General features: G+C 38.1%; 47 protein-coding genes (2 of these 47 cut by a window edge). 21 read left to right on the plus strand and 26 right to left on the minus strand.

Annotated elements, in window-relative coordinates:
- The 5 genes from rpsA to M2408_RS23555 form a co-directional block, all read right to left on the minus strand.
- Nucleotides 1-1,155, minus strand: the 5' portion of a protein-coding gene (gene rpsA, locus M2408_RS23535; RefSeq protein ID WP_259187032.1) for a 30S ribosomal protein S1. 777 nt of this gene lie to the left of the window's left edge; 1,155 of the gene's 1,932 nt are visible here — the first part of the coding sequence; the start codon lies at nt 1,153-1,155; the stop codon falls past the left edge of the window.
- A gap of 236 nt (nt 1,156-1,391) precedes the next feature.
- On the minus strand, nt 1,392-2,360 hold the full coding sequence (locus M2408_RS23540; RefSeq protein ID WP_259187033.1) for a YihY/virulence factor BrkB family protein: 969 nt from the start codon (nt 2,358-2,360) through the stop codon (nt 1,392-1,394).
- A gap of 1 nt (nt 2,361) precedes the next feature.
- Entirely contained in the window at nt 2,362-2,769 is a 408-nt protein-coding gene (locus M2408_RS23545) for a thioesterase family protein (protein WP_259187034.1), read from the minus strand.
- On the minus strand, nt 2,769-3,809 hold the full coding sequence (mltG, locus tag M2408_RS23550) for an endolytic transglycosylase MltG (RefSeq protein WP_259187035.1): 1,041 nt from the start codon (nt 3,807-3,809) through the stop codon (nt 2,769-2,771). Before mltG ends, M2408_RS23545 begins: the two co-directional genes overlap by 1 nt.
- 96 nt (nt 3,810-3,905) lie before the next feature.
- Nucleotides 3,906-4,907, minus strand: a complete 1,002-nt coding sequence (locus M2408_RS23555) for a PASTA domain-containing protein (protein WP_223580562.1) — start codon at nt 4,905-4,907, stop codon at nt 3,906-3,908.
- A 116-nt stretch (nt 4,908-5,023) separates the two neighbouring features.
- On the opposite strand from M2408_RS23555, the gene M2408_RS23560 reads away from it, so the two are divergent.
- Nucleotides 5,024-6,034 carry a D-alanine--D-alanine ligase gene (locus M2408_RS23560; RefSeq protein WP_259187036.1) on the plus strand — a complete coding sequence of 337 codons (1,011 nt, stop codon included), beginning with the start codon at nt 5,024-5,026 and terminating at the stop codon, nt 6,032-6,034.
- Nucleotides 6,035-6,046: 12 nt separating this feature from the next.
- On the opposite strand, the gene M2408_RS23565 is transcribed toward M2408_RS23560, so the two are convergent.
- The 4 genes from M2408_RS23565 to M2408_RS23580 all read right to left on the minus strand — a co-directional run bounded on the left by M2408_RS23565 (nt 6,047) and on the right by M2408_RS23580 (nt 9,465).
- Nucleotides 6,047-7,294 carry a class A beta-lactamase-related serine hydrolase gene (locus M2408_RS23565; RefSeq protein ID WP_259187037.1) on the minus strand — a complete coding sequence of 416 codons (1,248 nt, stop codon included), beginning with the start codon at nt 7,292-7,294 and terminating at the stop codon, nt 6,047-6,049.
- Between the two features lie 129 nt (nt 7,295-7,423).
- Complete coding sequence (locus M2408_RS23570; protein WP_259187038.1) at nt 7,424-8,068, minus strand: hypothetical protein; 645 nt, start codon at nt 8,066-8,068, stop codon at nt 7,424-7,426.
- Nucleotides 8,069-8,077: 9 nt separating this feature from the next.
- The gene (locus M2408_RS23575; protein ID WP_259187039.1) at nt 8,078-8,572 is read right to left on the minus strand and encodes a dihydrofolate reductase; all 495 of its coding nucleotides are present in this window, start codon (nt 8,570-8,572) and stop codon (nt 8,078-8,080) included.
- Nucleotides 8,573-8,643: 71 nt separating this feature from the next.
- A complete protein-coding gene (locus M2408_RS23580; RefSeq protein ID WP_259187040.1) occupies nt 8,644-9,465 on the minus strand; it encodes a thymidylate synthase in 822 nt (273 codons plus the stop codon).
- Between the two features lie 287 nt (nt 9,466-9,752).
- Between M2408_RS23580 and mtaB the strand changes: the two genes are divergently transcribed.
- On the plus strand, nt 9,753-11,075 hold the full coding sequence (gene mtaB, locus M2408_RS23585; RefSeq protein WP_259187041.1) for a tRNA (N(6)-L-threonylcarbamoyladenosine(37)-C(2))-methylthiotransferase MtaB: 1,323 nt from the start codon (nt 9,753-9,755) through the stop codon (nt 11,073-11,075).
- Nucleotides 11,076-11,236: 161 nt separating this feature from the next.
- On the opposite strand, the gene M2408_RS23590 is transcribed toward mtaB, so the two are convergent.
- Nucleotides 11,237-12,133, minus strand: a complete 897-nt coding sequence (locus tag M2408_RS23590; RefSeq protein ID WP_259187042.1) for a DMT family transporter — start codon at nt 12,131-12,133, stop codon at nt 11,237-11,239.
- A 201-nt stretch (nt 12,134-12,334) separates the two neighbouring features.
- Between M2408_RS23590 and M2408_RS23595 the strand changes: the two genes are divergently transcribed.
- The 3 genes from M2408_RS23595 (at nt 12,335) to M2408_RS23605 (ending at nt 15,584) form a co-directional block, all read left to right on the plus strand.
- On the plus strand, nt 12,335-13,000 hold the full coding sequence (locus M2408_RS23595) for a C40 family peptidase (protein ID WP_259187043.1): 666 nt from the start codon (nt 12,335-12,337) through the stop codon (nt 12,998-13,000).
- A 175-nt stretch (nt 13,001-13,175) separates the two neighbouring features.
- Nucleotides 13,176-13,595, plus strand: coding sequence for a hypothetical protein (locus M2408_RS23600; RefSeq protein ID WP_120260009.1), 420 nt, complete (start codon nt 13,176-13,178; stop codon nt 13,593-13,595).
- 429 nt (nt 13,596-14,024) lie between these two features.
- Nucleotides 14,025-15,584: a calcineurin-like phosphoesterase family protein gene (locus tag M2408_RS23605; RefSeq protein WP_259187044.1), complete on the plus strand. Its 1,560-nt coding sequence runs from the start codon at nt 14,025-14,027 to the stop codon at nt 15,582-15,584.
- A 444-nt stretch (nt 15,585-16,028) separates the two neighbouring features.
- Here the strand turns inward: M2408_RS23605 and M2408_RS23610 are convergent, their stop codons facing one another.
- The 5 genes from M2408_RS23610 to M2408_RS23630 all read right to left on the minus strand — a co-directional run bounded on the left by M2408_RS23610 (nt 16,029) and on the right by M2408_RS23630 (nt 21,358).
- Nucleotides 16,029-17,342, minus strand: coding sequence for a mechanosensitive ion channel family protein (locus M2408_RS23610; RefSeq protein ID WP_259187045.1), 1,314 nt, complete (start codon nt 17,340-17,342; stop codon nt 16,029-16,031).
- 44 nt (nt 17,343-17,386) lie between these two features.
- A complete protein-coding gene (locus M2408_RS23615; protein ID WP_259187046.1) occupies nt 17,387-18,751 on the minus strand; it encodes a nucleoside permease in 1,365 nt (454 codons plus the stop codon).
- 45 nt (nt 18,752-18,796) lie between these two features.
- Complete coding sequence (locus M2408_RS23620; RefSeq protein ID WP_120259614.1) at nt 18,797-19,423, minus strand: bifunctional nuclease family protein; 627 nt, start codon at nt 19,421-19,423, stop codon at nt 18,797-18,799.
- A 201-nt stretch (nt 19,424-19,624) separates the two neighbouring features.
- A complete protein-coding gene (locus M2408_RS23625) occupies nt 19,625-20,599 on the minus strand; it encodes an electron transfer flavoprotein subunit alpha/FixB family protein (protein WP_259187047.1) in 975 nt (324 codons plus the stop codon).
- Between the two features lie 21 nt (nt 20,600-20,620).
- Nucleotides 20,621-21,358, minus strand: coding sequence for an electron transfer flavoprotein subunit beta/FixA family protein (locus M2408_RS23630; protein ID WP_223580539.1), 738 nt, complete (start codon nt 21,356-21,358; stop codon nt 20,621-20,623).
- Nucleotides 21,359-21,958: 600 nt separating this feature from the next.
- Between M2408_RS23630 and M2408_RS23635 the strand changes: the two genes are divergently transcribed.
- Nucleotides 21,959-22,291 carry a lipopolysaccharide assembly protein LapB gene (locus M2408_RS23635; protein ID WP_223580537.1) on the plus strand — a complete coding sequence of 111 codons (333 nt, stop codon included), beginning with the start codon at nt 21,959-21,961 and terminating at the stop codon, nt 22,289-22,291.
- 85 nt (nt 22,292-22,376) lie between these two features.
- Complete coding sequence (locus tag M2408_RS23640) at nt 22,377-22,796, plus strand: copper resistance protein NlpE (protein WP_259187048.1); 420 nt, start codon at nt 22,377-22,379, stop codon at nt 22,794-22,796.
- A gap of 81 nt (nt 22,797-22,877) precedes the next feature.
- On the opposite strand, the gene M2408_RS23645 is transcribed toward M2408_RS23640, so the two are convergent.
- The 4 genes from M2408_RS23645 to rsmI form a co-directional block, all read right to left on the minus strand.
- Nucleotides 22,878-24,014, minus strand: a complete 1,137-nt coding sequence (locus tag M2408_RS23645) for a cysteine desulfurase family protein (protein WP_259187049.1) — start codon at nt 24,012-24,014, stop codon at nt 22,878-22,880.
- Between the two features lie 312 nt (nt 24,015-24,326).
- Entirely contained in the window at nt 24,327-25,949 is a 1,623-nt protein-coding gene (gene lnt / locus M2408_RS23650; RefSeq protein ID WP_259187050.1) for an apolipoprotein N-acyltransferase, read from the minus strand.
- A gap of 15 nt (nt 25,950-25,964) precedes the next feature.
- A complete protein-coding gene (locus M2408_RS23655) occupies nt 25,965-26,690 on the minus strand; it encodes a PH domain-containing protein (RefSeq protein WP_259187051.1) in 726 nt (241 codons plus the stop codon).
- Nucleotides 26,691-26,726: 36 nt separating this feature from the next.
- Nucleotides 26,727-27,392 (minus strand): 16S rRNA (cytidine(1402)-2'-O)-methyltransferase, encoded by a 666-nt coding sequence (gene rsmI, locus M2408_RS23660; protein ID WP_223580529.1) that lies wholly within the window; start codon nt 27,390-27,392, stop codon nt 26,727-26,729.
- 91 nt (nt 27,393-27,483) lie between these two features.
- Here rsmI and M2408_RS23665 point away from each other — a divergent pair, with 91 nt between their 5' ends.
- The 11 genes from M2408_RS23665 (at nt 27,484) to M2408_RS23715 (ending at nt 50,839) form a co-directional block, all read left to right on the plus strand.
- A complete protein-coding gene (locus M2408_RS23665) occupies nt 27,484-28,557 on the plus strand; it encodes a class I fructose-bisphosphate aldolase (protein WP_259187052.1) in 1,074 nt (357 codons plus the stop codon).
- Nucleotides 28,558-29,016: 459 nt separating this feature from the next.
- On the plus strand, nt 29,017-30,288 hold the full coding sequence (gene serS, locus M2408_RS23670) for a serine--tRNA ligase (RefSeq protein WP_259187053.1): 1,272 nt from the start codon (nt 29,017-29,019) through the stop codon (nt 30,286-30,288).
- Between the two features lie 648 nt (nt 30,289-30,936).
- Complete coding sequence (locus M2408_RS23675) at nt 30,937-34,116, plus strand: SusC/RagA family TonB-linked outer membrane protein (protein WP_259187054.1); 3,180 nt, start codon at nt 30,937-30,939, stop codon at nt 34,114-34,116.
- Nucleotides 34,117-34,126: 10 nt separating this feature from the next.
- Nucleotides 34,127-35,719 carry a SusD/RagB family nutrient-binding outer membrane lipoprotein gene (locus M2408_RS23680; protein WP_259187055.1) on the plus strand — a complete coding sequence of 531 codons (1,593 nt, stop codon included), beginning with the start codon at nt 34,127-34,129 and terminating at the stop codon, nt 35,717-35,719.
- Nucleotides 35,720-36,490: 771 nt separating this feature from the next.
- Complete coding sequence (locus M2408_RS23685) at nt 36,491-39,553, plus strand: SusC/RagA family TonB-linked outer membrane protein (protein ID WP_259187056.1); 3,063 nt, start codon at nt 36,491-36,493, stop codon at nt 39,551-39,553.
- Between the two features lie 18 nt (nt 39,554-39,571).
- Entirely contained in the window at nt 39,572-40,939 is a 1,368-nt protein-coding gene (locus tag M2408_RS23690) for a SusD/RagB family nutrient-binding outer membrane lipoprotein (RefSeq protein ID WP_259187057.1), read from the plus strand.
- A gap of 395 nt (nt 40,940-41,334) precedes the next feature.
- A complete protein-coding gene (locus M2408_RS23695) occupies nt 41,335-44,463 on the plus strand; it encodes a SusC/RagA family TonB-linked outer membrane protein (RefSeq protein ID WP_259187058.1) in 3,129 nt (1,042 codons plus the stop codon).
- Between the two features lie 4 nt (nt 44,464-44,467).
- A complete protein-coding gene (locus M2408_RS23700) occupies nt 44,468-45,979 on the plus strand; it encodes a SusD/RagB family nutrient-binding outer membrane lipoprotein (protein ID WP_259187059.1) in 1,512 nt (503 codons plus the stop codon).
- A 581-nt stretch (nt 45,980-46,560) separates the two neighbouring features.
- Entirely contained in the window at nt 46,561-47,796 is a 1,236-nt protein-coding gene (locus tag M2408_RS23705) for a porin (protein WP_259187060.1), read from the plus strand.
- 115 nt (nt 47,797-47,911) lie between these two features.
- On the plus strand, nt 47,912-50,026 hold the full coding sequence (locus M2408_RS23710; RefSeq protein ID WP_259187061.1) for a WG repeat-containing protein: 2,115 nt from the start codon (nt 47,912-47,914) through the stop codon (nt 50,024-50,026).
- Between the two features lie 33 nt (nt 50,027-50,059).
- Nucleotides 50,060-50,839 (plus strand): hypothetical protein, encoded by a 780-nt coding sequence (locus M2408_RS23715; protein ID WP_259187062.1) that lies wholly within the window; start codon nt 50,060-50,062, stop codon nt 50,837-50,839.
- Nucleotides 50,840-50,844: 5 nt separating this feature from the next.
- On the opposite strand, the gene M2408_RS23720 is transcribed toward M2408_RS23715, so the two are convergent.
- The 6 genes from M2408_RS23720 to M2408_RS23745 form a co-directional block, all read right to left on the minus strand.
- Nucleotides 50,845-51,414, minus strand: coding sequence for a Crp/Fnr family transcriptional regulator (locus tag M2408_RS23720; protein WP_259187063.1), 570 nt, complete (start codon nt 51,412-51,414; stop codon nt 50,845-50,847).
- Between the two features lie 10 nt (nt 51,415-51,424).
- Nucleotides 51,425-52,699, minus strand: a complete 1,275-nt coding sequence (locus M2408_RS23725) for an adenylosuccinate synthase (protein WP_259187064.1) — start codon at nt 52,697-52,699, stop codon at nt 51,425-51,427.
- 129 nt (nt 52,700-52,828) lie between these two features.
- Nucleotides 52,829-53,410: an NAD(P)H-dependent oxidoreductase gene (locus M2408_RS23730; protein ID WP_259187065.1), complete on the minus strand. Its 582-nt coding sequence runs from the start codon at nt 53,408-53,410 to the stop codon at nt 52,829-52,831.
- Nucleotides 53,411-53,469: 59 nt separating this feature from the next.
- Entirely contained in the window at nt 53,470-54,036 is a 567-nt protein-coding gene (locus tag M2408_RS23735) for a Crp/Fnr family transcriptional regulator (RefSeq protein WP_259187066.1), read from the minus strand.
- Between the two features lie 128 nt (nt 54,037-54,164).
- Nucleotides 54,165-54,632 (minus strand): cupin domain-containing protein, encoded by a 468-nt coding sequence (locus M2408_RS23740; RefSeq protein WP_259187067.1) that lies wholly within the window; start codon nt 54,630-54,632, stop codon nt 54,165-54,167.
- A 1-nt stretch (nt 54,633) separates the two neighbouring features.
- A complete protein-coding gene (locus M2408_RS23745; protein WP_259187068.1) occupies nt 54,634-55,668 on the minus strand; it encodes an NADP-dependent oxidoreductase in 1,035 nt (344 codons plus the stop codon).
- Between the two features lie 139 nt (nt 55,669-55,807).
- Between M2408_RS23745 and M2408_RS23750 the strand changes: the two genes are divergently transcribed.
- On the plus strand, nt 55,808-56,185 hold the full coding sequence (locus M2408_RS23750) for a helix-turn-helix domain-containing protein (RefSeq protein ID WP_259187069.1): 378 nt from the start codon (nt 55,808-55,810) through the stop codon (nt 56,183-56,185).
- A 125-nt stretch (nt 56,186-56,310) separates the two neighbouring features.
- Here the strand turns inward: M2408_RS23750 and M2408_RS23755 are convergent, their stop codons facing one another.
- A complete protein-coding gene (locus tag M2408_RS23755) occupies nt 56,311-56,778 on the minus strand; it encodes a DinB family protein (RefSeq protein ID WP_259187070.1) in 468 nt (155 codons plus the stop codon).
- Between the two features lie 202 nt (nt 56,779-56,980).
- Here M2408_RS23755 and M2408_RS23760 point away from each other — a divergent pair, with 202 nt between their 5' ends.
- Both M2408_RS23760 and M2408_RS23765 read left to right on the plus strand, forming a co-directional pair.
- Nucleotides 56,981-57,601 carry an RNA polymerase sigma factor gene (locus M2408_RS23760; RefSeq protein ID WP_259187071.1) on the plus strand — a complete coding sequence of 207 codons (621 nt, stop codon included), beginning with the start codon at nt 56,981-56,983 and terminating at the stop codon, nt 57,599-57,601.
- Between the two features lie 60 nt (nt 57,602-57,661).
- Nucleotides 57,662-57,671, plus strand: the 5' end (the start) of a protein-coding gene (locus M2408_RS23765; RefSeq protein ID WP_259187072.1) for a FecR family protein. Its footprint extends 1,187 nt past the window's final position; only the first 10 of its 1,197 coding nucleotides appear in the window; its start codon is at nt 57,662-57,664; the stop codon falls past the right edge of the window.

The raw sequence follows: 57,671 nt of genomic DNA on the forward strand, positions 1-57,671 counted from the left end.
TTGTGGAGAACGTAAGTTTTGAGACCAAGACATTTCAGAAACGTGGATCAAACCTTCAACACCTGGGATGATTTCTAAGAAAGCACCGTAATCAGCAACTGTTACGATTTTACCTTTAACTTTAGAACCAACTTCTAATGCTGTATCTAAAGATTCCCAAGGATGCTCAGATAATTGTTTCAAGCCTAAAGCGATACGTTTTTTCTCATCATCAAAGTCTAATACAACAACGTTGATTGTTTGATCTAAAGCTAAAACTTCTTTTGGATGCTCGATACGGCCCCAAGAGATATCTGTGATATGCAACAAACCGTCAACACCACCTAAGTCGATGAATACACCGAAGTCAGTGATATTTTTAACAGTTCCTTCTAATACTTGACCTTTTTCTAATTTAGCAACGATCTCAGATTTTTGGTTTTCTAAGTCGTTCTCAATTAATACTTTGTGTGATACGACAACGTTTTTGAATTCGTGGTTGATTTTAACAACTTTGAATTCCATTGTTTTACCTACGTATATATCGTAGTCACGGATAGGTTTGATGTCGATTTGAGATCCAGGTAAGAAAGCTTCAACACCTTTGATGTCAACGATAAGACCACCTTTAGTACGGCTCTTAACGAAGCCAGTAATGATTGCATCATTTTCCAATGCCTCATTGATAGCTTCCCAAGATTTTTGAGTTTTAGCACGTTTGCGAGAAAGTACTAATTGACCGTTAGCATCTTCTTGAGATTCAACGAATACGTCAACTTTGTCACCAATTTTTAATTCTGGTAAGTCACGGAATTCGGATAAAGAAACTAAACCGTCAGATTTGAAACCAACATTTAAGACAACGTCTTTATTGTTGATAGAAACGACAGTACCTTCAATAATTTCACCTTGGTTAACTTGGTTGAAAGTATCTGCGTATTGTGCTTCAAGTTTAGCGCGTTCAGCTTCGCTATAATTTCCGAAACCTTTATCATTTGCATCCCAGTCAAATTCACCTTCTGGTGTGATCCAAGTGTTTGATTTGATTTCGTCGATTAAGTTTGAATCAGCTTCTGATTCAATTTTTTCAGTGTCTTTCACTACTTTAGTGTCAGCACCTTGTAGCTCTGCGTTTTTCGCTGCTAATTCTTTTTCTGCTTCTTGTTTTTTTGCCATTAATTAATTTTCTCCTTTTTCCTACGTTGTAGGAGTTGCAAAGGTACAAAAAAACTTTTAATGCAAAATTTTATTTTTCTTATTTTATTGAAAGACTTTCAGTTATCCCCTAGTTATAGGTTGCAGTCGAACAACTTGGTCTGAAAGGGCTCAGGATAGGATCTTTCATTGGTCAGAATAGGAAAAATTTTGAGCCTTACAGTATCCTTTTTGACGGTTCGTTGTGTCTTGTAGTGCTATTCGTTATCTTTTTTAAAGGAGTTGAAGATCCGCGGCTTGGCAATGACAATGGTTTGCTTGGACAAAGCTATTGCGGCATTTAACTCATAGCCCAATAGTAATATCAGGGTATTGAGATAGATCCAGAGCATAATGACGATCAGCGTTCCGATCGAACCATATAATTTATTATATGCACCAAAATGATTAATATAGAATGTGAAAATCGAGAAAGTCAAAATCGCTAATATAGTGGCCATGGAGGCTCCGGGGCTAAACAACTTCCACTTGTTTGATGTAGATGGGCCAAACTTATAAATACAGCTTACTGTAAAGAAATAAATTGCGAAAATAATAATCCATCGAGAGAGCTTTAACAAAGTCGCCCACATACTGGATTTAATGCCCGTGGTTTCTTTTAGATAATCAATCGTTACACCAGCAATTGTAAATACAGTCATCCCGACGGTAAGGGCAAAAATAATCAGAAAGGCTAATGTTAGTGCAACGAGCCTTTTTCTTATCCAAGGTCTTTTCTCGGTCATTAAGGAAGCTTTATTGAAAGCATTCATTAATGAGGCCATACCATTTGTCGCAAAATATGCTGCGAAAAGAAAACCGAAGGAAAGGAGCCCACCATTCTGGTTTTTAATAATATCCTCGAGGGTGGTTTCAACGACAAGGAACGCATTCTTAGGGATGACAACCGCTAAAAAATCCAGTAATTGCTCCTGAAAGTTGTTGATTGGAATATAGGGAATTAATGTAAATAGAAAGATGATACCGGGAAATATAGCCAACAAAAAACTATATGATAATGATGATGCCTTGCTGACGATTGAATCTCTGGCGAGCTCCTGAAAGAAAAACACCGCTACAGTATAAAGGGGAAGTGACCCAAATCCTGGTAACACAACCCGTTTACTCCATTCGATTAATCTAAAATAAGGTTCAAAATTTAATAGCCATTGGTGGAATTTCCCCATATCAATTAAAATATTTACTCATCTTATCCTGAAAGACCTGTGGCGGCATACATGGTTTGTTCTTTTCCATATTGACAAATACCAACGTTGTCTCTCCTTGATTGAGTAACTCACCACTTTCGTTAAAAAGTTCATATTCAAAAATAATGCGGATCGCAGGTTTCTTACGAATCGTTACCCGGATCGTTATCAAATCATCATACTTACCCGGTTTGAGATATTTTGTTTTCAGCTCTGTGACAGGGAGCATAACGCCCATTTCTTCCAGTTCTTTATAAGATATCCCTGTACTTCTCAGCATTTCAGTCCTTGCTATCTCATAAAAGGCTGCGTAATTGCCATAATAGACATAACCCATTTGGTCTGTTTCTGCGTAGCGAACACGAATCTGATGGTCAAATACAAACATTATTTCTTGATATTTCTGGCGTCTAAGGCTTGTTGGAATTTTCGAGCATTTACCAGGTGTTCTACTTCTGTTTTTGCAAAATTATGGTAACCTGAGAAATCATCCTTTGCACACATATAGATATAATCATGTTGTTTAAAATTCAGAACCGCATCAATAGCAGCGATACTCGGGATAGAAATAGGCCCCGGCGGCAAGCCTCTATAGATGTAAGTATTGTAAGGGTTATCCATTCTTAAATGTTTATTTAAGACCCTTCTGATCGTAAAATCATTGTTAGCAAAGATTACTGTTGGATCGGCTTGTAGGAGCATGCCTTTTTTTAGACGATTTAAATATAAGCCAGCGATCATGGGCATTTCGTCTTGGTGCAAAGCCTCGCCTTTAACGATGGAAGCCAATGTACTCACCTGTTGTGGGGTTAGGTTCAGTGCTTTTGCTTTAGTAATGCGATCTGCATTCCAGAATTTTTTCCACTCATCATCAAAGCGGGCAATAACCTTTTCTGGACTCGTGTTCCAGTAAATTTCATAGGTATTTGGAATGAAAATTGAAATCAGGTTTTCTTTGGTAAATCCAAATTTTTGCGCTGTAGCTTCATCATTCAGTACTGCAATAAATTGTGCTGAATCAGCCTCAAAGCTTTTGCCCAATAATGCAGCCATATTTTCTTTTAGCCTTACATTGGCAAATCTAAATTTCACAGGTTCCTGATAGCCACCGATCAAGTTACCGATCAAACGTCGGTTGTTCATTCCGGGAGTTAATAAGTAGCGACCCGGTTTAACACTTTGTTCGTATTTTTTATATTGAGCAGCACGTTCGAATGAAGCGATATCATCCAAAAGACTAGAGTCTTGAATCGATTTGAGGACATCTTCATACTTTGCGCCATCATGAATATAGAGGTATTTCTTCTCTCCAGAAACGTTTGAGGCAAAGAAAGCCTTATAAAATGTCCATGCAAAATACCCCCCAACAAGGATGACGATTAATGCAACAATTTTTAACCAACTTGGTATTCCTTTTTTATTTTCCATCAGAATTACTTTTTTATATCTGTGATAAAACCTTCACCGACATAGAACTCATCTTTTATACAAATGATTATGGCTTATGAAGGTTTCATGATCGCTTTAGAAGCCTAGACTATTTGCTTTATTTTCCTTTTTTTGTCCCGCTGTAGGCGCTGTATTTGAAGACTTGGCGGGAGGGGTGTTTGTTGTCGTTTTTGTCGTGGTAGCTGGCTTCGTAGCAACGGGCTTCGCGGCAGGTGGGTTCGACTGAGTCGGAGTTACCTGTGGTTTGGGTACAGTTGAAGATCCTGGTGTACCTGTTGTCGGTGAAGGCGCTGTCAGCGAAAGTGTCACGTCTATTTTGGCACCTAAGCTTGTTAATCCCTTTTCTACCCCCGGAGATTGCACACTGATTACCGCTGTTGTTGTATCGGTTACATTGGGATCGTAGGTTACTGTTCCCAAGCCAAGTCCGGCACCAGAAAGGGCAAATTTAGCTTCGTTCAAAGGCAGTCCGATCAGATTGGGGATTTCAACTTCATTCGCCCCAAGACCATTACCTAGGACAAGATCTATCCGTGAACCTTTTGGAATCATTCGGCCATTTCGAATAGACTGACCCGCAAATTGAGCATCCAGAACAATATCTCTAGCAATATCAGCAACATAAGAAGTGTCACCTATTTTAAGATTATGATTTTTCAAGATAGCTGTTGCTTCGATCAGGGTCTTATCTTTAATATTTGGAAAGGAGACTTCCGGAGCCACCTGGGTGATAATGGTCAGATAAATTGTTCGACCAGATTTCACATGAAATCCCTGCTCGGGATCTTGTTCGATCACAAGGCCCGGTTTAGCATCCATCTGATAGACGGAGTCAATTTGATATTCTAATCCGGCATCCTCCAAGGCTTGGATGGCTGCGTTGATATGGAGTCCCTTTATTTTCGGAACCGCAATAGATTCATCATGCTTAGTATATATTTTCAGCCCCACATATACGGCAAGAAATAGGCAGACTATCGCGATGAATGCGGCAATGAGATTTTTTCTGAAGGTGGGTGTCTGAAGATATTGTACGACTTTGGACATTACTGTGTTTGATAAAAATGAATTCTGCATAGAACCGCAATATTGAAGCCAATTTTGCAGAATGGTTAAATAAAATTATTCCTCACAAAATTATTCGTTTTTCCGTGTATAGCAAATTATATTTGCTATTCGAATCGCTAAAATTTATGAAAGCAAAAATAGCATTAATAACTGGAGGTTATACAGGGGAGGCCGAAGTTTCTTTTAAAAGTTCTGCCTTTGTCAATTCCCAACTCGATCATGACAAATACGATGTGTACCTGATTACCATATCAAAAGACGCATGGTTTTATACAGATAAAGATGGTCGGCAGTATCCGATCCTGCGCGAAAGCTTTACCTTACCATTAAATGGAGAGACAATAAGTTTTGACTTAGCTTTTATTATGGTTCATGGCGTACCTGGAGAGGATGGAAGACTACAGAGCTACTTTGATTTGCTGGATATTCCTTATACTTCATGCGATGCACTGACGTCAGCTTTGACGATGAACAAGGGCTACACGAAGGCGGTCTTAAATGGTATTCCTGAATTGTACCTGGCCAAATCGGTTTTATTATTTGAATCGCAACGGGCGGAAGCAGCCAACGTTGTAGAAACTAACCTTTCCCTTCCATATTTTGTGAAGCCTAACGCTGGTGGAAGTAGTATCGGAATGACAAAGGTGAAAGAATCAGTTCAGTTACAGGAAGCTATTGACAAAGCATTCGATGCCGAGAATACGGGAAAGCAAGTGATTGTTGAAGAATTTGTGACCGGACGTGAGTTTTCTGAAGGGATTTTCCGTAACGCGAAAGGGGAATTGGTCGTGTTGCCTGCAACAGAGGTTCGTACGACACGTGAATTTTTTGATTTTGAAGCGAAATATATCCCTGGCTTGACCGAGGAAATTACACCAGCAGACCTGACGACAGAGCAGCAAGAACGTGCTGCCCGTATTCTGAAGGAAATTTATGTTAGGTTAAATTGTAAAGGCATGGTGCGCGTGGACTTTTTCCTGGAAAACGGTACCGATAAGTTTTACTTTATCGAGATCAATACAATTCCTGGGCAGACAGCACAGAGTTTTATCCCGCAGCAGGTGCGTGCCTTTGGTATGAAAGAAGGTGATTTCTATGGTGAATTGATCGAAAGCGCTTTATTATCCGCTAAATAAAATAGATCATTTCTAATTCAAAGGGGCTTTCAATTTTTTGAAAGCCCCTTTGTTATTTTCTGAAATCAAACTTGGATAAATCAGGTTTGATTTTTTTGTTCTCTTTAATTCTTCCTGATAGATAAGCTGTCCAATGTTTTTCAAAAAGGGGTAAGTGACGGTTTCGTATTCATAAATACCGTCATTGTAAATACCGTTTTCATTAGACTGGACAACGACGGCAAGGAGAAACTCTATTCCATGTTCAAAATCTACAATATAGGCGTTATCAATATTATAACCATAAGAGTCACCATACTTATTGAAGATACGGATATTAGGGTTTAGCTCTACACTTTTTTCACGTCCATAGAACAGTAATTTGCTATATGTTGGCCAAAATTCTGTTGTATCATATTTAGGGAAATCCGATTCAAATGGATAACGTGACATATAATCATAGAGTAGCGTATAATCCTCTTTCAACAGATTAAATCTGTCTTTGCTTTTGAATGCTTCTGGAAACAGTAATTTCTTCAAGATCAGCTGTTGATCCGCTAGCGCATAAACGTTTAGTCCCTCAAAACTCCATGGTTCGTGGATGAGTTCATCTTTATCATTCATGTAACCTTTTCCCTGAAGCGTATTGGCTAACTTGATATCATAGTCTTTGGGGTCAAATTGTTCTTTTTGCTGATAGATAATATTGTCACCGTTGTAGAAGGTGAAAGGATTAGTATGCTTCGCCCAGATTCCTTTGTCACCGATGGCAAGGCGGTTGACAATTCGGCTGTACTTGGTGCCATATTTTTTGAGTTTTGCATTTAGCTCAGCACGGCCAATAAATTCGAACAGCCTGTTTTGAGCATCATTGTCACTGGTCAATAATATTTTTTTTACATACTGAGCAATTGACGGAAGACCATTAACCGCGGATTCATCCAGAGATACTTTAGTTTGTTTTTCAAAAGCAGAGTCAATGCGTAGGGGTGTATCTTTTGTAAGGCCCTTAATATGTAATTCATTGATTTTTTCCAGAGCCAAAATCGCAGTTGGCAGTTTTACGGTACTTGCGGGATAGAAATACCAATTGGGATTCAGTCGATAACTATAAGACCTGAAGTGTGGGATATTAAATTTATCACGATCAATTTGAGTGTACAGGATCTGCACTTCATTCTTTGTCGGATGATTTAATATTTGTTGGAATAGATCAGGACGACTCTGAAGTAATTTTTCCAGGTATACTGTATCTATATTTTGAGCATATGTGTCCGACATAAATAGTGTGAAAAATAATAGCAGATATCTATGCATTTTTTAGAAGATTGTATTTCAGATGCTTATTATGTTATAATTAGCTAGATAAAACTTAATCACTTGCATTTGATCTTTAGTCGTTCTACGCTATTATCTATTCAATTCCTCGATTGCTTTTAATAATTTATTTTTTGACACCAATTTCTTTGCTTTTTCATTTTCCTGAACGTGAGGCTCTAATGTGCTTTTTTGAAGTGGTAGGATTTCGTTCATTTTATCAATCTTAAAATGTGATATTGCGGGATCATTGATATCAGCAGTCATACTATATCGTCTGATTTTTCTTTGATATTTTACCGTGTCTACCAAAAATAACCAACAACTATCCTGTGGAATACCTTTTATTTTATTTTTCCGGTAATCTATCCGGTATATTTCTTTCGTTTGGTCAGGTGTTACTGTATATTTTATGCCTTTTTCTTTATAAGAGATTTCACTGGGTTTGGTAGCGGTTCTAAGTTTTATTTTAGTTTTTGAAACAACAGTGCTGTCATTTTTTAAGACAATATAAAACTCATATCTGCTACTCACAGGTTCCTTCTTGAATGAAGAATAGAACCGAGGCATATAGTGGCCTGGCGTAGTAACATTTCCATAAGGTGTCCGTATAGTCGTTGGTGGAAGGAACTGTGCGAAGGCTTGTGTTGAAGTCAGCAAAGTAAAAAGAAAAAAGCTTATCGCATACATGATATGATACATCTTTATCTTATTCAATTGCAGGCTCAGTTTATTCATGGTATAGAACTATTTTCTTGTATACACTTCAAAGGTATAGTTGAATGCATGTTTATCATCTGCCTGATGTGGTTCCGCGGAAACCAGTTCCCATTCTTCCGATGATAGTTCTGGAAAAAACGCATCTCCCTGAATCGTTGTGTGTACACGTGTCAAAAGTACCTTGTTTGCCAATGGTAAAGCCTGTTGATAGATATTTGCTCCACCGATGATAAATACCTCACGCTCGTCGCGACAATATAAAAGAGCCTCCTGGATACTGTTGGCAACATCAATATCCTCTCCCTGAAAATTAGCATTACGTGTGATGACGATATTTCTTCGATCGGGCAATGCCTTACCGATGGCCTCAAAGGTCTTTCTGCCCATCAGGACAGAATGCTCAATGGTGTTTCTTTTAAAATATTTAAAGTCATTTGGTAAATGCCAGGGCATCTGATTATTGATGCCGATAGCATTGTTTTCCGAGGCAGCTACGATTAATGTGATCGTTGGGTTACTCATTTTTGTATCGTGTAGATTAGTTCTGTTGTGTAAAGTGATATTGTGTCTAGAAGAGCCTCCTAAAGGTTCTCCTAAACTGCAACAGGGGCTTTTATATGCGCATGTGATTCATAATTCAGCAATTCGAAATCTTCGAATTTGAAATCAAAAATATCTTTCACCTCTGGGTTTATCTTCATTTGTGGCAATGGCTTTGGATCACGGCTCAGCTGTAGTTCCGTTTGTTCAAAGTGATTGCTATAGATATGTGCATCGCCCAATGTATGGATAAATTCAGCGGCTTCCATATCACAGACTTGTGCCACCATCATCGTCAACAGGGCATAAGAGGCAATATTGAAAGGAACACCTAAAAATATGTCGGCGCTACGTTGATAAAGCTGACAGGATAATTGAGGCTTCATAATCCCTTTCTCAGGCTGTGCTGGTGCTACATAAAATTGAAAGAAAGCATGACAAGGAGGCAAGGCCATGTTTTCGATTTCAGCAACATTCCATGCCGATACAATAATGCGACGGGAATCCGGTGAATTTTTCAGCTGGTTGATAACCTGTGTGATCTGATCGATATGACGGCCATCAGGTGTTGGCCAAGAGCGCCATTGTGAACCATAAACAGGGCCTAGGTTCCCCTGTTCGTCAGCCCATTCGTCCCAGATACTCACGCCATTGTCTTTTAAATACTGAATATTGGTTTCTCCTTTCAAAAACCAGATTAACTCATGAAGAATTGATCGCAAGTGCAATTTTTTTGTTGTTACTAGCGGAAATCCTTCCTGAAGGTTGAAACGCATCTGATATCCAAAGACACTTTTGGTACCTGTCCCGGTACGATCCGTTTTTACAACACCATTCGTATATACGTGTCTGAGTAAATCTAAATATTGTTTCATCTGTAAGTTTTATTTGTTAAACGCTTAATACCCGAGGTCTGAATATGCATGTTCTGCTGCTTATATTAGTAGGTGTGTATGCCTTTTTACATACCCTTCTATATCAAAATTGCATTAAAACCATAACCAGTGGATGCTGTATCTGCCTTTAGCTATAAAATTTAAATCTTCTAGCGCATCCAACCTTTCAAGATAGTCAAAACTAAGGAAAATCCTTATAACGAGAAAGTCAAAACTTAAAATGATAAGAAGGGTTACTGAAAAAAAATGTAATTTTGCAAAATATTATGGAGAATAAAAAAGTAGCTTTTTATACACTTGGATGTAAACTGAATTATTCGGAGACATCATCCATAGGACGTTTATTTAAGGATGCGGGCTATGATACAACAGCGTTCAATAGCCGTGCGGACGTCTATGTAATCAATACATGTTCTGTAACGGACAATGCTGACAAGAAGTGTAGAAAAGTGGTTAAAGAAGCTTTAAAGCACTCTCCGAATGCCTATATTACCATTGTTGGTTGTTATGCCCAACTAAAACCAAAGGAGATCGCGGAGATTCCTGGTGTAGATATGGTATTGGGAGCTGCTGAGAAATTTAATATCATTGAACATATCAATGACTTGACCAAACAGGAAAAAACAATTGTTTATAATGGCCCGATTGATGAAACCAATCAATTTGTGTCGGCTTATTCCATCGGCGACCGTACGCGTACCTTTTTAAAAGTACAGGATGGATGTGACTATTCATGTACTTTCTGTACAATCCCTTTGGCACGTGGTGGAAGTCGCTCAGGAAAGATTGAAGAGATTGTCAAGCAAGCGGAAGAAATTGCTGCTTCGGGTGTAAAAGAAATCGTATTGACAGGGGTTAATATTGGTGATTTTGGTATTCGGGATGGGAAACGTGAAGACCGCTTCCTGGATTTGGTAAAAGCACTGGATGAGGTGGATGGTATTGATCGGATACGTATTTCTTCTATTGAACCTAATCTTCTTTCCAACGATATCATCGAATTTGTCGCACAATCCAAAAGATTTGTTCCACATTTTCATATGCCATTGCAGTCAGGAAATAACAAGATTTTGAGCTTGATGCGCCGGAGATATAAACGGGAGCTATATACTGAACGTGTAGAGTTTATCAAGTCATTAATGCCGAACTGTTGTATAGGTGTTGACGTGATTGTTGGATTTCCCGGAGAAACGCGTGAAGACTTTATAGATACCTATAATTTTCTGAACGATATGGATATTTCCTATTTGCACGTGTTTACCTATTCGGAGCGTGAAAATACAATTGCAGCCCAAATGGAAGGAGCAGTACCAGGAGCACAACGTAGTGATAGAAGTAAGATGTTGCATATTCTTTCAGAGAAGAAACGTCGCGCTTTTTATGAATTACAGCTTGGAGCTCAGGGAGATGTCCTGTTCGAAGCAGATGAAAAAGACGGTTATATGCATGGTTTCTCCAAAAATTATGTCAAGGTGAGGACTTTGTATGACCCGTTATTGGTGAACGAGGTTGTACCTGTGAAATTTATGGAAGTAACAGATACTTGTGAAGTAGAAGTCGAGGAGGTTCCTGAAACATTAGCACATTAATTTTTTAAGAATTATACATTCATAAAAAGGGCAATCTTCTATAAGATTGCCCTTTTTACTAAGGAAGAGTTTCATTCCAAGATCTTTTGATCATGGTTGATATTCTATCCAATACGATTGTATAGAATACCTGAGATCGTGTTTTGAAATGTATGCATTGATTAGTGTGCACTGCTTTTTGCGGCATTTAACCAGATCACTGTCCCTAAAATCAAAAGAACACCGATCCATTGTACCAACGAAACAGATTCATGTAATATAAAATAAGACATACAGGTAGCTACAGGTAATTCTGCAGAACTTAATATTCCACCTAAAGAGAAGCCTGTTTTTGGTAAACCATAAGCGAATAACAATGGTGGAATGACGGTGCCAAATAAGGACAGGATCAGTCCAAAATGTAGAAAATTAGTATCAAATTGACCATTAAATAAATAGTTCGGTGGAAATAACGTGAAAATCAAAATACAGGAACCACTTACCATGATTGCACTTTTTTGTATTGGATGATAATCATTGCCCACGCGGCCATTTACGATCATAAAAACCGAATAAGCGGTAGCGGCCAAGAACCCAAATAATAGACCTGTTAAGCTGATATCCTCCAATCCTTTCTCAATGAGCCCTGTTGCCAATAATGTTGCAATCAATACGATACCAATACCGATCAAGTTGTTTTTTGATGGTTTTGTTTTGAAAAAGATAAATTCAATGACCACACCGATCCATATATACTGCATCAGTAGGACAATAGCCAGAGATGCCGGCACCAACTGTACACATTTATAGTATAAGACACTCACGAGCCCCGTTGATGTACCACTGATCAATATTTTGACCCAAGATGATTTTTTAGTTGATGATTGAAAGGATTTTCCAGAAAATAGCTTGATCACGATAAAGATAAGCCAAAGCATAAGCATGCCAAATAATACCTGAATCCCTGTTACCTCTCCTAAAGTAAGCCCCTGACCATATGCTTTTTTTACAAACGTTGATAGTATCCCAAAGCTACTCGCACCTAAAAAGACAGCTAATGCACCTTTTAATTTTTCCATTCTCAAATAAATTAGGCGGCAAAGTTACGATTTCTGGACAATTCTTTTTCCGATCCTACGTTCTTGGTAGGGAAAAAGGATAGATCCGCAGCTATTGAGGATAGTTGAACTAAAAGCTTCAATGAAGATCAACCAATCCTAACTACTCAGTGTATGGGAATAATCCTTTATGACGAATAGCTTATCAATAAAATAGGGAGAATGAATAAATTGTTTTTTAAGAAGGGGGTAAATAGGTTGTATATCAGGGGCAATTTATTTAAGTTTGTCTTACAGGAAAATAAATCGAACATAATGATTGCTAAATCTTATTTTATCTTCTTTTTAAGCGCACTACTATTCTTGAGCAGTTGTTCAACGAAGAAAAAAGTACTCACCTCCGGTTCGCGTTCCTCCAATGGTTCGGTGTTGACAGATGCAAGTTCGGCGCGAGGAAAAATATTTTCTGGATCTCGTCTTGATAATTATGCCTCATTACTGAATGTAAATACGAAGAAGCTAAACCCACAGCTCTATTCATTTATCGACGACTGGATGGGTATACCGCATCGAATGGGGGGACAGACTAAAAGTGGAGTGGATTGTTCGGGTTTTGTTAATCTATTATATATCGAAGTCTACAAAGGCAATCTTCCACGGACATCACGAGATATGGAAGGCATTGTGAAAAGAAAGAAGCCTGAGAAATTGGAAGAAGGTGATTTGGTATTTTTTTCTTTCGGTAAAAAAGGAATTGACCATGTGGGCGTATACTTGCACAACAATAAATTTGTTCATGTCTCAACGCGCAAAGGGGTTATTATATCAGATCTGACGGATAGCTGGTACGCCAAAACTTTCGTTGATGCAGGTTCTCCAAAGATCTAACCAGGTGAAATCCATGTAGGTTTTATGTCATATCTTGACATAAACTTTTATACCCTATATAAATCCTTATTTTTGTCAAAATTTTATAGAAATGACAATAAAGAGTAAAAAGATTTTTTTAGGCCTTTGTATTATTGTGCCATTTTTAATGTATTGTGTTTATTATTATAGCAATATGATTAAAAACGCACCTTTCCGTTTTGCTGATTTTGAATCAATTGAATTCAAATATGGTGAACCGAATCATATGGTCAATGAATACAATTCAAAAACGCGTATCTATAAATATTTAGACAAACAAGATTCATTAATTACGGATACTGTAAAGTTCACAAAAGATGATCTATTGTATTTGCACCGCAAAGCAATGGAATTAGGGTTTTGGAATTTAGATACTGATATGACAGGTCCAGAATGGAAAAAGGACTCCACAAATTCTAAAGTACCCCGTTTTTATCTGGAATATAATTACAAGGATAAATCAAAACGTGTCACTTTAGATGCGGACTTTGCAGGCAATCCACGGATGCATGATGCCGCCAAATCGATGATAGACGAAGTAAATCGTATGTTAGCGACTGCCCAAGCAAGATAATAACGATAATTATATTTATTGAAAGAAGGAGAGACCGAGCATTTGGTTTCTCCTTCTTTTTTTTACGCTTTTCCGAATTAATGGAATCCTTTATCGATAAGCCAATTATTCAAATAATTTCATGCCATTACAATTCTAAAATTTGAATGCAATGATGCTGGAAAACCTTATATCAAGTGGTGAGCAAATTCATACTAAACAGTAAACTAACAGGGACTTGATACGGACCTTATACGGACCTTACTCGGACCTCATTCGGATAAATACGTATAAAGTCCGATTTAAATCCCTATCATATAAGAACTAATTAGGTGTTATTTATTAAGTTGATCACTCCTTGATACGTGTTTATATTTACGAATCCTTTATATTCAATTGATATTGTCTTAATGCTAATAGGGTACTTTAGCGGCAAAACTAACGTTCGATATGAAAACATTTATGGCATTGGCCATTTCTTTGGCGCTGGCCCAGACAGTACAAGCACAAGAATTTGCAAAGGGAAAAGTTTTTCTAGATGTAAACAGAAACGGAAAATTAGATAAGCATGAGAAAGGGATAACATCTGTTTCGGTCAGCAACGGTCGCGAAGTTGTTGCTACAGATAAAGATGGTAACTATCAATTACCCGTTGGAAATGATAATATCATTTTCGTTGTCAAACCTTCGGGATATGCAGTACCCGTAGATGAGAATAATCATCCAAAATTCTATTATATACACAAAGTCAATGGTAGCCCAACGTCAAAATATCCCGGTGTAACTGCAACGGGTAAAATCCCTGCCAGTGTGAACTTTGCTTTATATCAACAAGATGAGCAAGCCAATTTTTCCGCTTTTGTCTTTGGTGACCCACAAGCATATACCGAGGAAGAACTGGGATTTTTTAAGGATGGCATCATTAATGAAATCGCTGATAAATCTGTTGCTAAATTCGGAATCAGTCTAGGAGATTTGGTCGGTGATGATTTGTCTCTTCAGCCAAAATACAAGTCGGTCATTTCTACGATGGGATTACCTTGGTATAATGTCATGGGAAATCATGACATGAATTATGATGCTAAAACCGACAGCCTTTCGGATGAGTCTTTTGAGCGAACTTTTGGCCCTAATAATTATTCCTTTAATTATGGGGATGCACATTTTATTGTATTGGACAATATTATCTACCCCAACCCACGTACCGGAAAAGGGTATCTCGGAGGTTTTCGGAAAGATCAATTGGATTTTGTTGAGAATGACTTAAAGCAGGTAGCTAAAGACAAATTGGTTGTCCTTTCCTTCCATATCCCATTATATCATGAAAACTCTAATGTGTTTCGCAATGAAGACAGACAGCGTCTTTTTGATATTTTAGCCCCTTTTAAACACACACTTTCGCTTTCGGCACATACACATTTTCAACGCCAATATTTTTATGGACAGAAAGATGGTTGGAAACAGGAACATGCGCATCACGAATATAATGTCGGAACCACATCAGGGGATTGGTATTCAGGCGAGCTGAATGACAAGGGAATTCCGGTTTCGACCATGCGGGATGGTACACCAAAGGGTTATGCCATTTTGAAAATTGAAGGTAATCAATATAGTTTCGATTATAAAGTGATAGGTAAGCCGGCAAACTATCAGATCGATATTTATGGTGCTTCCGTAGTACCCGAAAAGTATACGAAAAGATACCCGATTTATGCAAACTTCTTTATTGGTAGGGAAGGAGATAAAGTGGCTTATCGAATTAACCAAGGAGATTGGAAAGAGATGGAATATGTTAACGAGAGTGATCCCGCTTTCTTAAAATCGCTAGCGAAATATGATACCGCCGAAAAGCTGATGACAACTCGCCGCCCATCTAATCCGGAAAAATCCAGCCATCTGTGGGTAACGAATTTGCCGAAACTTAAAACAGGGAAATATCAGATCGAAATTAGGGCAATAGATATGTTCAATAGAGAACATTTCGCGACGAAAAGTATTGTGGTGGAATAATCGAGTATTTACTATTTCAGGAAAAGGCAATCTTCGGATTGCCTTTTCTTTTCGAAATACCGCAGTATCCCTATTGCGATAGGGGGAAGAAATTAATCGAAGAATAATTCCTAGAGGTTTGGCACACAATCTTATAGGATTGGTTCAGTTGACAAACCAAGATTTATTTTAAACGTATTGAAGTCTGATTTATTGATAAAAGATGCGAATTAAATGATTTAAATAACTATTTGTCGAATTGTTTTAAGTTTAAAGTTAGCTTAAGATGGACTTAACATAGCAGTCCTATATTTGTGTAGAGTAATTTTTGATTCATAAAGAGTTAGGGTTAATGTGTAGATCTGTTGTGAAACACGTCTAAAAATTTAGTTTGTTTTTAAAGTGAAAAGGTAATCTCCCCGGATTACCTTTCACTGTTTTTATGGATAGCGCTTGTTACTGGCACTAATTCAATATACTGATTTTTTGTGCTCTTATAAATTGTCTAAAATCATCCGAAGCAGGATTTTCGAATATTTCGAGGTTAAAATATTTTGTGGCAGCAAACAGATGGTCAAAAACATCGGATACAATGCCTTCATAATATTCCCAGCGTATATCATTGACAAAGAAGTAAAGTTCGATCGGTACCCCATGTTCGGTCGATGCCAACTGCCGTACCATTAAGGGCATGGTTTTATGGATATTGGGATTCTGACGGAGGTAAGTAAGTGCATAGGCACGAAACATACCCAAATTGGTCATTTTCCTGCCATTAATTGGATTGGAAGGATCAATCTGATGAATGCTGTTAAATTCATCTATTGTTCTTGCACGGTCTTCGATATAGGGACGGAGAATCTGTATATTCTTTAGTTCTTCAATCTCCTTATTATCTAAAAACCGGATCGTGGAAATTTTAATATTTATAGCTCTTTTTAGGCGCCTTCCTCCAGATTGCTGCATGCCCCTATAATTCTTAAAGGAATCCGATAATAAGGTATGTGTTGGGATTGTTGTGATGGTCTTGTCGAAGTTCTGCACTTTAACATTATTGAGATTGATTTCCTTTACGGTTCCGTCGGCTCCGTATTTAGGCATTTCAATCCAGTCGCCTACACGTATTGAATCATTGGCCGAGACCTGTATACTGGCGACAAAACCTAGGATGGTGTCTTTGAAGACCAGCATCAGGATCGCTGAGGCAGCACCGAGTGATAAGAGAAATGACCATGGCGAACTGCCTGTTAAGATCGAAAAACAGATGGTACCACCAATAAAGAGCATGATGATCTGGCAGACTTGTAAATAGCTTTCTAACGGTTTGTCCGCAAAGGATTTTTTTGTTCGTAATATATCCCGAATACTTTTTAATAAGGAGTGTACAATCAGCAAACTGACAACGGTAGTGGCAATCGCCAGCAATTTGTTGATGTTTTCTTTCCAATTCGGGAAACCCATAAAAATAACGGGTATGATATATTGTGCGACCAATATGGGGACAAAATGGGCAACCAGTTTTAACGTTTTATTCCGAATCAATAAGTCATCAAATCGGTTGGTGCTTCTTCGGATGGCTTTGATCGTTAATAATAAGAGTGTTTTTTTGCTGAAATAATCAACAATTATCAAAAATAAGACAACCAACAACAATAAAATAATTGAGTTGATAAAATGGTTGGTTTGGTTATCCAAACCAAGATTTTTAATCCATTGAAAAGTCCAGTTATAAATTTGGGATTGAGAATCCTTCAACAATTCTGTTGCTGTGTTTTGCATCCTGCAAATATACAAAAAGCCGCATTTGCGGCTTTTTGTTATTTTTAATTTTGCGATTCACGCTCATGTTTATGTCTAAAGAATATTGCGAAGAGAATTGCTATAATCAGCGTGTAGATGGCAAAGGCAAGCCAGATGTCATGCCAATCCTTGAGCATGAGACTATTGTTCAGTGTTCCGTCAGGCAATAGGGAGATACTTTTTTCCTTCAGAAAATTAAGGAAATGAGTATCATTGATATTGGTATCCAGATATTGGGCAAGATCTTGTCCATTCTGAAAGCTTTTGGTGAAATAATGGTCAATAATCCAACCGGAAGCAAAACTGCCAAATACTGCACCAAAGCCATTTGTCATCATCATAAATAAACCTTGGGCAGAACTACGTATGCTCGAAGTTGTAGATGTCTCTACAAATAGGGAACCCGAGATATTGAAAAAGTCGAATGCCATTCCATAGACGATACAAGAAAGTACAATCATCCATAAGCCTCCTGCCGGATCTCCGAACGAGAATAAGCCGAAGCGCAAGACCCAAGCAAACATAGAGATCAACATAACTTTCTTAATACCAAATCTTTTTAAAAAGAACGGTATGGCCAAAATGAACAATGTTTCGGAGAATTGCGAGATGGACATAATGATTGTCGAACGTTTTACTACTATTGACTCAGCATATTTAGGGAAAAATTTAAATTCGTCCAGAAATACATCACCATAGGCATTGGTTAATTGTAAAGCTGCGCCTAGGAACATAGAGAAAACGAAGAACAATGCCATCTTATAGCTTTTAAATAATTTAAAAGCTTCTAGCCCCAGCAATTGCGTCCAAGAGGCATTTTCCTGCTGGAGTCTTTTAGGTGGGCATTTGGGTAAAGTCAGTGCATATAGACTTAAAGAGAGGGCGGCTGTTCCGGCGATATAAAATTGGTAGCCTGTCGCTTTATTGCCTGTAAGATTTGTAATCCACATGGCAACGATAAATCCGAGAGTCCCGAAAACACGGATCGGAGGGAATGCTTTGACCAGATCGTAGTTGTTTTCATTCAACGCCGTATAAGCGATTGAGTTGGATAGGGCCAATGTGGGCATGTAGAAACACATGGCCGCGAGCATCACATAAAAAAAGGTGTTGGGATCATTTACCTGCGGTAAATAGAAAAGAACGGCAGCATAGCATAAATGAAGAATAAAGTATAGTTTTTCAGCATTTATCCAGCGGTCTGCAATGATCCCCATTAATGTTGGCATAAATAGCGAAGCTATTCCCATTGTCGCGAAGATAGCGCCGAATTGTGTGCCATCCCATTGCTTTGTGCCAAACCAATAGTTAGCTATTGTAATCAACCATGCTCCCCAGACAAAAAACTGAAAGAAGCTCATAATGGTCAATCTTAATTTAATAGACATAAAACGATATTATTTAGAGTTTTTGTTTCGCTTTAGAGAGAGGAGTTATTTTCTTTTGGAAATTTCATCCCTAATCAACGCTGCTTGCTCGTAATTCTCTTCCGTTAATGCTTGGTTGAGTGCTTGCTCCAATTGTTCGTCTGTCAACGAAGAAAAAGGGTTGTTAGGGGATTTGGAAGGAGTCTTTTCTTCGACCTCAACCATACTCGGATCTTGTACTTTGTTGGCTTTGTCCAGATTTTCCAAAAATGCGAATTCATGTCCCTCAATAATGATTCCCGCAGATGACATGATAAATTCATAGGCGTAAATTGGTGCTTCAAATCGAACGGCCAGCGCAACGGCATCGGAGGTTCGTGCATCAATTTCAACCATTTTGTTACCGTCAGAACAAATAATCTTCGCATAAAAAATGCCCTCAATCAGGTTATAGATAAGTACCTCAACGAGTTTAATACCAAAGGATTCCGCGAAAGATTGAAATAGGTCATGCGTAAGGGGGCGGCTTGGAATCATTTTTTCTATCCGAATAGCAATAGCTTGGGCTTCATGGCTACCAATAATGATGGGCAATCTTCTGTTGCCCTCCACTTCTCCCAATACTAGGGCATAGGCCCCAGACTGTGTTTGACTATAGGATAAACCAACTATATCTAATCTGATTTTCTTCATTTTAATTCCAAAGCGGTGTACAAACTTAGATAAATTTGCTTTTATATGCAATTATAATTACGTTCCGTGTGAAACAAATTTATCGATTTCTCCTTAGTAATTAAGACCTTTTCGAATGTGGAGAGTGAAAATATTTAAAGGCAAAACGAAAACTCCCCATTCATTTTTTATGAATGGGGAGGGAAATATGGTATAAAAAGCTTAGCTACCTTTGTAAGCTTTTAATGCTTGTGTCAATTTGGGTACAATATCAAAGGCATCACCAACGATACCATAATCAGCAACTTTGAAGAATGGCGCTTCGGGATCCTTGTTGATGACAACAATAGTTTTCGATGAGCTGACTCCAGCCAAATGTTGAATGGCTCCTGAAATACCAATTGCGATATAGAGATTGGGACTTACAACAATACCCGTTTGGCCAACGTGTTCAGAATGGGGACGCCATCCTGCATCAGAGACAGGTTTTGAACATGCTGTGGCGGCACCGAGGACATCTGCTAACTCTTCGACCATTCCCCAGTTTTCAGGGCCCTTTAGTCCCCGGCCTGCTGAGACAACGATTTCTGCCTCTGGTAACGAAACTTTATCTGTCGCGCGTACAATCTCTTTGACAATTGTTGAGAAGTCGGCTTGGGCAACATTTGCCGTGAATGATTCAACCACTGCAGATCCTCCGGTTTCCTTGGTCTCGTAAGCATTGGGACTAAGGGCAATGACCTTGGTTGCTGCGGTCAATTCTACTGTGGCAAATGCTTTATTTGAAAATGCAGTCTTTTTAACAGTTAATTTTTCGCCTTCTATAGTTGGTAGGGATAGCGCGCCATCTGCAAGTGCAGCATGGAGTTTCGCAGCAATCCGGGGAGCAAGTCCTTTACCTGAGAATGAATTGGAAAGTACAAGCAGGTTAGCTCCTATACTTTTGACAGCCTCAGCAATAATGCTTGCATAAGCCTGATTGACGAAAGAGGAGAGTTGCTCATTATTGACGCTGAGTACTTTGGAAGCACCATAGTTGCCTAGTGCGGCAAGTTCATCCTGCGCAACATTACCAATGGAAATGGCAACAAGATCAGTGTTTGTATTATCAGCGATGGCTTTCGCATAAGAAACTACTTCAAAAGCAGACTTTTTGAATTTTCCATCGGTATTTTCTACATATACTAGTATTGACATAGTTTTTTCGGAATTTAATGATTAAATAACTTTGGCCTCATCATGTAATAGAGAAACCAGTTTCTCAACTTCTGCAGCATCAACGAGTTTTACAGTGCCGCGTGGAGCTGGAGTCTCATAATTAACAATGTGGGAAAGTGTATCAACTGCGGATGGTTCTAGCACATCCAATGGTTTGGTACGTGCACTCATAATACCACGCATATTGGGTATCTTAGGTTCGGCAACTCCTTCCGCTGTGCCAATAACAATGGGAAGTTTAGACGTTACGACTTCTTTTCCACCTTCTATTTCACGTTCAATACTGACAGAATCAGCAGCTATATCAACCTTTTTGGCGATTGATACCGATGGTATATTCAGCAATTCGGCAACTATTGCACCGACCTGAGCACCATTATAATCGATGGATTCCCGTCCGGTTAAAATCAGATCAAAAGCATTGTCCTTTGCATAATTTGCGATTTGATTGGCCACAAACCAGGCATCTCTGGGAATAGCATTAATACGTACGGCATTGTCTGCGCCTATAGCCAATGCTTTGCGAATGGTCGCATCGGTGGATGCATCTCCAACATTGATGACAGTCACTGTTCCTTTTCCTCCTTCAGCCAATTCAACTGCCTTCGAAAGGGCAATCTCATCATAAGGGTTTATAATAAACTGCACCCCAGCTGTATTAAAGGCAGTGTTGTCATTTGTAAAAGTGATCTTCGATGTAGTGTCAGGGACATTACTTATACAAACTAATATTTTCATATACGATTGGTTTTACCCAAACTTACCATATTTTCTATCAAATAAAAAGCCCCGACCCGCTTAAAATTTTGTCTCAGGGTTCATTTGTGCTGTTGTGTTATTTTTAATTTGTATTGCTTATGTCTTGTTATTTTTACTATATTTTGAATTTTTCATCTTGTTTAGTTTGTATTTGTTAAATTTTGACAGTTTCAGTATTCTTTTTTTTAATGAGGATCATGCGTCAGTATAATGTCATTTTATATGCTAGCATAGTATTTTTGCTTCGACGAATTGCTCAGACTGTAGCATTTAATGTTCAATTGCTTGGAGCAAGCTAGCAATATAACTTTGTTGTTTTTTTGATGAAGTTGAAAAGGTGACAGCTTTTTATAATGACCTTCATAGGGTACTATTATGATTGTTTAGGAAGCGGCCATGATTTAGATTTTATTGCTGAGATATAGCGGAAATTTAGAATACTAAATTGAATACACTTCACTTGATCATTACGAGAGAAGTGTGCCGAATGGGTTGATTTACGGCATAGCAGCTACCGTAGAATTAAAACAATTGTTTACAGATAAACACATTTTTAGTTAAATTTGAAATAAAAAAGATATGTCGACACGATTGGATCAACTCAACGAATTTTTGAAAGAGAGTCCTGAAGATCCTTTTTTAAAATACGCCATTGCAGCGGAGTATCTGAAGCTGAATGATGAGCAGGAAGCTTTGGTCAGATTTGAAAAGCTGATAGAAAACCATCCCGACTATGTGGGGACATATTATCATCTGGGAAAATTATATGAAAAACTGGACAAACAGGAACCTGCAATTACAACCTATAAAAATGGAATTGAAATAGCACGCAAAAGCCGTAATTTCCATGCATTGGGAGAGTTACAGGGAGCTTTGTCATTTTTAGTAGAGGATGACGATGATGATTTTTAATCCATTCTAAATTTTTGGTATCTAATTTGTTATGAATTTTAAGGGTGTAACTATTAGATGCTGATTTTTTTGAATTTGGAATGAGATGAAAAGGTTTATTTGGACAGTGGGATTGTTGGTAATGATTGTATTGGGGGGATGTGATAATCCCAAACAGAGTGTGGCTGCCTATAAAGATAATTTGCAAGAATTAAAGGGAAGAGACAGAGCGGAAATCGTGATTGGAGAATATAAAGGGGTGATGCCCTGTGCCGACTGCGATGGCATTGAAACATTGATCTCATTACACAAAGACAACTCCTATAAATATTCGTCCAAATATCTCAATAAAAGTGATTATGTTTTTGTACGTGAAGGAAAATGGAAGTTGGATGGAAACATTATTACATTGGACGGCGTTGATTACAAATTCAAATTAGGCAACCATTTCTTAAGCCAGTTGGATCTATCGGGTAATGATATTACCGGGGATATCTCCAAATACTATGTGCTAACGAAAAACTGAAATTTATTGAAAGATATAATACCTACATAGAAAAAAACCGAAGAGAATTCTCTTCGGTTTTTTTGTTTAGTAGACTTATTGCTATTTATTTTTTGTACAAAGTTCTTTTAAGGTTGACACAACAAAATCCACTTCTTCTTTGGTGTTGTTTTTGCAAAAGGAGAATCTGACCGATGGACGGTCTGAATTTGTTTTAATAGCCCCTAGTACATGGGATCCAATATCGGTTCCTGAACTACAGGCGCTTCCTCCGGAGCAGGATATGCCCGAAATGTCAAGATTGAATAGCAACATGTCAGCAAGATCACTGCAAGGGAAGGATACGTTTAGTACCGTATATAGCGATTTACTAGGCTCGATAACACCATTGAAATCAATATCTGGAATCGCTTTTTGCAGTTCTTCAATCATATACGATTTAAGCGCCTGGATATAAGCTTGATGTTCTTCCATATGTTCATAGGCAAGTTCTAAAGCTTTGGCGAGTCCTGCTATCCCATAAACATTCTCAGTTCCGCCACGCATATTCCGCTCCTGAGCTCCACCATAAATCAACGGTTTGATTTTATTATTTGCATTGATATAGAGAAAACCTACACCTTTTGGGCCATGAAACTTGTGCGCTGCACCTGTAATGAAATCGATTTTAAGATGACCTAAATCATGCGGATAATGGCCCATGGTCTGTACGGTATCCGAGTGAAATATCGCGTTGTATTGTTGGCATAATTCCGATATACGTTGGATATCATTCAGGTTGCCAATTTCATTATTGGCGTGCATAATGGAAACAAAGGTACGCGGATTGCTACTTAAGAGCTCCTCCAGTTGATTCAGGTCCAGATTCCCCTTGTTGTCCACATGAAGCAGATCAAGATGAACTTTTCCCTGTTTCTCAAGCTCCTCCAAAGTATGTAGAACGGCATGGTGCTCTATCGGTGAGGTAATTGCATGTGTGATACCAAAGTCCGTGATCGAACGTACGATCGCCATATTATCGGCTTCGGTTCCACCCGAGGTAAAGAAAATTTCTGCCGGAGATACATGGAGTAGGTTGGCGATTGTTTTCCGGGCTTTTTCTACTATTGTTTTTACTTGTCTTCCGTGACTATGGATAGAAGATGGATTTCCAAAATTGTTATCCATGACATCTACCATTACTTTTATAACTTCAGGATCTAAGGCTGTAGTCGCAGCATTGTCGAAATATACTTGCATGATGCAAAATTACAAATCTCAAAAGTAAATCAAATGCATTAAATGACTTATTTTCATCATAATTTAGTCGTTTTTTTTATTGAAGCGTTGAATAAGGAGGGAGAGCTTATCGATTGAAATCAGAAGACCTCAAAAAAGTAAAAGTGGATATGTAGTGAATTGGATATTTGCTATGGATTGTTGGGGGAATATGAGGGGAATAGGGACAAACTGCTTGTCTTGAAGTTGAGATGAAGCCCAAAGGTTTTTATTTAACTTTTGGGATTCATCATCTATGACAAAATATACATTGAGTAGTAACTTGCTGTAGGTTTATAATAGTCGTGGGCGGCGTCTGCGAACGATTATTATAAGAAATCCACCCAGAGCGATCGCTAGACCTAGATATGCAGCGATGTCACCTACTTTGGTGTATGTTGTAATCTCTTCGCTCAGATTGATCTCCTGATTCAATGCTGCGGGTTCCCACCATTTTGTCTGCTGTATGATATCACCACGTTGATTGATAAAACCAGAAATTCCGGTATTTGCCGATCGGGCAACCCAGCGTCGATTTTCGATGGCTCTTAATTTTGCATATTGCAAATGTTGGTCTTTTCCAGAAGTATTGCCCCACCAGCCATCATTGGTGATGATCGCAATAAACTGCGCTCCTTTTTTAACATATTTTGCCACATAATCTCCCCAGATAGATTCATAGCAGATAACGGGAGCAGCGCCAATACCACTTTGTGCATAGAAAACAGAAGGTTCTGCTTGTTTTCCATAGCCACCTGTCGTACCTCCAAAAGCTTTAAACAAAGGTTTTAAAAAATTCATCGCAGCACCAAAGGGCATCTGTTCTACGCCGGGAACCAATTTAGATTTGTGGTAAAATTGCAGCTTGGATGAGTAATCGATCAATGTTGCTGCGTTAAAATTATCCTGGTAAATATTCGGGGCAATTTCACGTGCAGTTGCTGTCTTTGCATAATTGTATAATTGATAGCTCTCTATACCCGATAAGACATTGCCATTTTTGTACTGATCCAAAAATTTTAGAATCCGTTGATAGGAATACGTTTCACGCAGGTTTTCTTCATCAAAATCACCATTTTGGGAGAGGGCAGTTTCGGGCCAGATAAAAAATTCCGTATTGGGTTTGGCTACTGAACTTGATAGTGAAAACAAGGTGTTTAATTGCTCCTCGGGGCTAAGCTGAAACTTGATGTAAGGGTTCACATTGGGCTGCACCACCACCACCTGGGCAGGATTTTGGTGTTCCTCGTAATTGAAATAGCGAACCAATGAATAGACCGTTGGAACACATATGACCAGCACTAGACAAAGAATGGGAACTATCCTATTTTTGAGTTGGTAGATACCTTTTCGATTTAGATAGATTACAAAAACTAAGATATTGACCAACCAGATCCATATTGATCCACCGTATACACCAGTGATGTCGTACCATTGAATCAATTGATGAAAATTAGCAAAGCCGTTTCCTAAGGTCATCCATGGAAATGCAAGATCCCAAGTAGCATGAAGAAATTCATAACTGATCCAAAATCCCATTAATCCAAAAAGGGATAACAACAGCGAAGTCTTACGTCTTAATCGATAGTATAAGTTGAATGCAATGGCCATTAATGCAGCGCCCAGACAGAAAGGGATCAAACTGATCAAAATCGCTGCAAAAGGAGGCATAACTGCCGAGATGGAATTGTATACCCAATAAATGGATGCCGTATTCCAGATCACTGCTGTCAGGCCTGCCGTTAGAAAGATCTTTTTACCTTTCTTTTTAATTGTATCATTGCGGATGATATTTTCTAGCGCAATCAATAAGGGTAAAAAACCGATAAAAAGCAATACGCTGGAATAGGGGATGGGAGGCCAACCCAACCACAATAAAAAGGCACTTAAAAGTGCCAATAAATAGTTGTTCTTCACAATATCCACTTATTTTTATAAACTGGATAAAACTTCTCTTTTCTTTTGTTCATATTCATCTTGTGTGATGAGTTGCTTGTCAAAGAGTGTTTTTAGTTTTTTTAGCTTTAAGGTAATTTCATCCTCCTCTTCATCGATAACCGGAGTCACAGGGGCGGAAACAGGCGGCGCTGGTGGAACTACGGGTGCCGAGAAAACAGGTTGTGCTACTGGCGCAGGAGGGGTAACGACCGGCGCTGCTGTCGAAACAGGTACCGGACTCGGCTGATTGTCTTCAACCTTCTCCACGATAACCTCCCGAGGGCTGCTGGGGGCGATTACGATCTTTTCCTTTTCAGCAGCTAGCTCTGCTTTTTTATAATTTTCAAGAGCAGCTTTAATATATTGGTAGAGTTTTCTGGCTTGAACTTTTGGAATGTAGTCAATACTCAAGTTCTCTCCAGTAAAAGGAATGACGGTGACTTTTGAACCAAAGATCTCTTCTTTGAAGGCAATATCTTTAATATCCTGCCATCCGAAAATCTCAAAATCAGTCGCTAAGCCCAATTTGGTAAATTCACACATAAAAATGCGTTTATTACTAATGGTGATACTGTCCGGTAAAATTGTCACCGCAGGTTTTTTCTGTACCGCGATATAATCTATTTTTTCTCCTGGAGTAAGCATGTCCTGGACTTTAGTAATCAATTTTTCAATGATTTTTATATCCTGTCCATCTTGTGCAAATTGTTCCATGTTCATGTCAAATACGTTTTATTAATCAAAGATTGTCAAAATTTATTCCAATCCACCTACACAAAATACAAATTCTCCTTTAATTGGATTGTTTTCAAAGTGTAATTTTAAATCAGTTAATGTTCCGCGGACATTTTCCTCATATAACTTGCTCAATTCTCTAGAAATCGAAGCTTGTCTCTCTGCACCGAAGACAGTAATAAACTCTTCGATTGTCTTGAGGATGCGGTGTGGTGATTCGTAGAAAATCATTGTTCTCTTTTCTTCAGCTAAAGCCTTGAGACGAGTTTGGCGTCCTTTTTTAACAGGTAGAAATCCTTCAAAACAGAAACGGTCATTTGGTAAACCTGAGTTTACAAGGGCCGGTACAAAAGCGGTGGCACCAGGTAGACATTGCACTTCCAATCCTTCTTTAAGAGCAGCTCGCACCAATAAAAAACCGGGATCAGAGATCGCTGGTGTCCCAGCATCTGAAATGAGGGCGATTTTTTGGCCTTCTTTCAGAAACTTTATGATTTCAGAAACCGCTTTGTGCTCATTATGTTGATGATGTGCAAATACCTTTTTATCGATGCCAAAATGCTTTAAAAGGGGAGCACTTGTTCTTGTATCCTCTGCTAAGATGATGTCTACTTCTTTCAGAATATTGACTGCACGAAAGGTCATGTCTTCCAGATTGCCAATAGGTGTTGGAACTAAATATAACATGGTCAAAGTTAAGTTTTTTTTACTATATAATATGTGCTAAAACATTCTGTCTATTTTGGAGTTATTTTCTATATAAATGCAATAATAAATTATGCAAAACATCGAAAAAATACAGGCACATCTAGGTGCAGAATCAGATTATCTATTAGCGTTTGACAAACCAGCAGTTTCCAAAACGATGCTCCATCTTCCCGAAACTACTTTTATTGATCAGGTATATGGTGCCAGCGACCGCACACCCCAGGTATTGCGTAGCTTGGGACAACTTTTCGGGACCGGTCGGCTCGCCGATACAGGATATCTGTCCATATTGCCGGTAGATCAGGGAATTGAACATAGTGCAGGCGCTTCTTTTGCACCCAATCCGCAATATTTTGATCCGGAGAATATCGTGAAATTAGCATTGGAAGGAAACTGTAATGCCGTAGCCTCGACTTTTGGTGTTTTAGGGGCAGTATCACGAAAATATGCGCATAAGATTCCTTTTTTGGTCAAGATCAATCACAACGAATTGTTGACCTATCCCAATCGTGCTGATCAAATTCTATATGGAACGATACGCGAAGCTTGGAATATGGGTGCAGTGGCTGTTGGCGCGACCATTTATTTCGGTTCGGAAGAGTCCGATCGTCAGATTATCGAAGTAGCAAAAGCATTTGAAGAAGCACATTCACTTGGTATGGCTACTGTATTGTGGTGCTATTTGCGAAATTCAGCATTTAAAACAGGAGAGAAAGATTATCATTTGGCGGCGGATCTAACGGGGCAGGCCAACCATCTCGGTGTAACCATAAAAGCAGATATTATTAAACAAAAACTTCCTGAATTGAACGGCGGTTTTAAGGCGTTGAATATGGGTAAAAGTAGCTATGGTAAATTAGATGAACGGATGTATACTCAGTTATCATCCGACCATCCGATTGATCTTTGTCGCTATCAGGTACTCAATTGTTTCGCCGGTAGGGCAGGACTGATCAATTCGGGTGGAGCATCGGGACAAAATGATATACAGGAAGCTGTAAAAACCGCTGTGATCAATAAAAGAGCCGGCGGGACAGGCTTGATATCCGGTCGGAAAGCTTTCCAAAAGCCGATGAATGAAGGAGTCGAATTGCTACATGCAATCCAAGATGTCTATTTATGTAAAGAAGTTACGATAGCTTAGATGATCGTTTAAATCTGATTTAATATCAAGGTGTCGACAAAAGATCTTTATCTACTGATTCATTTAGTGAAAAAATATTGCTTGGGACGTACTTCAGGAAACTGTTTTTCCGGAGGACGTTTTTTATATCGGTCGGATCGGAATGAAAATAGGTAAAGAAAATCTCTTTCACTCTTATTGAGCGTATCGCTACCTGATGGTAAAAGTGCGTTAACTTTGATTCTGATTAAATCATTGAGGGATCTTGCAAGCTATCAATAATAGACGGTATCTTCTGAGCAAAGCCAAGCCTTTCCATTCAATCGACACGTGTATAACACACAAGGGTGACGGGGAGACCTATGCGGGTGAAAGGAGTATGAACGCGCTACAAACAGGCGCTACTGAATAAATTTGCTTGTTTATGAAGGCAAATTTATCTAAGTTTGTTCACTATTTTTTAAATAACACATTTATATTATGTTGCAATTAAATTATATCCGTGAAAACAGGGATACGGTTATCGAAAGATTGGCTGTCAAGCATTTCAAGGAAATTGGATTGATCGACGAAATCATCAGTTTAGATGAAGACCGCCGTAAGATCCAATCGGAATCTGACGCCCTTTCGGGAGAAGCTAATGCGGCAGCAAAACAGATTGGAGATCTGATGCGCCAGGGAAAAAAAGAAGAAGCTGAAGCCGTTAAATCGCAATCATCCGGATATAAAGAGCAGGTGAAGCAACTGTTGGATAAATTGGGAGCGATCGAAATCGAGCTGAATGATAAGATTGTACAATTACCTAATTTACCGCATCAATCTGTTCCTGTTGGTGTAAGCGCTGATGATAATGAAGTCGTTTTAACGAATGGGGAGATTCCAGCTTTATCAGAGGATGCGTTGCCACATTGGGAGCTATTAAACAAATATGATATTGTGGATCTGGAGCTTGGTGTAAAAGTTGCCGGAGCTGGATTCCCAATTTATAAAGGCAAGGGTGCAAAATTGCAACGTGCATTGATCAATTTCTTTTTGGATCAGGCGGCTGAGCAAGGATATGAAGAGGTGCAGGTGCCGATCTTGGTTAATGAAGACTCTGCGTTTGCTACAGGACAATTGCCAGATAAGGAAGGGCAGATGTATTATGTCAACAATGACAATCTATACTTGATTCCTACAGCAGAGGTTCCCGTAACCAATATTTACAGAGATGTAATCGTTAAGGAAGCGCAGTTTCCGATTAAGCATTGTGCCTATACACCATGTTTCCGTCGCGAAGCAGGTTCTTACGGTGCCCATGTACGCGGTTTGAACCGTCTGCACCAGTTTGATAAAGTTGAGGCAGTACAGATCGTTCATCCAGAAAAATCGTATGAAGTGTTGGAGGAAATGAGCCTGTATGTTCAAGGTTTGCTTAAAAAATTGGAACTGCCTTATCGTGTGTTGCGTTTATGTGGTGGCGATATGGGTTTTGCTTCTGCGTTGACTTATGATATGGAGGTGTATAGTTCTGCCCAAAAACGCTGGTTGGAGGTTTCTTCCGTATCTAATTTTGAAACATATCAAGCCAACCGCCTGAAAGTACGTTTCAAAAATTCCGAAGGAAAAATGCAATTGGCTCACACATTAAATGGTTCTGCCTTAGCTTTACCACGTATTGTTGCTGCTATTTTAGAGAATAATCAAACGGATAAAGGTATTCGGATACCAGCTGTTTTGGTACCTTATACCAAATTTGAATATATTGATTAATAGATGTAATTAAGTAATAAATTCCTGTTTCAGGATTTTTATTGAAAAGAGACTCTACCTGAACAGGTAAAGTCTCTTTTTTTTGGAATAACTCGATTCAAAACAACTTTAGAATCATTATAAATTACACCTTTTTTGGTTATAAAAAACGAATCTATCCTTATGTTAATGTTTTCTTATTGCATTGTTAATATTTTGTTAAATATAAGTGATTCCGTATAAAATTCTGTTTTGAATTTGTTTGTAGAGTTTTTATTCTAAAATGGATCTCGCGTTTGAATTTGTAAGATACTGATGTCTTTATTGCGGTATTTTTTGTTTTTGCGAGTGAATGTTAAAAAACTTGTAAAAGCAACTTTGGCTTTATATATTTGGAACCGCTAATAAAAATCGCACTAACTATTATATACTGTAAATGCTGAAAGGAGCAAATTTTACAGCTGAGTATTTTCAACGGATTGACTCTACATCTACCTAGGGTTGACTTTTTCAATAATATTTTCAACTGTTACCAACTGAATGGCGATATGCTGTTTTGCGTATTATTATTTATTGTCTAAGCAATGTATGTTTAGACAGTTATGTTAACGGATATAATTTATATCAATATATAGGATTAGAAAAATAATAAAATTAACTAACTAAAACATGAAACAAACATTACTAAGTTTTCTTGTTGGTGGAATGATCCTGACTTCGGTCGCATTCGCACAAGAAAAAAAGATTAGTGGTCGTGTTACATCTGCTGATGGTAAGGGGTTACCAGGGGTTACAGTGGTTGTACAAGGAACTAATCAAGCGACACAAACAGATGCTAGTGGTAATTATTCATTAAATGTACCTGCGGGCAAAGTTGTTGTCTTCCGTTCAGTTGGTTTTGACGATAAAACCATTATTGTTAATAACAATAGCACTGTATTCAATGTTTCTATGGAGAATCATGACAATGCATTGGAAGAGGTTGTTGTGACAGCAATGGGACAGTCGCGTCAAAAACGTGCATTGAGTTATGCGACACAAGAAGTAAAAGGGGATAAATTGACTGAGGCAGCAAATAGCAACTTGGCTACAGCATTACAAGGTAAAGTGTCAGGGGTTCAGGTAACACCTTCATCAGGTATGCCGGGAGCATCTGCGAATATTACGATCCGTGGTGCACGTTCATTTACAGGAAATAACTCGCCGCTATACATTGTCGACGGATTGCCAATTTCTTCAACTTCAGATCAGTCTACAGGTAACTCTGTTTCCGGTGCAGATTATTCATCCAGAGGGCTGGATATTGATCCAAACGATATCGAAAGCATCAATATCCTAAAAGGACAAGCAGCGTCAGCTTTGTATGGTATGCGTGCCTCTAATGGTGTAATTATTATTACCACAAAGAGCGGTAAAGGAAAACAAGGTAAGCCACAAATATCATACAGTTCCAATGTTTCCTTCGATAAAGTTTCAGTTCTTCCAGACTTTCAAACGAAATATGCGCAAGGAACAGGTGGAAAGTATTCACCATTGTCATCTATGTCCTGGGGACCTGTTATCGATCAATTGGCTAATGATGCGACTTATGGTGGAAATACCGATAATGAGTATACGAAACAATATGGTAAACACCAAGGGCAGTATTACGTTCCACAACGTGCCAATGCAGGGTTAGATCCTTGGGCAACTCCGCAAGCATATAACAATGCGAAGGATTTCTTTAATGTTGGAAATACCTTTAATAACTCTTTTAATATTGTACAAGGATTTGAAAAAGGAAGTTACGCATTGTCTTTAGGTTCAACCAATGCCAATGGTATTGTCCCTTCGACAGGAATGGACCGTTATACGGCTAAATTATCGGGTGAGGCTAAGTTGTCAGATAAATGGACGACTGGTTTCACGGGTAACTACGTGAATTCCCATATCTCAAAACAAACCGGTGCAAATAATGGAATTGTAGCTACTGTTTATGGTGCTCCAGCTTCATATGATTTAAAGGGTATACCATCACATAATTTAAACGCTCCTACAAGCCAAAATACTTACCGTGGTACAGCTGGATTTGATGGTGCTTATTGGGCAGTTGAGAATAACAAATTTACAGAGGATACACAACGTTTCTTTGGTAATGGCTTTGGACAATATGCGACTAACTTAGGCGAGAACCAAAAATTAACACTAAAGTATCAAGCAGGTGTTGACTCATATACAACAAACTACACGGATCTTTGGGGGTATGGTCATGCGAATGGCTTTGGTGAAGTCGAAAATTTCAACGTCGCTGTTACAGAGTGGAACTCGTTGGGAACAGCTGCTTACAATTGGAAGATTAATGATGATTTGGTCTTTGATGCCATGGTGGGTAACGAGATTGTAAACCGTGTTCGTAGAAGAGATTACGCTTATGGAATGAATTTTAACTTTCCGGGATGGAATCATATCAATAATGCTTCAAGTGTAACTGGTGAGCAAACCTTGCGTCACACACGCACTTTTGGTACTTTTGGTAGTTTAGCGTTGGCGTACAAAAGCATGTTGTTTTTGAATGCTACGGGTCGTAATGACATCGTTTCTTCCATGCCTAGAAACAACCGTTCATTCTTCTACCCTTCTGTTTCAGCAGGTTTTGTCTTTACAGAATTGGAAAGTGTTAAAAATTCGGTATTGACCATGGGTAAATTGAGAGCCTCATACGCTGAAGTTGGTCAAGCAGGAGATTACTATGAAAGCTATTATGACAAACCAACATATGGAGGCGGTTTTTCTAGTGGTACACCAATTATTTACCCAATCAACAGTGATGGTATAACTTCTTATACCCCATACTCTATTGTTTATGACCCGAATCTGAAACCGCAAAATACCCAAGCGATTGAAGTTGGTACAGATTTAACATTCTGGAATGGTTTAATTAATTTGAATTATACCTTCTCACGTCAGAATGTAAAAGACCAAATATTTGAAGTGCCTTTGGCGGCTTCTACAGGTTACTCTAGCTTAGTTACAAATGGCGGTAGAATTCATACCAATGCACATGAGGTTACTTTAGCGGTTGCACCATATCGTAAGGGGGATTTTAAATGGGATTTTGCATTCAACTTTACCAAAATAGATAACTATGTCGATGAATTGGCAGAAGGTGTAAACAGTATCTTCATGGGAGGTTTTGTTACTCCGCAAGTTCGTGCAGGTATTGGATCTAAATTTCCAGTAATTTACGGGGTGTCTTATTTGAGAAATGATGCCGGACAGATTGTCGTTGATAAAAATGGCCTTCCACAGGCAGGTGCGGAAAAAGTAATCGGTAGCGTTTCTCCAGATTTCAATTTAGGTTTCAATACTAACTTTGAATATAAAAAAGTAAGACTTTCAGCGGTATTGGATTGGAAACAAGGTGGACAAATGTATCACGGTACTTCAAACACGTTAGATGTTTATGGTGTCACACAGAAAACAGCCGATTTTCGTGATGGAAATGGATTCTTATTTGAGCAACCTGCTGTAAAAGAAGTAGCTCCAGGTCAATATGAAACTAACGATATTGTGATTGATCCTTCAAAAGCATATGATTATTTCAATACTTTGAGTAATATCTCCGAAGCTGGTATCCGTGGAACTTCGTTTGTGAAGTTACGTGAAATTGCTGTGGGGTATCCTGTATATCAAAATTCAAAAATCAAGGTTGATGTAAATGCCTTCGCACGTAACATCATTCTTTGGTCCGAATTAAAGGGTTTTGATCCCGAGGTTTCACAAGGAAATACAAATATGTCGGGTGCATTCGAGCGTTTCTCTCTACCGGGCACATCAAGTTATGGACTAGGTGTTAACGTTAAATTCTAAGATTAATACAATGAAATTAAAATTAAATATAGTAGGATTATTGGCCATGGGCGTTTTGGCTGCTCCAGTAATTTTTACTTCTTGTTCAGAGGATGCGATGGACAAGATCAACGAAAATGTAAACAAGCCTACAGATGTACAAGCTAAATTTGTTTTGACTGATGTGATCACAAGGACTGCTTTTTATAATGTTGGCGGTGACTTCAATACTTATCTTTCTACTTATGTGGAGCATGAAGTGGGAGTGTTCAATCAGACATGGAATGCGGAGCATCGTACAAATGAACCATCGGCAGCATCAACGTTTAACAACACTTGGGGGAATATGTATTTTGCTCTTCGTGATGCCCGTATTGTCATTGAGAAATGTTCGGAAGGTGGTCCACAAGCTGGCAACTATACCACATTGGGTATGGGGCAGGTAATGGCGGCTTACAACTTAGCTTTGTTGACTGATATGTTTGGTGATGTGCCATATTCTGAAGGGTTTAAACCTTTGGAAATTAAGAATCCCAAATTAGATAAACAGCAGGAATTATATAAACAAGTCATCGCTTATTTGGACGCGGCTATTGCTAATCTTCCTAAAGGAGATACGCATGCGTCGGGTGCTGCCGGTGGACAAGACATATTATATAATGGTAACAGTGCTAAATGGCTGAAATTTGCATATGGGCTTAAAGCTCGTTACGGAATGCGCCTTTTGAATGTTTCTTCAAATAAGTCGGCTGCATTAACTGAGGTTATCGCGAATGTAGATAAATCTTTCGCGAGTGCTTCAGATGAAGCGAAATTTGCGCAGTACAGTAAGACCAACTTAAATCCATTATTTGATTTTCAGTGGTCAAGAGATGGTTTAGCTGCAAGTAAAAGTCTAGCAGATAAGATGGTTGCACGTAAGGATCCACGCTTAGTAAGAGATTTCTTTACACCACAGAATTCAAAAACAGGTGTTTGGACACAAGTAAATGATATCGCGTCAAATGTAGCATCCTATAAGCTATTGGCTCCAAATGGAGAAAGCGAGCAAGTACAATATCAATACTTAACATCAACGTTTGTGTTTTCTCAAACTGCTCCCACTCAGTTTTTGAGTTATCATGAGTTGTTATTTTTGAAAGCAGAGGCTATGCAACGTTTAGGACAGGGAGTGAATACGGTAGAAGCGGTATTGAAGGATGCGGTAATAGCATCTATTGCTAACTCTGAAGTTTCTGTTAATGCAGCACTGGTTGCACCAACAGTAGCGGCAAACGGTACAATGGTTGAAACGTCGGATAAAATTACGAGTTCAGCTGCTTCGGATTATTTCAATAATAACGTTAAACCATTATTTCAAGCTAATGCATTGAAAGAGATTGCAAACCAAAAATATTTAGCCTTCTTTGGCGCTTCTGGTGAGTCAACAGAGATGTACAACGACATCCGTCGTTGGAAAGCAAATGGTGAAAACCTTATCGAATTGAAAAATCCTGGTAAATTCCCATTACGTTTACCATATGGTAACGATGATACCACAACTAATCCAAATGTTCAGGCAGCATACGGTAATGGACAATACGTCTACACTGAAAATGTTTGGTGGGCAGGCGGTACACGCTAGTCTATCGGCTTAAGGTTATAAATTGGAAGGCGGTCTCGAAAGAGGCCGCTTTTTTTTGTTATCAACCTCAAAACTGAACCCTCGATTACTGACACGTTAGGATTGTTTTGTTCGTAAGCGTATTTCAATAGATCTATTAAATTTCAGAAAGACTCTTTTCATTACTATAGCTTTATGTTTAAATAATATAAGTTATGCTTTACTTCTGTTTCGTTTATTTTAAGATATTAATGAATTTAAAATATTTTTTTTATAGCCAAAAAGGCTTTAAAATACCTTTAGATGCCTTTTGTAATATAAATGATACTTTAAATATTCTCTAAGAAGAAATTTTATTTATTGTTATGTTGTTGTAAATAAGTTGTTTTCTTGTTGTAGGGTTGTGGTTTTAAAATTGTGCGTAATTGAAATCTGAAAACCTTGATTTAGTAAATGGTTTAGAGAATTGAAATTGTTTAATTTAATACTAGCGACATGTCTGCCGTAGTTGTAAAGGGAGATTATTAGCCTTAAGGTTATTGTTATAGTTTTTTTTATAAATTAATTACTTGTTAATCAGTTGTTTGTGTGTTTTGGTATTGCTAAATGATCTCATGTTTTTATGCATGCATTGTAAAAGATAAAAAAAGTTATAAATTTGCTCTTAACATTTTTTAACAGGAGAAAATTTTGTTAAAAATACATTACTAACTAAAATACTTATTTATACTAGATGGCACTTGCCTACATAGCTTTTATAAGATATAAACACTTTTAATAAACATAAATTATATGAAACAGACATTACTCAGTTTTTTTGTGGGTAGTATGATCTTGACTTCTGTTGCGTTTGCGCAAGAAAAAAAAGTCAGTGGTCGTGTTACGGGTGCCGATGGTAAGCCATTGGTCGGAGTAACTATTGCCGTACAAGGATCAAATGTAGCTACGTCTACAGATGCTAACGGAAATTATACATTGACTGTGCCAACTGGTAAAGTGATTGTCTTTCGCTCTGTAGGTTTTGCTGATAAAACTTTGATCGTCAAAGAAGGTCAGACATCTTTTAATATGGTATTGGACAATAAGGACAATGCATTGGAGGAAGTTGTTGTAACCGCATTGGGAATTTCTAAAAATTCTAGAGGTATTGGTTACTCCACATCAAAGGTAAGCGGGGATGACCTAGTGAAATCTGGTGAAGCAAATATTATTCAAGGGCTAGCAGCCAAAGCTTCTGGTGTTCAAATTACTTCTTCAGCAGGTACTCCAGGAGCTTCTTCTAAAATTGTTTTACGTGGTGCGGCTTCCTTTTCAGGAGATAACCAACCACTTATTGTGGTCGATGGTGTTCCAATCGATAATGGTCTGAACAATACAAAGGCAGGTGATGATCCTTATAACCAGAGTCTTTCTGGTGTGCAGGTTGCCAATAGAGCATTGGATATCAATCCAGATGATATTGAAACGGTAACCATATTGAAAGGCCCTGCGGCGGCCGCCCTATATGGTCAGGCAGCAGGTAATGGAGCTATTATTTATACTACAAAAAAAGGTAAACTTGGATCTGGCCTTGGTATTACTTTCTCTTCGAGTTATGAAATGCAAAAGGTAAATAAATTGCCCGAATTTCAAAAGAAATATGGACAGGGAACGGGCAACGTGTATACCAACGAGACTGCTGATAGCTGGGGAGAAAACTTAATTGCAGCTGGAAAACCCATTTATAATAATGTGGATGAGTTTTTCAAAAACGGAAATGTTTTCAATAATAATTTGGCGATTACTTCAGGTGGAGAAAAAACAACAATGCGCTTCTCTGTTGGATCGACAAATAACACTGGTATAGTACCTCACACAAGTTATAATCGTTATACTTCCCGATTGAATGCTGAATCAAAATTAAGCGATCAAATTACTATTGGTGGAAATTTCAGTTTTACAAATGCAAATACACGTGCGGCACAAAATGGGAGTAATACCTCGGGTGTTATGTTGGCTTTATTGCGGTCACCAGTGGATTTCAATTTAAAAGACTATGTAGATGAATTCGGTGTGCAAAAAACCTATTTTGCAAACTACGATAACCCTTATTTTTCTACAGAGCGTAATCCTTACAAGGAGGAAAATAATCGTTTTTTAGGTAACGTTTATGCTGATGTTAAATTAAATGATGTCTTTTCCATTTCTTGGAAAACAGGTTTAGACAGTTATGCAACGAATGGCAACCAGATTTATACCATTGGGTCTAATGGTGATGATGATTCAGCACAATGGGGTGAAATTAAAAGAACCAATGTAAATTATCGTAATATCTATACCGATCTTTTGTTAAAATTTAATAAAAAGATTTCCGAAGATTTCTCGGTCTCGGGTTTGTTAGGGGGTAATTTTAACTATGTTCAAAGTATTGCTAATTTCGCAAGAGGGAAAAATTTACTTATCCCAGATTATTACAATTTAAATAACGCTAGAATACTCTATGCTAGTAATTCAGAAGAATATAGAAATAGTAAAGCAATCTTTTTGGATGCGACATTTGACTATAGAAGTATTCTATTTTTGACCCTGACTGGTCGGAATGAATGGTCAACGACCTTTGGCCGTAACGCAAAAGGATTCTTCTATCCGAAAGCTGATATCTCATATGTTTTTTCAGATTTGTTTAAAGAGTCGGAAATTGTCAATTTTGGAAAGGTTCGGTTTGCCTACTCAAATGTAGGTATATCACCTAAGCCTTATTCAGATAGGACTTATTTTACTTCCCCTTTGATTGCGGATGGTATGACAAATGGATTTTCGTTCCCATATCAAGGACAATTGGGATTTGCCATTTCGAATGAATTTGTTGCTGAAAATCTGAAGCCAGAGAGAAATGTTGGCTATGAGGCCGGTTTGGAGATGAAGTTTCTGAAAAATCGCCTCGGGTTTGATTTTACATATTACCAACAACATGCCTCCAATCTTTTGATTTCGATGCCTGTAGATCCAACAAGTGGGTTTGCATACTACTATAATAATTTCGGTAAAATGAAAAATAGTGGGATCGAATTGTCTTTAAACGGTCATGTTGTGAAATCCGAAAACTTCAATTGGAATACGACTTTAAATTGGTCAAAAAACACCAATGAGGTAACTGAGCTAGCACCTGGGGTAGATAAATTGTCTATCGGTGATGCCTTTTCTGCACCACAGTCTTTTGCTATTGTAGGACAACCATTTGGTGTAATTTATGCGCAAAAGTTTCAGCGAAATGCACAAGGACAGGTATTAATAGATCCAAGCAGCGGTTTGCCGATGTATGAATCTGATTTGGGTAGTGTGGGAAGTACTATTCCTAAATGGTTAATGAATATTAATAATGAGTTTTCCTATAAAAATTGGTCATTCTCTTTCCTATGGGATTTTAGAAAAGGGGGTAAATTATGGGGAGCTACAAATGCTGTTTTGATCAACAGAGGTAAGGCGGCTATAACAGAAGATCGTGAACGCAAATATGTTATCGATGGCGTTTATGGCGACGGAGCAAATGCAGGACAGAAAAATACAACCGAACTAACTGCATTTAATTATTTTAAAAATTACTTGGGTAACTCATCGTCAGAAATATCCATTCAAGATGGTACTTGGGCAAGATTACGTTCTGTAGATTTAAATTATCGTTTTAATAAAGTCTCCAAAGCGATCCAGTATATTCAAGTAGGTGTCAACCTTCGGAATCCGATCTTAATCACGAAATATAAAGGTATTGACCCCGAAACAAGTTTGACCGGATCAGATCAAAATTTTGCGGGTTATGATTTCTTTAATAATCCTGGTACTAAATCTTATTCCGTCAATTTTAGAGTTGGTTTTTAATTAAACATTATTCATAACATGAAAAATAAAGTAAAATTTCTATATGCCTTATGCTTTACAGCTATTGTTGGTTGTAAGACAGGTGACGATTTATATATCAGTCCAAATAATCCTTTGGATGGAAACTTACCCGCACTATTGACTGCCTCAGAGGTGAATACATTTCAGAATGTGGAGGGAGACTTGTCTCGGATGAGCAGTATTATGGCACAGCATTCAGTAGGTCTGAATGCGCAATATTCTGATGTTCAGAATTATCGGATCACACAAGGCGATTTTGATAACGTCTGGATTGGATTGTACGCAAATACGATGTACAATTTGAAGCTGATGATTGATAAAGCTAATATTGCTGGGACCAAGAGTCCATATTATGGTGGAATGGCCAAGGTTTTGATGGCTCTTAATCTCAGTTTTGCCACCGATCTTTGGGGGGACGTTCCTTATTCTGAAGCTTTTCAATGGACGACCGGTAACAAAACTCCGAAATTGGATACACAACAAGATGTCTATAAAGCGATTGATAATCTTTTAGCAGAGGGAATCACAGATCTTAGTGTTGGTGAAGATGAAAATTATTATTTGCCAAGTGACGAAGATTTGATATTTAAAGGAGATAATAAAAAATGGATTAAAGCAGCTTATACGTTAAGAGCTCGTTTTCTAAATCGTACTTCTGGTAAAGTGGCGGGAACAGAAGCTAAGGTATTGGAGTATTTATCTAAGGGAATTTCCTCTAATGCGGAAAATATGATAGCCCCCCACGATGATGTTAGCCAAAATCAATGGGGAGCTTTTCAAGCAACGAGAAGAGGATATATGGGCGCGAGCAATTTATTTGTTGATCGCTTGTCCACAAAAAAAGATCCGAGGTTAGCCTACTTTTTGCGTCCTAATTCTAAAAAACAATTTATTGGTGGAGATATAACTAAGGAATCTATTGCACCTGATATATCAGTGATAGGTCCCTTTTTTGCAAGTGATAATAATTTTCCAATAATTACCTATTATGAAGCTAAATTTATAGAGGCGGAAGTGAAACAAAGACAAGGAGGAAATGCAGCTGCTGTGTTAAATAAGGCAATTGAGGCAAATGTAGCATATGTAACAGATGGAGCTGAGTCTGCTGATGCTGTTGCAAATTATGCTGTAGCTACTAAAATGGATATTTTAACAGAGAAGTGGGTAGCACTCTATAATCAGGGTATCGAACCATATAACGATTATAGAAGAACAGGAATTCCTGCGTTGACACCAAGACCACAAAGTGTTGGAGCAACTTTGCCAATTATCCCAAAACGTTATCCGTTCCCACAAACAACAACTTTATATAATCCAAATGCGAAGAACATTCCGATGGACGTCGCTGTTTGGTGGGGAATGTAAAGAGATAGAACTTATTAAATAAGCTTGATTCAAAAGGCTATACTTGTTAAAACATGTATAGCCTTTTTATTTAGTTATTATAATGTTATTTTATCTTATTTCGATAAATAAAATATTTTTCTTTACAATCTTTTAAAAAAAAAGTATAAAATAATAATCTGATTATAAGCTATTTGTTATTTTTTCTTTACCATATTGTTATTGGAAAATTATGCATGCATTGCAAATGTTAAAAAAAGTTATATTTTTGTATTTAACATTTTTTAACAGACTCACCGTTTGCGGAAAGATGTATTGCTAACTAACGGACTTATTTAAATTATTGAAAAGATATAGTATACTAACCAAAGTGTCTTGTAAAAAATAAACATACTTATTTAAATAAACATAAACATATGAAACACAAATTACTCAGTTTTTTCGTGGGTAGTATGATCCTGACTTCAGTAGCGTTCGCGCAAGAGAAGAAAGTAAGTGGTCGTGTAACGGGTGCTGATGGCAAACCATTGGCCGGTGTAACTATCGCTGTACAGGGATCAAACGTTGCTACTCAAACTGATGCGAATGGAAACTATTCGCTATCTGTACCTACCGGAAAAGTTATTGTATTCCGTTCAGTGGGATTTGCTGACAAAACAATAATTGTTAAAGAAGGGCAATCGGCTTTTAACATAACTTTGGATAATTCTGATAATTCATTAGAAGAAGTAGTTGTTACGGCATTGGGCGTGAAAAAAGAGAAAAAATCAGTTGGTTATTCAGTTCAAGAAGTTAAAGCCAATGACATCCTAACATCACGCGAACCAAATGTTGTCAATGCGCTAGCTGGTAAGGTGGCTGGTTTGCAAATTTCGAGCTCAGGTGGACAGGCGGGATCTTCTGCTTCAATTCAATTAAGGGGAAATACATCCATCACAGGTTCTAGTGAACCCTTATTTGTCATTGATGGTATTCCGATGGATAATTCTGTAGATAAAGGTGATAGTAATATTTCTACGCTATTTACAGGGACAAATGGTAGCAGGCTTTCTGATTTAGATCCGAACATTGTAGAAAGTGTTTCTGTATTGAAAGGGGCTGGTGCTAGTGCTTTATACGGCTCTAGAGGAGCCAATGGTGTAATCATGATTACAACAAAGAAAGGACTTGCCGAGGACAATAGGAAATTACCGAGAGTATCTCTATCATCAAGTGTAACCTTTGACAATGCCATAACGGATGGTTTTCAAACAACTTATTTACAGGGGGTAAATGGTAAATTTAGAAGTGGATTACCTCTTGCTCTCGGTGGTTATGCTGAAGAAGGAGGAACAACTAACCCTCAAGGATCGGCTGTTTGGGGCCCACATAAGGACTCCGTAAGCCAAAAGGTGCTTGATGAATATGGCATGCCAAAATTGATTGACCCGCGTAAAGCATTTTATCAAACTGGAGTAATGTGGAATAATTCTGCATCTATCAGTGGCGGTGTAGCCAATACTACGTATCGATTAACGTATTCTAACACAAATCAAGAAGGTATTGTTCCGAACAATACATTTAAACGTAATAGTTTTAGCGGAGCATTTGGTTCTAAATTAGGTAAACTTGTTACATCGAATACCTCAGTAGCATACACGAATAGTAAAAATAACCGGATGTTAGAAGGTAATGGAGGCCAATCATTTTTATATGGTTTGAATTTTGCTCCGGTTAGTTTTGATATGAAAGATGCCTATGATAAGTATGGAAATATTTCGTGGCAATCTCCTGCAACTTCAGGAACAGGTTTTAATAATCCTTATTGGTTGGTCAATCATAATTCTAGCCCAAGTACAACAAATCGTTTTGTAATATCCAATGAGATCAATATTGATATCTTACCTTGGCTAAAGGCTACGAATAGGGTTGGATTGGATACGTATACAGATCTGTTGGAAGAAAAAGTAGATATAGGTACTAAAGGGATTCCAAAAGGTAGGTACTTTTCTGCATTGGTTGAGCGGAAGCAATGGAATAATGACTTTATCTTGTCTGCAAATCATAAATTTAATGATGATTGGAGTATTTCAGGATTAGTGGGTACCAACTATAATGAACGTGGATATCATCGCCGGACAGTTAGAGGTTTAGATCTAAATATTCCTGGATTCTTCGATATCAGCGGGATGGGGACTGTTCAGGCATTTCAAAGTGATGAGTTGAGAAGACTGGTAGGTTTGTATGCTTCTGCAAGTATTGACTTTAAAAATTATTGGTTTTTAAATGTTACCGCGCGGAATGACTGGTCATCTACGATGCCGAAAGGAAATAATAGCTATTTCTATCCTTCTATCTCTTCGTCCTTTGTGTTTTCGGAAGCTTTCGGCTTGACGAATGATGTATTTTCTTTTGGTAAAATCCGTGCATCCTATGCAGTTGCGGGTAATGATGCGCCTCCATATTATACCACACAAACATTTACAAAAGCAAATCCCGGAGATGGTACAAGGGGAAATATTGATTTTCCTTTTAATGGATTCAATGGCTTTAATATGAGTGGTAGATTAGCAAGTAATACTTTGAAACCAGAGATCGTAACAGAATATGAAATTGGTACCGAGCTTAAATTTTTTAAAAACCGGATCAACTTAGAGTTTTCATATTATAACAAACAAAGTGACAACCAAATCATCGAGCAACCAATTGCATCCTCTTCAGGCTATACAAGTTTAGTTGCGAATGTTGGTAAGTTGCAAAATTCAGGTATTGAGGTGATGTTAGATCTAATTCCTGTCAAAACGGAAGATTTTCAATGGAATATTGTTACAAATTTTGCAAAGAACAAATATAAGCTAAAATCTCTGGCAGATGGAGTTGACAATGTTTTTATAGGGGGGTTTACAAATCCGCAAGTAAGAATTGACAAAAATTATGGCTACATCATCTGGGGATACGGGTTCAAAAAGAATGAACAGGGGCAAACGCTAATCGATGATGATGGCTTACCAATAATGTCTGAAGAATTAGGACCTATTGGTGACGTAATGCCAAAATGGACGATGGGCTTACGAAATTCATTTCGTTATAAAAACCTTTCCGTATCTGGGTTATTAGATTTCAGACATGGGGGTAAACTGTTGAATTTGGATTTATATTATGCTACTTTCTATGGATCATCAGCATTAACTGAGGATCGTGGAACTAAAATAGTACATGAGGGTGTAAGAGAATCAGATGGTCAAACTAACACAAAGGAAGTAGTTAAAAATCAAAGTTATTACCAAAATTGGTTCTCCACAATAGATCAAAATTTTGTGGAAGATGCCGGATTTGTAAAATTGCGTGAAGTGACCCTAAGTTATTCATTGCCGAAATCTTGGTTGAAAAAGACTAAACTTGAAGACGTAACTATTTCTGCTACTGGACGTAATCTTTGGATTAAATCAGACTTTGTATACAAAGATCCTGAAGGAAGTTTACTAGGAAATCAGGTTCAAGGTCTGTACCATGCAGTTACTCCGAATTCTAAAGGTTTTACGTTTGGAGTTAATGTTAAATTTTAATCTTATGAAAAAACAAAATATTATATTATCAATACTTTTGATATTGTTTGTATCACCAATGATTTTTACATCTTGTTCTAAAAACTTGGATGTAAATCAAGATCCAAATAACCCTACAGATGTGCCCGAAAATTTAATATTACCCGCCTTGTTATCTAATTTCTCTTATGAAGTTAATGGTGGGTATCCGACTAGAATCGCGGCATTATGGACAAAACACCTTGCTGGTGGTATCGCAGGAAATCATGAAGGTAATTATCTGATCACCGCTCAGGATGTTAATAATTTTTGGACGAATTATTCTTATCCTGATGTTATGAATAATGCTTTTGTGCTAAAGAACAAAGCTACAGCAAATGGAAACCCAAATTATTCTGCTATTGCTAAGATAATATTAGCATGGAACCTATCGATGACAACAGATGTATTTGGCGATATTCCTTACACTGACGCATTTAAAGGAACAGAGGGGGTTTTTAAAGCGAAATACGATACTCAAGAAAGTATATATACGTCTATTCAGGCGTTATTAGATGAAGCTATAACAGAAGCGGCGTCTACAAACAATGTATTAAAGGTTGGTGCAGAAGATTTCGTTTATCAGGGAGATATGAAGAAATGGACAGCATTAGCTCATACGTTAAAGGCTCGTTTCCATTTAAGACTTTCAAATGCGCCAGGGAAGACAGCTAGTGCACAAGCAAAATTGGCATTAGATGAGATTGCAAAAGGGGCAATTACGTTGGCAACCCAACCTACCTTTAAATACTATGCGAAAACAGGAGCGGAAAACCCTTGGTTTCAATATGCTATCGATGGTAAATGGGCTTTAACAACAAGACCTTCCCAATATTATATCAATAAATTATTGGCTTCAAACGATCCGAGAATCGCGTTCCAAGCTAGGAAAGTAGTTGCAGGAACTGGTGTGGATCCAGCTAATGTTGGAAAGTATATCGGAGTAACTAATGAAGCACCATCCAATTCAATAGGAAATTATTCGGCTATAGGATCTTTTTATAGCACAAATGATGCAGCTTTATATTGGTTAGTATATCCTGAGGTTGAGTTTATTAAAGCGGAAGCGGAGTTTCTTGTAGCAAACAAGACTGTCAATGCGACAGTGACAGCTGCCTATAATAAAGCCGTTAAAGCTTCAATGGATTTTTATGGGATTGCAGCAACAGATGCGGATACCTATTTAAATAATAATGCTTTGAAGGCTAACGCTAATTTGGCATATGCGCAGATTATGGATCAAAAATATATTGCTAATTTCTTGATGTTCGAGGCATATAATGACTTTAGAAGAACAGGCCTCCCAGCACTTCCTATTAATAATGAGATGTATCCTGGTCAGGTTAAACTGGATCAACCACCAAGAATTAACCAGATTCCTGTTAGATTTCCGTATCCATCAAATGAGCTTCTATATAACAGTGCGAATGTACCTTCGGATTTGTCGGGAGATCCAACTAAATCAATTATAGTTCCCGTTTGGTGGAATGGTAAATAACGAGGTAAGAATTGTTTATTTTTATTGAAACAAATATCATAGTAGTATTGAACTGAAAGATATAAATTGCTACTATGATATTTGAGAGGTGAAATTTTTTAGAAAGATTAGCGTCATATTAAAAATAAAATTTTGTTTATATAAAAAACCAACAAGCTTATTTTGCTTGTTGGTTTTTTTATGAACTTGCAAAATGTTGAGAGCTGCTATGAAAGAAGTATTGTTATCAAATCATTAATTTTATATGTAAAAATTAATAGACTAACAATTTATTAATACTAACTTAACATTGAGAATCTATTTTTACGGCGTTGAAAGAAGAGCGCTTATACGATTTAATGAAACCTATAATGCGCTTAAAATTCATTCATTATATTAGAGATTATTTTATTCCAATGAAACTATCAAGCTTTATTCGAGCTGCACAACGAGTTGAATAAATCAGATAGCTTCATCACAGCTGAAAACAAACCGAGTGAACCGAACGAAGTGAGCTCACGAATGCCTTAAAATACTAATCTAATGAGTAAACAAGCTCATTTATAGCAATGGGCCTAAATACTTGTAAATAAATTAAATAGATGAAAAAAGCACTTTTACTCGCAACTCTGATCGGTCCAGTAGTGGCCATGGCGCAAAATAACAATGCACCATCAAGTTATGATCCACATGATATCAAAATCACAGGATACCTTCAGACGCAGTTTCAAAAGGCTCAATCGCCGGGAATAACTTCTTTCTCCGGTGGTGATTTTTCTAAGAATTCGGACAATCGTTTCATGATCCGACGTGGCCGCCTCAAGATTGACCGTGTAGATACCTATTCCAGTATTGTATTCCAGATCGATGCGACACAGGATGGTGTACAGCTAATGGATGCTTTTATTCAATTGCGCCACCCCGATCAGAAAGGCCTGAGTCTGACAGCAGGTCTCTTCAATAGACCGTTCGGATATTCTATTGTTTATTCTTCTGGCTACCGTGATTTCCCCGAACGAGCACGTGTTTTCCAAACCTTAATGCCACGAGAGCGTGACCTTGGAGGGATGGTCAGCTACCATCCTGGAGGCAAAATGAAATTCCTCAATTTGGACTTGGCTCTGGTAAACGGAAGCGGCCACTCTGCCAAAGATTACGACTCCAAAAAAGATCTGATCGGTAACCTGGGATTTAAATTCGATAGCCTTGCAGATAAAAGATTGCACCTCGGATTTGGTGGTTCCTTCTATAAAGGTTCTGTCCGCAACGACACCAAAACATACTACACTGCTATCGCTAATGGTTATACTGCGCATACCAGTGATGATAATGAAGGAAAAGGCATTGGTCGAAACTACTATGGTGCAAACTTACAGATCGAACTGGATAATAGCTTTGGGAAATCCAGCTTCAAGACGGAATATGTGGCTGGTGATCAGCCTGGTGTCGCAGGAGGCGCGGATATCAAAGGGCCTTACGCGAGCAGAAGTTTTACGACACAACCGGCGACGGATTTATATCAACGGAAATTTAACGGTTATTATCTTTGGCTTACCCAAGAAATCGCAAAAACGGGTGTTACAGCTTTATTGGCTTACGATGTGTATGACCCCAATACTAAGGCAAGTGGCATGACCATAGGAATGCCTGATAATTTTACTGCTGACGGTGATGTTAAATTTAGTACATTGGGTTATGGCGTCGCTTATCAGATCAGTAATAGATTAAAACTGACCGTCTATAATGAGCATGTGACCAATGAAAAGACGAGTTTGAAGAATTTTTCTGATGATCTGAAAGACAATGTTTTTACTACCCGATTGTTATACCGCTGGTAAAATGTGTCAGTTAATTTTATTGAATGTTTAAAAATTAAAGCAAGCTCTACGACTTAGGCAGGATATTTGATCATATGGTGAAATAAATGACTAGGGTTTTGAAAAGAGAAATTGCATGAGAATAACATTCCTATTTTTATTGATCTTGTTTTTTGCTTCCTGTACAGGGAAAAAAGACATTGGACAATTTGATAGCCGGACAGAGATGCTGGCTCATATCCGTAAGCTTTCGCCTCAGGATCGGGCGAACTTTTTTAAACAGCAGGTACAATTGATTGATACTGCCTTAGCGAAGGTAAAAGATCAAACCATTTATTTTAGCTTTTCAATGGGATTATCTTCAGGTGATTCTAAGGAAGTTAATTGGGATACGGTAAACTGGAATCGGATGGATATCCAAAATAAGGCCTTTGTTATTCCTAATCCCGATACACTGAAAGTTGCATTTGAAAGCTATGCCAATACACTCAAAGCGGTACAAAGTTTTGGTAGTCCACATTCATCATTTGAGCTAGATGCTACCGATGATAAAATATCGGAAACAGGACAGCTCTCAACCTCATTTAAACAATTGTTTCAAGGAAGTAAATCTCTTGATTCATCCAAAGTCGGTCTTTTGCCCGTTAGTCAGGCGCTTGTGGAAATAAAATATCAACTTCCTCATGAATTGGACTCTTTGGCAATCGCTCCGGATGCTAAAACGTTGAAATATATGGGCTACGATTTAACGATCGATACGATTAGTCCACAGGGAATAGAACTCGATCTGCCGCTGGATTTATATTACAACTATCTTGGTCACCGAGGGAAAATTCCAAATGATAAACTGGTGGAATCGAATTCTTATTCGGCGATGCCACTTTATGGACTACATCCGGAAATTCAGAAACAGGCGAAGTCGGCTGGCCAGTTGTTTCAAAAATTCCAGACCGCAGCGGTAGAGGATGCCATGCTTGACCGTTTTGAACCGCAGTTTACTGAGGGAATGTTTCAAGGTTTGAAAAAGCTGAATTACTACCAGTCCGCTATTGAGAAGGAGCTTAAAGTATTGTTGGGTGATAACAAAAATGAAGATGTGTTTGATGTTATCAAAAAGCTTAGAGAATATATCGAATCCAATGAGGAATACCTAGGACCTGTTGAACAGCGACTCTCCATCTCATTCCCTTATCCCGTAAAGCAATTCTTATTGTATTTTGGAAAATCGAACGAAACAATTAAAGCAGAGCGCCGGATTCCTGTTTCGCGTGCTGCTTCGTATGGATATATGACCTATTTGGACCAAGAAGCGAAGAAATATGGTATTGTTGATTCCATAGGTAATGTTATTATTGAACCTCGTTTTAAAGAATTGACGCGTAGTAGTCAAGATTATTTCTTTGACTCAAGTGATAGTATTGATTATTTCCTAAATGTGAAAGATAAAAAGCTGGAACCTGTTAAAGCTGGTTACCGATTTGAACGGAAGCTTGAGACGAACTTATCTGTATTTAAAAGTAAAAAAGGAGATTTGGGTGTACTTCGCAATGGACAGGAGGAAATAGTGCCTTTTAAGTATACGACTATAGAAAGACAGGGTAAGCTATTCGTTGCAAAATACACACTAAGGGGACGCGAGACGTTTGATTTATATACATTAAAAGGAGATCTGATCGAAACTCCATTGTTAAGTGCCGTTGAAATACTTGCAGATAGTAGTTTTATGGTACGCAGTAAGTTGCATAAATTCGGAGTTTTAAATACCAGCGGAAAACTGGTCATTCCGATGGAATATGATAAAATTGAAGGATTGAAAACTGTGAATTGGGTGTATGCCACTAAAGGTAGGGAGACTTTTTTGCTAGATTACCAGAATAAACGGGTCGATCTTCCCGCCAACCTTAGATATGTAGACATCAGTCGGAGCGCCGAAGGGATGATTCCTTTCTCTGACTATGATGGTTATGGTTTTATTGATCTGAACGGAAAGATTGTTATTCAGCCTCAATATAGTAATATTACCGAATTCTACAGGGGGCATGCATTGGTTCGCACTGCAAAGGAGGAGTTGTTTCTGATCGATAAAAACAATAGTATCTTCAAAAAAATTGTATTGCCTCCTTCTCCAGATGGTTCTCAACGCTTGGATGTTGCCTTTTCAAAGGATGGTACAGGATATTTCACCATGGGGGAGATCGTTCTTGACAAGGACGGAAATGTTGTTAATGTTTCTATTGATAACCTCTACTAATAGGACGAATAGAAACTTAAAAAATCAAAACGTATGAAAAATACAAAGATAGGGACTATAGGCATTGCAATCTTATCGCTTAGCATATTTGCCTGTAAACAGTCTGTCAAGCCATACGCAGAAGCCCCACTGCAGTTGAAAGGGGTTGATATGAATGTGGATCTTGCAAAATTTCTAGGTAATGAGGATCTTTTTCGGGGTAAAGTCGATATGGTGAATCTCGATGTGGAAGAAAATGAAATCGTACTTGAGCGAAAAGATCTTCCTGATAGCACAGTGTATTATGTTCAATATAATGTCAATTCTAATAAGGATGACATCAATCTGGCGGATTATGGTAGTTTTAAATTTAAAACTCTTGAACTTCTAACAGATCTGGCAGAAAAGGAAGTTTTTGCCTGGATGGCTGAACAAGAGGATGTATCTGCGGATGATGTGAATAAACTAGTGGACCAGATTGCATTGGATAATCCCGATGCGACAATGAATTCGAGGGAATTGGAAGGTGTTTCCTCTGGATTGCACTTGATCTGGCATACCAAGGATAAAGTATTTCAACTCGTGGTGCCCGAAATAGAACCCCTGCGATTTGACCGGAGCAATGAGGAGTATAGTCCTTCCTATGATGACGATGGTAATCCTATCGAACCGAAAGAGACTTTTAGTAAAGAGCAGATTATTACATTGTTTAAAGACAAATTAAAGGATTCAGCGAAAAATAAAATTACATTCTTTATCGCCAAACCTCAGTTTGATGAGTGGTTCCGTGACAACTCACCAAGTTCGCGAGGAACGATGACCCGATATGATTAGTATCCTCACGTGATATTTTTTCGGATACGACTTAAGGAAGAAGCTGTAATCCCTAAATAGGAGGCCAGCGTCGTTAAGGGAACACGATTTGCCAATCCGGGATAGAGCTTTAGAAATAGCAGATAGCGTTCCTTGGCATCAAGATTCATCATGGTATTCGCTGTTTTTAACTTGCTTTCAATGACAAAGCCATACAGCTTGGCCATCAATAAGGGCCAGATTTTGATTTCTTTTTCTAACAACAGGAAATTATGGATATCAAGAATCCATAGCTGTGCATCAGTTACGGATTCGATATAGTCATTGGACGGAGTGCGATCCAGAAAACTTTGGAAATCTCCGATAAAGCGGCCTTCGTAAATAAAGTATCGTGTAAAATCATCACCTTTATGATTATAATAAAGGGAGCGAAATACACCACTTTCTACGAAGGCAATACTATTGTTAACCTTTCCACAGGTGATAAAATAGCTGGCTTTTGGAATGCTCTTCTTCTCGAATGCCTGCCTGATTAGACCTTCCTCCCGCTTATCAAGCTGGCCAAATTTTCGGATAAACACTAGAAGCTGTTCCATATTGCTTATATTAATTACCTAAGATAATCAATTCTTCTCGTTGGGGACCAGTGGATAGGTATTTTACAGGAATCTTTAATTCCTTTTCCAAAAAGGATACAAATAGCTTCAGTTCTTTCGGAATTTGTGCCCAATGATCGATTTTAAGCAAAGTACTATTCCATCCGTCTAAAAATTTCCAGACTGGTTTTGGGACATTGTCTGCAAGTGTCGTAGCAATTAAGGTTCTTGTTTCACCATCTATCTCATATGCTGTACAAATTGGTACCTCGGACATTCCATTTAGGATATCTGCCTTTGTCAGTACAAGATCGGTCACACCGTTTAACATGACAGCATATTTTAATGCAGGTAGGTCAAGCCAACCCACTCTTCGCGGGCGTTTGGTATTGGATCCAAATTCACCACCTTTTTCACGTAGCTCATTTGCAAGAGCGCCCGTGATTTCCGTTGGAAATATACCGTTTCCAACACGTGTACAATAGGCTTTGGTAACACCATAAATCTTATCGATAAGCTTGGGCGATACTCCTAAACCTACACATGCTGCGGATGCGATGGTGTTTGAAGAGGTTACATAGGGGTAGGTACCATGATCAATGTCCAATAATGTAGCCTGAGCACCTTCTGCCAGCACTTTTTTATTGTTCTTAATTGCTTCATTGATGATTATTTCTGTATCCGTAATTTGTAATTTTTTAAAAAAATTGCATGCCTCTAGAAAATTGTCATATAATTCTTGTACTGCCGGCATATCCTGCCCTAAAGCCTGTAATTCGGCATACTGTTTATTCAAAATTTGGAAAACATAGGCTTCGAAATCTTTGGAAAAGATATCTCCCACGCGTACGTTCTGTCGAAGTATTTTATTGGAATAAGTGGGTGCAATACCATTTTTTGTTGTTCCGATAGTACGGTATTGCGGCGATTCTTCGAGGTAAATATCCCAGTACTTGTAAGTGGGCAATACAAGGTGGGCTTTCTCTGAGATTAAGATTCGATTGATTATTTCTGTGTCAGAAATAATGGTTTGAAGTAATTCCACCTCCGCTTGGAGTACCAGAGGATCTATCACTACACCAGTACCAATAATATTTTTAATCTGGGGATAAAAGATTCCTGAAGGAAGTAATTTGAGAGTGATCCGTTTGCCTTCATGATAGATACTATGCCCAGCGTTTGCGCCACCATTGAACCGGGCAATAATGTCATAATCACGACTGATCAGATCAATGATTTTTCCTTTTCCTTCATCTCCCCACTGGAGTCCAATTAAAATATACATAGTACTGTTGTTTTGAATTTACGGATCAAAATTAGTGCAAAGCAGGAAAGGGACAATTGTCATTTGGCAAAAAAGCAAGTGATGGTGTTTATTCCCTGAAACATCGATCTAAGGGGAACCAGATCAGTTTTAGCTTTGTTTCTGTCCGAGCTGTTTGATTTTATATAACCATTTATTCCGCTTTTTTATATCCGAAGTCTTTATAATTCCGATGTAAGTGACTTTTACTGGTGATATACCACAAAATAGTAAGGTAGATCTTTTGAGTTGGTTTACGCTCGGTCTACCAAAGACCAGGGCATAATACCAACCGGGCTGGTCCAGGGTCGTTATAATTCTGGCGGATTTCCCTTTGAGTAATTTGTCCCAAAAAAGAGAGTTTTCACGATATTGGAATGCAAAACCAGGTAGAAAGAGTCTATCGATAAAACCTTTCATAATAGCCGGAAGACCACCCCACCATACAGGGTGTACCCAAACTAAATGTTCGGCCCATAGGATATCTTCCCACGCTTGTAGGAGATCTGGTTCGAGTTCTGTTCGCTTCTGGTATCCAAACTGGAGATTGGGATTAAAATTCAAATCTGCAATATTAATCGATCGAACTTCCGCTCCAGATTCTTCGGCACCATCTTTATATGTTGCAGCAATGCCAAAATTGAAGGATTCCCTATTGGGGTGACCGTTGATGATAAGTATTTTCTTCTTCATGTTATTCTTCTGATAACACAAAAGTAGAGGTGCTGGTACTTGAATTATAGGACAAATGTCTAAAAAGTAATTTCACTGCGGATCCGGCTTAAATGCCGTTGTGTGATGCCCAGGTAGGACGCTAAATACTGCAACGGTATTTGTTGTACAAATTCGGGCTGATCTCGGAGCAAGACCGTATAGCGTTGCAAAGCAGTTTCTTTCTGCAATTGAAAGATACGTTTTTCAAGTTCGAGGTATTGCTGTTCAGCAATCATTTTAAGATATTTTGTCCATACTAGACTTTCGGCAGCAAGTTTGTCAATAGCACTTTTTTTGATGACCCAGAGTTCGGCGGGGCTGAGGGCCTGCATGGTTTCAACACTTGGTCCACCGGTGATAAAAGAGGAGTAGGCAGCGATTAGGCTGTTTGGAAATCGAAAACAATAGGTGACATCTTCTGTGCTTGAGCTGCTGTAATACGAACGAAAAATTCCAGAGGCAATGAAGGCGACCTCGTTACAGGGCTGATTTTCTTTAACAAAAAAATCATTCTTGTTTAGCTTCCTATATTCAAAAAGCTGAACAATTTGGGTGATATCTTCCCGGTCGAAGAGACCCAAAGACTGAAAATAAGTTGCCATCATAGACATCAAACTTAACTAAATTGCGTTAGCAATGCAAGATAAAGTTATCTGGAAACATTTTTATTAAAGTATTGTTTTTCAATACAATATAAATATGATCGTTTTTTAGTATGAATGATGTATGCAATCTATTTCGCATCAATAAGAATAGCCAATTGCAGACACATTTGATCAGAACGGTTGCTCCAAGCGTGGTTGGTACCACGTTGGATCACAATATCTCCAGCTTGTAATAAGGTTTCTTCGGTATCTGTAATCAGATAGATTTCGCCCGAAAGAATCACAATATAGTCCAGACTGGCAGTTTGATGCATTAGAGGGTGTGTCTGACCAATCGGGGCCTCAATACCGAGCTGTTTGTCGGGGGGAATTTGTACATAACGGAAATAAGTTCCATTCCTAATGACTTGTGGTATGGCTGAATTTTCTACAGGGCTTTCCTCAATAAACTGTGCTGGCATCTGACTTGTCTGCCAGATGTCTGAAATAATGAGGTTGGGATAATGCTCGGATACATTCGTTACGATAGCATCTTGTTTTATATACGATTTACCGTTTCGTTCGGCGGTGATGATTCTTCTCGGAATAGCTCTCATACTATAATGGATTGTGTAGGATTAATTTATAACCTTCGGTTTTGTTATTTTTTAATAGCTGATGTCCTTTTTCGATCGTCTCTGATGTCAGATCGCCGATCGGATGAATTGGCATAGGCAGTATAGTTTCTTGCTCTATATAAGTTGTAATACGGTTCAATGCCTGTTTGAAATATGTATAATTGAGGTTTTGCGCGTGAATAAAGTTAGAGATATTGATGATTTTGGCGGCTGAGCTAAAAAGTGTGTCTCTCGCTGAGGTTGTCGTAAAGTGGGTAATATCAATATAGCAGCCATAGGGTTTCAATACGACCGCTGAGGTCTCTGAAAGGGTATGGCCGACCGCATCAATAGAAAAGTCAAACCCTTGATTATTAACCTTATTTTTTAGTGTTTCGATTAAATTGTACTGTTTATAATCGATGATATTATCGGTGTTTAATCCTAGCTGATGTAGTCTTTCGAAACTTGTTGCATTTCCTGCTGTAGCAATAATATTATTTATACCATTGGCCAATAGTAGTTTTAACACAAAAAGGCCTACACCTCCTGAAGCTCCTGTAAGGAATACTTGATCGGGGGGAGTAATGGATGCGCGATCAAAGACTTGTAAAGCTGTGATTCCAGATGTAGGTAGTGCAGCCGCTTGTTCAAAAGAAATATTCTTGGGCTTTAGAGCAACGAGGGCTGCGGGTAGTAAAATGTAATCTGAATATGTGCCATTGCTTCCCATACTGCCACAAGCAAAGAAAACCTCATCACCGATGAGGAAATCTATGACCTCGGAGCCTACCTCTGTGACTACGCCCGCACCTTCCCTCCCTAAAATAGGTGAAAATATATACCTTCTTTCGTATTCATTTTCACGCATTTGATAATCGATGGGATTGAGTGCGGATGCGATTATTCTAATCTTTATCTCCTCGGGTTTTAATTGACGCAGTACCACTTCGGCATTGACCAATTGATTTTTTTTATTTAAAATGACAGCATTCATCTCATATTCATTTATATTTTTCAGTCTTATTGGCAACATCTAACTTATTTGAAACTGATAGTATCCTATGATCGAACTAGATTTTTTGCCCTGAACAGCCGTTATTACAAATTTAAGTGAGTTTTGATATATATTTGTTGGTAGTTAACAAGTGGTAACTAGTAGTTTTGATAAATTAATGGGTAAAGTCATCGAAGAAAATACTGTAAGGGAAGCAAGCTGTGGTGAGGAACTACGTGCAATGCGTGATGCGTTGGATATTTTAGGTGGAAAATGGAAATTAATGATCCTCCGTTATTTAACGAACCGTGAGAAACAAGACATTCATTTTAAAAAAATGCAGCGGGAGATTCTTGGGATTTCAGCGAAGGTGTTGACTAAGGAACTGCGGGACCTTGAACAAAATTTATTGGTGTCACGTCAAGCAAGTGAAGAGCCTGTTCGGGTTTTCTATAAAATCACGAATTACGGGAAAAGTGTTGTTCCCGTTACTGAATCGTTGGTCGACTGGGGGTTGGAATACCGTGAAAAGATCAAACAGGAGCATTCAATCTAAGCCCAATGATATGATCTAAGCAGCTATGTCAATAGTAAGATCCATTTTTAGATTCTTTTAAAAATAATATGGGCTTGCTAACTGAACGTTGGGGATCAAAAAAACGAGGGAAAGTTCTTTACATTTCATTGGCTGATTATTTTCTTGATCAATACGATTTGTCCCAGATGATAGTAACTATGCTCAATCACGCCTTCCATATTCCTTAGATAGGAACCATATTTCTCATCAAAAAAAGGCTGGCTAAAAATTTCTGTATCAAATTGTTCAATTTTATCTGCGAAGCGCTCTGCATTTCTGATGAAATCAAGCCGGAGCTCTTCCCAATCGGCTTTGTTGGTTATTTCAGGTAAATCAAAACTGTATTTATCATTAATTTCCAGCTTTCCCGTTTCAAATGCGGCAAGTAATCCCTTTAAGTAATAATTGATGTGATAGGTGAGTGCGGCAATGGAATTTAAATTGTTGATCTTCAGGATAGCCTGTTCCCAACTGATATCTGCTAGTTGTTCTTGGTAGTTGGTATTTGCAATCCAATGACCATTTAATAAAACTTCTCTAAGTCTGCTTGCAATAAATAGCTGCTTTTCCATTTCCTGTTAAAATTTTCTATTGATTAGTGCTCCTTTGTTTTTGATAAAAAATTAGATTTTTTAAAGTAATGTCAGTATCGTAAGGTTTATATCATTTTTATAATTCTAATTTACATACAATTTTCTTATTCTTCATCTTGGGTTAATCTCTTGTTAATAAGACTTTTGTTTTTTTGTGCAAAGTCATTGTTACCAATATATCATGTTTGCACTAACCGGAAAAGATTTAAGAAATGTTTGGGATCAATTTGTAGAAGATGAATGTGAGGAATCCTTTTATACCTTATACAAACATTATTACCATTATCTTTCCTACTTGGGACTGAAAAAGAAAATGTCCATGCAGCGTATTCAGGATAGTGTCAATGATGTGTTTTTACATCTTTGGGAGAAAAAGAATGGCAATCGGCAAATACGTAATCATCATAATTATATTATTACGGTATTCTTTCGAAAGCTCTTTCGTAAAGAAACGCTTCAACTGACAGATTTGGATTTTTCGGAAGAGGTACACGATCCAGCTATCCATCAATCTGTCGAAGAGCAGTATATTCGTACCACAACAACAAATACTGTCGCACAATTGGTTCAGGAACATCTAGAGCAATTGGGAACGAAGCAACGTTTGGTAATTTATCAACGTTTTTTTCTTGACCTCTCTTATCAGGAAATTGCGGACGCCAATCAAGTTTCTATTCATACCATTTATAATACGATCTATAAATCGCTAGAAAAGATCAAAAATAATCTGTCTAGTGAACAAGAAGTCTTCCTTAAAGTAGCCGTAGGCCTACTTTCTTCATTTTTATTGATTTTTTCTTAAAAACAAGTAGTGAAAAAATGATGTCCATCGCTCTATTGGATAAATTACAATCAGAGCGGAATGGACGAAC

Source organism: Sphingobacterium sp. BIGb0165, assembly GCF_024810095.1.
Taxonomy (GTDB): domain Bacteria; phylum Bacteroidota; class Bacteroidia; order Sphingobacteriales; family Sphingobacteriaceae; genus Sphingobacterium; species Sphingobacterium detergens.

Excerpts from the sequence above, each read along its gene's own strand:
- M2408_RS23540 (WP_259187033.1), bottom strand. The coding sequence starts at position 2,360 with ATGGGGAAATTCCACCAATGGCTATTAAATTTTGAACCTTATTTTAGA.
- M2408_RS23545 (WP_259187034.1), bottom strand. The coding sequence starts at position 2,769 with ATGTTTGTATTTGACCATCAGATTCGTGTTCGCTACGCAGAAACAGAC.
- mltG (WP_259187035.1), bottom strand. The coding sequence starts at position 3,809 with ATGGAAAATAAAAAAGGAATACCAAGTTGGTTAAAAATTGTTGCATTA.
- M2408_RS23555 (WP_223580562.1), bottom strand. The coding sequence starts at position 4,907 with ATGCAGAATTCATTTTTATCAAACACAGTAATGTCCAAAGTCGTACAA.
- M2408_RS23560 (WP_259187036.1), top strand. The coding sequence starts at position 5,024 with ATGAAAGCAAAAATAGCATTAATAACTGGAGGTTATACAGGGGAGGCC.
- M2408_RS23565 (WP_259187037.1), bottom strand. The coding sequence starts at position 7,294 with ATGTCGGACACATATGCTCAAAATATAGATACAGTATACCTGGAAAAA.
- M2408_RS23570 (WP_259187038.1), bottom strand. The coding sequence starts at position 8,068 with ATGAATAAACTGAGCCTGCAATTGAATAAGATAAAGATGTATCATATC.
- M2408_RS23575 (WP_259187039.1), bottom strand. The coding sequence starts at position 8,572 with ATGAGTAACCCAACGATCACATTAATCGTAGCTGCCTCGGAAAACAAT.
- M2408_RS23580 (WP_259187040.1), bottom strand. The coding sequence starts at position 9,465 with ATGAAACAATATTTAGATTTACTCAGACACGTATATACGAATGGTGTT.
- mtaB (WP_259187041.1), top strand. The coding sequence starts at position 9,753 with ATGGAGAATAAAAAAGTAGCTTTTTATACACTTGGATGTAAACTGAAT.
- M2408_RS23590 (WP_259187042.1), bottom strand. The coding sequence starts at position 12,133 with ATGGAAAAATTAAAAGGTGCATTAGCTGTCTTTTTAGGTGCGAGTAGC.
- M2408_RS23595 (WP_259187043.1), top strand. The coding sequence starts at position 12,335 with ATGAATAAATTGTTTTTTAAGAAGGGGGTAAATAGGTTGTATATCAGG.
- M2408_RS23600 (WP_120260009.1), top strand. The coding sequence starts at position 13,176 with ATGATTAAAAACGCACCTTTCCGTTTTGCTGATTTTGAATCAATTGAA.
- M2408_RS23605 (WP_259187044.1), top strand. The coding sequence starts at position 14,025 with ATGAAAACATTTATGGCATTGGCCATTTCTTTGGCGCTGGCCCAGACA.
- M2408_RS23610 (WP_259187045.1), bottom strand. The coding sequence starts at position 17,342 with ATGCAAAACACAGCAACAGAATTGTTGAAGGATTCTCAATCCCAAATT.
- M2408_RS23615 (WP_259187046.1), bottom strand. The coding sequence starts at position 18,751 with ATGTCTATTAAATTAAGATTGACCATTATGAGCTTCTTTCAGTTTTTT.
- M2408_RS23620 (WP_120259614.1), bottom strand. The coding sequence starts at position 19,423 with ATGAAGAAAATCAGATTAGATATAGTTGGTTTATCCTATAGTCAAACA.
- M2408_RS23625 (WP_259187047.1), bottom strand. The coding sequence starts at position 20,599 with ATGTCAATACTAGTATATGTAGAAAATACCGATGGAAAATTCAAAAAG.
- M2408_RS23630 (WP_223580539.1), bottom strand. The coding sequence starts at position 21,358 with ATGAAAATATTAGTTTGTATAAGTAATGTCCCTGACACTACATCGAAG.
- M2408_RS23635 (WP_223580537.1), top strand. The coding sequence starts at position 21,959 with ATGTCGACACGATTGGATCAACTCAACGAATTTTTGAAAGAGAGTCCT.
- M2408_RS23640 (WP_259187048.1), top strand. The coding sequence starts at position 22,377 with ATGAAAAGGTTTATTTGGACAGTGGGATTGTTGGTAATGATTGTATTG.
- M2408_RS23645 (WP_259187049.1), bottom strand. The coding sequence starts at position 24,014 with ATGCAAGTATATTTCGACAATGCTGCGACTACAGCCTTAGATCCTGAA.
- M2408_RS23655 (WP_259187051.1), bottom strand. The coding sequence starts at position 26,690 with ATGAACATGGAACAATTTGCACAAGATGGACAGGATATAAAAATCATT.
- rsmI (WP_223580529.1), bottom strand. The coding sequence starts at position 27,392 with ATGTTATATTTAGTTCCAACACCTATTGGCAATCTGGAAGACATGACC.
- M2408_RS23665 (WP_259187052.1), top strand. The coding sequence starts at position 27,484 with ATGCAAAACATCGAAAAAATACAGGCACATCTAGGTGCAGAATCAGAT.
- serS (WP_259187053.1), top strand. The coding sequence starts at position 29,017 with ATGTTGCAATTAAATTATATCCGTGAAAACAGGGATACGGTTATCGAA.
- M2408_RS23675 (WP_259187054.1), top strand. The coding sequence starts at position 30,937 with ATGAAACAAACATTACTAAGTTTTCTTGTTGGTGGAATGATCCTGACT.
- M2408_RS23680 (WP_259187055.1), top strand. The coding sequence starts at position 34,127 with ATGAAATTAAAATTAAATATAGTAGGATTATTGGCCATGGGCGTTTTG.
- M2408_RS23685 (WP_259187056.1), top strand. The coding sequence starts at position 36,491 with ATGAAACAGACATTACTCAGTTTTTTTGTGGGTAGTATGATCTTGACT.
- M2408_RS23690 (WP_259187057.1), top strand. The coding sequence starts at position 39,572 with ATGAAAAATAAAGTAAAATTTCTATATGCCTTATGCTTTACAGCTATT.
- M2408_RS23695 (WP_259187058.1), top strand. The coding sequence starts at position 41,335 with ATGAAACACAAATTACTCAGTTTTTTCGTGGGTAGTATGATCCTGACT.
- M2408_RS23700 (WP_259187059.1), top strand. The coding sequence starts at position 44,468 with ATGAAAAAACAAAATATTATATTATCAATACTTTTGATATTGTTTGTA.
- M2408_RS23705 (WP_259187060.1), top strand. The coding sequence starts at position 46,561 with ATGAAAAAAGCACTTTTACTCGCAACTCTGATCGGTCCAGTAGTGGCC.
- M2408_RS23710 (WP_259187061.1), top strand. The coding sequence starts at position 47,912 with ATGAGAATAACATTCCTATTTTTATTGATCTTGTTTTTTGCTTCCTGT.
- M2408_RS23715 (WP_259187062.1), top strand. The coding sequence starts at position 50,060 with ATGAAAAATACAAAGATAGGGACTATAGGCATTGCAATCTTATCGCTT.
- M2408_RS23720 (WP_259187063.1), bottom strand. The coding sequence starts at position 51,414 with ATGGAACAGCTTCTAGTGTTTATCCGAAAATTTGGCCAGCTTGATAAG.
- M2408_RS23725 (WP_259187064.1), bottom strand. The coding sequence starts at position 52,699 with ATGTATATTTTAATTGGACTCCAGTGGGGAGATGAAGGAAAAGGAAAA.
- M2408_RS23730 (WP_259187065.1), bottom strand. The coding sequence starts at position 53,410 with ATGAAGAAGAAAATACTTATCATCAACGGTCACCCCAATAGGGAATCC.
- M2408_RS23735 (WP_259187066.1), bottom strand. The coding sequence starts at position 54,036 with ATGATGGCAACTTATTTTCAGTCTTTGGGTCTCTTCGACCGGGAAGAT.
- M2408_RS23740 (WP_259187067.1), bottom strand. The coding sequence starts at position 54,632 with ATGAGAGCTATTCCGAGAAGAATCATCACCGCCGAACGAAACGGTAAA.
- M2408_RS23745 (WP_259187068.1), bottom strand. The coding sequence starts at position 55,668 with ATGTTGCCAATAAGACTGAAAAATATAAATGAATATGAGATGAATGCT.
- M2408_RS23750 (WP_259187069.1), top strand. The coding sequence starts at position 55,808 with ATGGGTAAAGTCATCGAAGAAAATACTGTAAGGGAAGCAAGCTGTGGT.
- M2408_RS23755 (WP_259187070.1), bottom strand. The coding sequence starts at position 56,778 with ATGGAAAAGCAGCTATTTATTGCAAGCAGACTTAGAGAAGTTTTATTA.
- M2408_RS23760 (WP_259187071.1), top strand. The coding sequence starts at position 56,981 with ATGTTTGCACTAACCGGAAAAGATTTAAGAAATGTTTGGGATCAATTT.